The organism is Myroides phaeus, from assembly GCF_900099675.1.
Classification (GTDB): domain Bacteria; phylum Bacteroidota; class Bacteroidia; order Flavobacteriales; family Flavobacteriaceae; genus Flavobacterium; species Flavobacterium phaeum.
Map to the genome: position 1 here is coordinate 57,672 of NZ_FNDQ01000007.1, position 57,596 is coordinate 115,267.

The window sequence follows — 57,596 nt, forward strand, 5'->3', positions numbered from 1 at the left end:
CCACTCTTGCTACATCTTTTAATAGTAAAACAGAACCATCTTTGTTTGTTTTAATAACAATGTTTTCATATTGTTCAGGTTGACTAAATCTACCTTTGTGTTTTAACGATGTTTCAAATGCCTCATCAGATGTTTCTCCAAAAGCACCAGGTGCAATTTCAAAGTTTTGATCTTTAATCGCACTAATGATGTCTTGAGGAGTCAGACTATACAAAGCCAGTTTTTCTGGGTTTAACCACGTTCTCATAGAGTAATCACGTGCACCAATACGCCCAACCGATGCAACTCCGGGAACCCTTAGCAGTTCACGGTTGATGTTAATCTGTGTGTACGCTTGTAAGAAAGTTTCATCATATACTTCTTCAGGGTGGTCACTATAGAAGTTAATTGTCATAATGTTACCACTCTGACGAGGAGTAACAGAAATACCGTTTTCATTAACTTCAGAGGGCAAATCGCCAGACGCTTTACTTACTCTGTTTTGTACGTTTACAGACGCTTGGTCAGGGTCAGTACCTGCTTTAAAATATACGTTTATAGTTCCCGATCCACTGTTACTTGCTTTTGAACTAATGTAACTCATATTATCAACCCCATTGATAGATTCTTCAATCGGTAATAAGACACTTTGAGCAACAGTTTCAGCATTTGCACCAGGGTATGAAGTAGAGACAGTAACACTCGGTGGAGCAATCTCTGGGAAACGTGTTATCGGTAATAATGTAAGTCCAACTAACCCAAGTAATAAAAACATAATTGATATTACTGTAGCCAGGATAGGACGATTTATAATAGCTTTTAACATATAAAATTATTTAGTAAGGTGAGTAAAATAACGCATAGTTCAATTGTTGTTTGACGAGTAAATTAGTTGACAGGTTTTACATACATTCCTTCAGTTAATTTGTCAAAACCAGTTTTAATTACGCGGTCTCCGATTTTTAATCCTTCAGAAACAATATAGTTTGTTCCAGATACCCCGTTTAATTCGATTGATTGTAGTTTTACTTTATCCTCGTTGTCTAAGATGTAAACAAAAGTTTTATCTTGAATAGAAGTAGTTACTTCTTGTGGAATTAAGATTACGTGAGGATTTGTTTCTTTTAATTTGATTGTTCCAGTGTTACCAGATCTCATAACATCTTGAGAGTTTGGAAATGAAGCTCTAAGAGAAATAGAACCTGTTGTACGGTTAACTTGTCCATTAATCATATCTACTTTTCCTTTTTCAGCATATTCGTGTCCGTCAGCTAAAATCAATGCTACGTCTGGTAAGTATTGTCCAGCTGCTGTTGTATCCGTTTTTTTATTTCCTTTGCTGAAGTATAAAAAGTCAGACTCACTCATTCCGAAGTAAACATAAACTTCACTTACATCAGAAAGTACAGTAAGCGGTTCTTTATCACTTTTAGAAACTAAGTTACCAATACGTTTAGGCATACGACCAATGTATCCACTTACAGGAGCTTTGATTACTGTGTAGTCTAAGTTAATCTTAGCACTTGCCACAGCGGCACTTGCTTTCGCTAATGAAGCTCTTGCGATTTCGTAGTTAGCTTTTGCTGTTTGCAATTGTACCTCAGCAATTACCTCATTGTCGATCAATGGTTTTAAACGATCTATTTCAAGCTTTGCATTTTTCAGTTTTGCCTTTTCTACATTTTCCGTAGCTACCATATTGTTTAAAACCTCTTGGTAAGGCTGTGGGTCTACTTTAAAAAGAGGTTGTCCTTCTTTTACAAAAGCCCCCTCATCTACAAATATTTGTTCTAAAAGACCTTCAACCTGAGGGCGAATCTCTACGTTTACTTTACCCTCTATGTTTCCGATATAGTCTTTAATTGTAATTGCAGTTGTTGTATCTACTTGAATGATAGGTAAAGCCAGTGCATTTTCTTTCGGATCTATCGTTTTAGAAGAACCAATATTACAGCTATTGATACCTATCAATGTACCTATCATTATCAAAGCTGAGATTGCTACTAAAACTGTTTTTTTACTTGTTATCATTTTAAATACTGTTAATTGTTGAAGGTGAGAAATAATCTACACTGAAGTACTATTCAATACTAATGCCAAAAAAGAGAAAACTAAATCAAAATATTCGGTATGTTTTTTGTAACGTGTTGATATGTAGTAAAATACTTGTTGTTTTTGTAATAAATCAAAGTATTTTGAAAAGAAATATAAAACAAATCAAAGATTGTGAAAGTGTTGCATTGTGGGGATGTGCTCTACAAAATGAAAATGATATACTATTCTTTAATTTATTAAGTAAACTTTCTTTTTCCACAATTAGCCATTTAAAAAGTAGTGTAAATATGTTAGAAAAAGTTTTCGGTAGTGCTGTTTACGGCATTGATGCAACAACAATAACTGTTGAGGTACACATTGACAAAGGAGTGGGGTATCACCTGGTAGGATTACCAGACAGTGCAATTAAAGAAAGTAGCTATCGGATAGCGGCAGCGTTAAAGAATAACGGTTATCGTATGCCAGGTAGAAAGATAACAATCAATTTAGCACCTGCCAATTTGCGAAAGGAAGGGTCTTCTTACGACTTGGTTATTGCTATTGGTATATTGGTTTCGTCAAGCCAGATTACTCTTCAAAAGACTTTAGGGGATTATGTAATTATGGGAGAGTTGTCATTAGATGGTTCTTTGCAGTGTATCAATGGTACTTTACCTATTGCTATAAAAGCAAAGGAAGAAGGCTTTAAGGGCATTATTATTCCCAAGGGAAATGAAAAGGAAGCTGCTATTGTTGAGGGGTTAGATGTTTACGGTGTTAGTAAAATAGATGAGGTAATTGATTTTTTATCAGGTAAAGTAAACTTAGAGCCTGTGAAGTTAGATTTGAAAGCAATGTTTAACGACGATTCAGAAAACCATTTAGCTATTGACTTTAAGGATGTGAAGGGACAAGAGAGTATTAAACGGGCAATGGAAATTGCAGCCGCAGGGGGGCATAATATTATATTAATAGGACCACCGGGATCAGGGAAAACGATGTTGGCAAAGCGCTTACCAAGTATATTACCTTCAATGACATTGGATGAAGCATTAGAAACTACCAAGATTCACAGTGTAGTAGGCAAGGCAAAAGACAGCGGATTAATCTGCAACCGACCTTTTAGAAGTCCACACCACACGGCCTCGTCTGTATCTCTTGTTGGCGGAGGCGGATACCCACAGCCAGGTGAAATATCTCTTGCTCATAATGGAGTATTGTTTTTAGATGAGTTGCCTGAGTTTAGACGCGATGTATTAGAAGTGATGCGACAACCTTTAGAGGATAGGGAAGTGACCATTTCGAGATCGAGGTTTACCATTACATATCCGTCTTCTTTTATGCTTGTGGCAAGTATGAATCCAAGTCCAAGTGGGTATTTCAACGATCCTGATGCGCCTATCAAGTCGTCTCACGCTGAAATGCAACGTTACCTCAACAAGGTGTCAGGTCCTTTGTTAGATAGAATAGACATTCATATAGAAGTAAATCCTGTGCCTTTTGAAAAGTTGTCTGACAAACAGTTGTCTGAACCAAGCAAAGACATCAAAGAAAGAGTAATAGCAGCACGTAATATACAGTCTACGCGTTTTGAACCTCATAAAGGGGTACACTACAACGCACAGATGAATACGGCTTTAATAAGAAAGTATTGTAGTTTAGAAGAAGATTCGCTGAGCTTGTTGAAAAGTGCGATGGACAGACTGAATTTATCTGCTCGTGCCTATGATCGTATATTAAAAGTATCGCGAACAATAGCAGATTTGGATTATAGTGAAAAAATAATGCCCCAGCACATAGCTGAGGCAATACAATATCGTAGTTTAGATAGAGAGGGGTGGTTAGGATAATTTATCTTCTTTAGGGTAATAACCAATTGCCTGTCTGTACAGTGCAAAACACACACTGAATAAGAACGGAATTGTAAAGAAAACTCCAACTAAGAAAAAGAATAAACCTGCTCCAACCACAAAGTAGCTAAACAATAAGATTAATATAATGGTGAATGGTTGTTTATTAACGACCATTACACTGTTTTTTACAGCTTGAATAGGTGATAAATTACCAAAGATAATTAATGGAGTAACAAACACGATAAGTGCGTTTACAAGCCAGTTAATTGCCATTGCTACCATACCTAATCCTTCCATTTGTAAGAAGAAAACAATCGTAGATAATACAATAGACACTACAAAGTGTATAATTAAAAGATATAATCCTTTTACGTTTATAAAGTATTTAAACGCTAAGAATAAGCTTGATCTTTTTCCTTTGTAAGCATTTGCGGCCATTTCTAAAAAGCCAGCCATAAGGATTGAGCTAAAAGCAGTAAGTCCCGTCATAACCAATAGGTAGATATAAATCTGGTCTAAAGGTAAGTTCATAGGCGAGAATGTTTGTAATTGCTCTAATACAGCCTCTGTGTCCTCTCCATACATTTTTAAAAGAATAGATGAAAAACCAATAGAAGCTAAAAACGTCAGAAGCATTAAAGCTGCCGATGCTGGGATTACTATTTTCTTATAATAAGCAAAGGCTTCAGACATTACGTTGTTCATTTGTAGGTTTAAACCATTTTCAGCAATGTCTTTAAGTCGTTGTTTTGTATTGTCCATAAGCTAAGCCATTTGTTTTGGCCTTGTAATTAATTGTTATTATCTCAAGTGGTCGAAAGTATTTCCTTGTTTTATATCTCCAGTATTAAATCCTTTCATAAACCATTCTTTTCTTTGTTGAGAAGTACCGTGTGTAAACGAGTCAGGGTTTACTTGTCCTGTAACTCTTTTCTGAATAGCATCATCTCCTACAGCTTGTGCTGCACTTAAAGCGATATCAATATCTTTAGGCTCTAAGTATTTTTGGTTGTATTTAGCCCAAACCCCAGCGTAGAAGTCAGCTTGTAACTCTAAACCAACTGAAAGTTTGTTAGCTTCTTTTTTGTTTTTACCTTGTTGTAATTGGTGTACTTTGCTATTTGTACCCAATAGTGTTTGTACGTGGTGTCCTACTTCGTGTGCAATTACATAAGCAATAGCAAAGTTACCACGTTCAGCACCAAAACGGTTGTGTAGTTCTTCAAAAAAGCGCAAGTCCATATATACAGTCTCGTCAGCCGGACAGTAAAAAGGACCAACATCAGCAGTAGCACCACCACATTTAGTGTTTACTTGATCATCAAATAACTCCATTTTAGGTTCGCGATATTGCATTCCGTTTTCTTGGAAAATTTTGTGCCACGCATCTTCAGTATCAGCAAAAATTACTGCTACCATTTTACCCATTTGTTGTTCTTCTTGAGATAGTTGTCTTGTTTCAACTTGCTCAGTTTGCTGACCTGTATTCATTTGTTCTAAAACAGGTGCAATTTGTTTGCCTGTTTCTCCTCCAAACATATATAGCAATACAGCTATAATCCCCACAAGTCCACCACCTAAAGCAGTTTTACCAGCAGAAGATTTACCTCTACTATCTGTGACGTTTTTACTTTCTCTACGACCTTCCCATTTCATACTTTAATGTTTTTTGTGCAAAAATAGCAAAATTTGAGTACTTAATGTTATATATCTATTTTTTAAAGAGAACAGCTAATTGTGGGGTAGATATTTGATGCTTAGGTGTAATGGGAATGAAAGATAGATTGTGTTGTGGGATTGTTGTTAGTAGAAGTAGCTTTTAGATTGAATAGGGGAACTGCATTGAAAAGTAAATAACAATAGTTCATTGTAAGTTTACAAAGAATAGGGGGTAATTTAAAACCTTTTAAAGAATGAGTTGGTTAATACTCATTCATTCTATCTATACAGCAAACAAGTATCGTTGAGGTATCGATATAAAAAAAGAGCCTCCAGTGGAAGCTCTTTTAAATATTATAATCGGTGATTACGCCATCGTAGTAAATACGTTTTGTACGTCGTCATCTTCTTCAATTTTGTCTAACAATTTATCTACATCAGCTTGTTCTTCTTCTGTAAGTTCTTTTGTTACTTGTGGAATTCTATCAAATCCAGACGATAAGATTTCAATTCCTCTACCTTCTAATTCTTTTTGGATAGCTCCAAAGCTTTCGAAAGGTGCGTAAATCATTACACCATCTTCATCTTCAAAGATTTCATCAATACCGAAATCGATAAGTTCTAATTCAAATTCTTCTAAATCTCTACCTTCTTCAGCAGGAATTCTAAAGTTACAAGTGTGGTCAAACATAAACTCAACCGATCCTTGTGTACCTAATGTACCGTTACATTTGTTGAAGTAACTTCTGATATTAGCAACTGTTCTATTGTTGTTGTCAGTAGCACATTCGATTAAGAAAGCAATACCGTGAGGACCATATCCTTCGAAAATTACCTCTTTATAGTTTTCAGTATCTTTATCTGTAGCACGTTTAATAGCACGTTCAACATTATCTTTAGGCATATTAGCTGCCTTAGCATTTTGTATTACAGCACGAAGACGAGCATTAGCTTCTGGGTTAGGTCCACCTTCTTTTACAGCCATTACAATGTCCTTACCGATTCTTGTAAACGTTTTTGCCATAGCAGACCAACGTTTTAGCTTACGTCCTTTTCTAAATTCAAACGCTCTTCCCATAATAATTGTTACTTAATTTTAATAGTGCAAAAATATAGTATTATTCAAATATATCATAAAAAAAACGGGAGCTTATTTTCAAGCTCCCGTTTTAATTAGTTTATTTTTTATAAAAAGGGGTTTTTACCACTTTTGCTTCAACGTCATTCTTACGAATACGGATAAAGATTTGGCTTCCTTCTGCTGCAAGAGCTACTGGTACATATCCCATTCCGATACCTTTTCCTAATGAAGGAGATTGTGTACCAGATGTTACTTTACCAATTACGTTTCCTTCAGCGTCAACGATTTCGTAATCGTGTCTTGGAATACCTTTACCGATTAATTCAAAACCAACTAATCTGTTTTTGATACCTGCTTCTTTTTCTGCTTTTAAGTTTTCAGAGTTAACGAAGTCTTTTGTAAACTTAGTTACCCATCCTAAACCAGCTTCTAAAGGAGAAATCTCATCGTTTAGTTCGTTGCCATATAAACAGTATCCCATTTCAAGACGTAATGTATCACGAGCAGCTAATCCAATAGGTTTAATTCCCCAGTTAGCACCAGCTTCAAATACTTTAGTCCAAACAGTTTCAATATCTTCGTTTTTCACATAAACTTCAAAACCTCCTGAACCAGTGTATCCTGTAGCAGAAATAACTACGTTAGGAACGCCAGCAAATGTGTCAATTACGAAGTTATAAAATTTAATGTCAGCAAGGTTCACAGCAGTTAAGCTTTGCATTGCTTCAATAGCTTTAGGCCCTTGAATAGCTAAGATAGAGTATCCATCAGATAAGTTTTCAACTGTAGCGTTTACGTCATTGTGACTTGTAACCCAGTTCCAGTCTTTCTCAATATTAGAAGCATTAACTACCATTAGGTATTCTTCTTCGTTTACTCTATACGTAATGATATCATCAATTACACCACCTTTTTCATTTGGAAAGTAGCAGTATTGTGCTTTTCCGTCAACTAAAGTAGAAGCGTCATTAGAAGTAACTTTTTGAATTAAACTCAACGCGTTAGGACCTGAAATTTTGAAGATTCCCATGTGAGAAACGTCAAATACTCCCACGCCATTTCTTACTGTTTCGTGTTCTGCATTTACTCCTTCATACTGAACAGGCATTGAAAACCCTGCAAAAGGAACCATCTTCGCTCCTAAACTTTCGTGTATGTGATTTAATGTTACTTGTTTCATTGTGTTGTTATATAAATTGATAATAATTAAGTGCTAAAGTAAGTTTTTTTTGTTTCAAATAAAAGCAAATTTGAATAAGGACAATAGAAGTATAATACTATTTGTAATAGGAGAGAACCTATTTTAAATATAATGCATATGATGAGGTGTTTTTTAGATTATCTTATTGATAACTATGAATATTGAATTAAAATGTATATATTTAAAGGAAGTATTCTTAAAGATAGTTATTATGGAAAGAGCAATCAAAATTATAGTAGTTATTTTATTAGTATTGAATATGCTTGTAACTTCACAAGATTACCATCAACTGATGAGTTTTATTGTGATTGTAGCTTTTGGTATTTTAGCATATAACTCCCATATCAACAAGAAGGTCATAGAGATGATTACCTATGTTTTCTTGATTTTAATATTCCAACCTTTTTATGTAATCGCACTTGATAGAACTTGGTGGTTAGTCATTCAAGGCGTACTTGCAGTAGGATTGATTGTTTCTCTCTTTATTGAGAAAAAAGAAGAAGTGAAGAGTAAAAAGTGATAGGGGTGAAAAAACTGTTATATTATCGTAAATAGGAATATCTTAATTCAACTGAAATACCATTACAACGCAACCAATATGTATGTGATGTGATTATTTTGATGAAATGACATATATCCCCTGAAATATCACAATTGAACCGATGCATAAAAAACGAAATACCGTTACAAACAAAATCGTCACAACCCAACTTTTGTAGGGGCGAATTATTATTCGCCCGCACGGCATACGACATAATGTATATCACATATCGCGCTCGTAGGGGCAAACCCACGTGTTTGCCCCCTGTTGTTTATTTATAAACAAACAATACTGTAATGCTATTAATTAATAAGAGGTGTACCCTTACGGATACCACAATGTAATTCACTAAATGAATATATAGAATGGAAGATGCAATATATCTTATCGCGTTTCCCGATACATCAAAGAATTATTATTAAACGTCTTTTCTTGAAGAAATTGTCGTTCCAATACTTGCAGAGATGACACACAAAATAGACAGCCATTGGTAAAATGTCAGAATTTCACCTAAGAATAATAATCCTGAAATAGCCCCAAAAGCAGGTTGTAAACTCATTAAAATACTAAAGGTTTTTGAAGGTAATTTCTTTAACGCAATGATGTCTAATGAAAAAGGAATAGCGCTTGACAATAGTGCAACAGCCGTTCCAATCAACAATAACTTTCCTGTTAATGCCATTAAATCACCTGAAACCAAGGCAAAAGGAATAATGAAAAGAGATGCAAATCCCATACCAACAGTAACCGATGTGTTACTATCCATCTTCTGTGCTACTTTACCACCGACAACAATATACCCTGCCCAAAATAATCCCGCCGCAAAAGCAAGTAAAAGTCCTATAAAATCAAGAGAGTTGTTTTGCCAAGGAACAATTAGCAATATTCCAATAGCGGCAATTATAGCCCATAGGTAATCTATTTTTTTTCGAGAAGAGAAAATAGCTAAAGCAAGTGGACCTATAAATTCGATAGTAACCCCTAAACCAATTGGAATACGTTGAATAGAAAAGTAAAACAACAGGTTCATAAAAGCTAAGCACATACCGTACATAAAACTAATTTTCCATTCGAAAGTCGTTAGTTTTTTTAAGTTTGGTCTGTTGTAAAAGAATAAGATAATAGCCGAAATACCAATGCGCAGTGAACTTGTACCTGCTGCTCCTAAGACAGGAAATAGTGATTTTGCAATAGAAGCCCCACCTTGCACGCTCATCATAGATAAGATTACTGCAGGAATAGCAGGTATTGATTTTTTCATATTTAGTAATTGTGTTTGTAAAAGGGTCAAATTAGTTTAAAAAAACGGATAATCAAGTATTTACTACAAAATATATGTTGTAAAAGGTAAAAGGAAAGGGATTAAGGTAGGAAAGCTTACTTTTTGCAGTTGTTTATCAATACAAAAAAGAAGTTTAGAGTAGTAATTGTATCGTTCTGAATAATATAATTACCAACAGAGCGTATGTATCAAATAATATTTGTTAAAAAAACAAGTTGTATTATGAAAATACAATAGTTAAATGCTATTTGTTGTTTTGAATTTATTAATTTTAGGTAATTAAGTAAAATTAAGTATTTTTTATTGTTAAAGTTTGAAATTAATGTGTATCTTAGCCGTAGGTAATAAGGAAAAAAATTGCTCTGAACATCTTAAGAAAGTTAAAAAAAAACGGAGTGGGGACTTGTTTTATTTAATATAAGATGTATCAGTATAGAAGGCCATTCTATCGAGTGGCCTTTTTTTAAAGATTAAAATTGTAAAATGTGTTTGCAGTTTTTGATTTAAGGTGAGAGAAAGAGCTCGAGTATATCGAGCTCTTTTTTGATTTATTTATATTGTGTTTTTTAATGTAAAAAGGTTGCAACGACACACAGCGTTGCAACCTTTTGTCTTTTTATGCTATAATCACCCAAACTGGTGATGTTTTGACAAGCTTATTTTTCAACCTTAAAGTAAGTGCTTTACCCCCTTAAAGTTTCAGGTTTTTCAATCTTAATGAGTTTGAAATAACAGAAACCGAACTAAAACTCATAGCTACTGCCGCAATCATAGGCGATAGGAGTAAGCCAAACACGGGATATAATATCCCTGCTGCAATTGGTATTCCTACGCTATTATACACAAAAGCAAAGAATAAGTTTTGTTTGATGTTACGCATAACTCCGTGGCTCAAGTTAATCGCCTTTGGAATACCTGCTAAGTCGCCTTTTAGCAACGTAACTTCCGCACTTTCAATAGCCACATCAGTTCCCGTACCCATAGAAATACCCACATTTGCCTGTGCCAATGCTGGAGCGTCATTAATACCATCCCCCGCCATTGCTACGATACGCCCTTGTTCTTGTAGCTTCTTAATCTCGTTCAACTTGTCTTGTGGCATCGCCTCAGCAAGGAAGTGAACAATGCCCAATTCATCAGCTACAGCCTTAGCCGTATTAGGGTTATCTCCCGTAATCATAATTACCTCAATCCCCTTTTGTTGTAAGTCTTTCACTGCTTGTTTACTACTCTCTTTTATCTTGTCGTATAACACGGCATATCCTATAATGGTGTTGTTTTCGGCGATATACGAAATTGTCTTCCCAAGGTTTTGCTCAACTGCTACTTGTTGTATCAACACATCAGACAACTCAGCGCGAACGCTTTCCATTAACGCTTTGTTACCAAGGGAAATACGCTTTTTATCTACAATTCCCTGAATACCCTTACCTGTGTTGTTGGTAAACATTTTTACAGGAATAAGCTGTACGCCTTCATCTTTTGCTTTATTGACAAACGAAGTCGCCAAAGCGTGCTCACTATTCTGGTTTAACGAAGCGGTCAAGTATAGCAACTCTTCAGCTGTGTACGCCTCAGTCAGACTAACGATTTTCTCAACTGATGGTTTCCCTTCCGTCAACGTACCCGTTTTATCCGTAATCACCACATCAATAGTATTCGCTGTTTCCAGTGCCTCCGCGTTTTTAATCAAGATACCGTTTTGTGCCCCTTTTCCAATTCCAACCATAATAGACATTGGCGTTGCCAATCCTAAAGCACACGGACAAGCGATGATTAACACGGCTAAGGCATTCACAAAAGCAAAAGCCAACTTAGGTTCCGGACCGTATATTTTCCACAAGAAGAAAGTTACCACAGCGATTAAAACCACCGTTGGTACAAAGTATTTCGCCACTTTATCTGCTAACTTCTGAATTGGTGCACGTGAGCGACTCGCGTTGTTTACCATTTCAATGATTTGTGCCAACAAGGTTTCGCTACCTACTTTCTCAGCCGACATCACAAAAGAGCTGTTGCCGTTGATTGTTCCTGCTACTACAGGGGCACCTTTTATCTTGTGAACAGGAATTGGTTCTCCTGAAATCATCGATTCGTCAATGCTACTTTCTCCTTCTACAATTACACCGTCAACGGGAATTTTCTCTCCTGGTTTAACGCGTAGTTTGTTGCCTTTGACTATTTTGTCAATCGCTATTTTTTCATCCCCCTTATCTGTTACCAACGTAGCATCAGTAGGCGGTAGTTTCAACAATTCTTTAATTGCCGTATTGGTACGGCTATGCGCTTTCGCTTCCATTACTTGTCCAACTAAAACCAAGGTCAGAATAACTGCTACCGACTCAAAATACAAGTGAATACCGTGTTCTCCTTTGAAATCCTCAGGAAATAAGTTTGGAAAGAACAATGCCACTACGCTAAATACTAATCCCGCCGCAGCTCCTAATCCAATTAAACTAAACATATTTAGATTCCACGTTTTAAACGATGTCCACGCGCGTTGGAAAAACATCCAACATACATAGACAACCGGAATGGTAAATAGCAGTTGTAAATAGTTATTGATGTGATGGGGGATTATCTGTCCAATTGGGTCACCCGGAATCATACCACCCATTGCCAGTAAAAACACAGGAATAGTAAAAGCTAAGGAGATGCGCAGTTTTTTCAACATATCCTTATATGTGGTATCTTCTGGTTCAACCGAAATCGTCTTTTCAACTAAGTTCATACCACAAGTCGGACAATCCCCTGGCTCGTCATAGGTCTTGTCACCCTCACATAACATCGGACAGTAATATACTGTTTTTTCAACCTTTGCAGCTGGTATGTGTTCTAAGTTCATCCCACATACCGGACAGCCTACATTGGTGTCATATACCTTATCACCCTCACATAACATCGGACAGAAATACTTCCCTGCCTTGTCTGCCATTCCTTGTGGAATTTCTTGTACATACTGGTCTTCCTCACTAATTTCAACCGGAGGTAGTACCTCTTGTGTACCATCTGTATGGGTTACAATTTCTTGTAAGATATAGTTCCCTTTTTTCAGCAATGCCTTTTGCAAGCGTAAGGTATCAATCTCGCTTTTCGATTCAATAGCAGCCTCTTCCGTTTCTAACGTAACCTGTGCATTAATGTCTTTTAGTTCGTTTAGCGTATTCTCTACTTTGGTCCTACAACCGTTGCAACTCATTCCGCTAACTTTATATCGTTTTTTCATTATAGTATATAATATGTGTATTAAGGTAAGTACAAAATACGAACAATTCAACCAATTATTAGTTATACAATTCTTAGAAAGGGTTATATAGTTTTCGTATTTTAGGCATACAAAAAATGATGTTTATGAAAAAAAGTATGCTATTATTGTTGGGTGTTGGACTCCTAATTACCAGTTGTAAGAACGATAAAAAGGGAGACGAACCAACAGGGCAACCACAGACAGAAACCGTAAATAAAGAGAAACAAGAGGTAGTGAAGTTTGAAGAAGGTGCCTTGACGTACACAATGTCTATGAGTGACCCTATCTTTAACGACTTTGTGAAATATGTGAGTAAAGACCCGTTGCATATGCTTGATTTAGCAAAAGAATACGGGGCTAAACTATCAAAAGAAGACAATGCCCATCTGCAAGAAGTGATTAAGAATAGTCCGTCTTTTACTACCACTTACGGCACTTTGCCTTTTATCAGTAGTAGTGTTTATGTTGCAGGTTACGAGGCTGTTTACAAAGGAGAGGGACTTACGTATGTTTTAGAGAATAAGTGGAATGATATTTTAGATGAGGGCTTTGCGTATGTCGGGTCAACGATTGTACCCAACAGCAAGTTAAACTTCTCTTATAAGAAGAATTATATTGACGCTGAGCAGTTGCAAACGAATATAGATACGTTGAATTACGACCGAGTGGCAACAGGTGATTTTATTGATTTAGTAGGGTATAAGGCTGAGCGAATTGTATACACAGCGAAAGAGGCAATGGCAGTTGGTCAACGCTTTTTGCCCAAAGAGCTAACGGTATATGTGTCTGAATCGTTTAACCCAGCGATTAATAAGGTGTTGCCGTTTAATGTAAATGAAGAACACGGGGTGTTGAAAATTGTAACCAAGTTTTTAGATACAGACGATTTGTACGTAACCTATGAAGTGAGTACAGCTGTGAAGAGAAAGGTGTTGGATACAGAAACGAGTATTTCAATGACTAATAATACGTATGATGTGAAAGGTGATAGGGATATTTTAGCTTTGGGAATGAGATTAACAAAGATTATTGCTATTCCGCGATTGTAATCACGTATTTTTAGAACCACAATTAAAACTATTGAAAGATGAGCTTACAACCCATTATACAAGTGTCGGAGTTAGTAGTATTGCAACAAACAGCAGGGGATAACCTTGTTATTGTTGATGCTTCAAACCACAAAGACGCAAAGGCAAATTATGACGCACAGCATTTAGAGGGTGCTATTTTTGTCGATTCTAACAAGCAGTTGGCTAATATAGGAGCAGACGCAGCACAAGGCGGAAGACATCCTTTACCTACGTTAGCTCAGTTTGCCCAAGTTTTACAAGACTTAGGATTAACACCTGATAGTCACGTTGTCATTTACGACGACAAGAACGGCGCTAATTCGGCAGCTCGTTTTTGGTGGATGTTGCAAGCAGTAGGACATCCAAAGGTACAGGTCTTAAACGGAGGAATACAAGAGGCAGTGAAACAAGGTTTTCCTACGAATGATAAACTCGTAGAGATAAAGGCAGTAGGGGCTTACCCTATTAATGCGTGGTTATTGCCAACAGCGACAATTGATGAGGTAGAGGCAAACTCAGAAAAGCCTACTTATTTGGTTATTGACGTTCGTGAGCCAAGTCGTTATAAAGGACATACAGAACCTATTGACCAAGTGGCGGGACATATTCCAGGATCAGTGAATATTCCGTTTATGTCTAATTTAGACGCCAACGGATTGTTCTTATCACCTAATGAGTTGAAAGACAAATACACCAAAGCGTTTACAGGAAAAGAAGAAGTAATCGTTCACTGTGGTTCAGGCATCACTGCTTGCCATAGTTTATTAGCCATCGCCTCAGCAGGAATGGAGATTCCGAAGTTATACGTCGGTTCGTGGAGTGAGTGGTCGCGAAATGATAAACCGATTGTTACAGAGGAGTAAAGTAAAAGGGAAACCGAAAACTGGGAACTGAAAACCGAAATACGTGAAACGTAAAACGTGATGCGTTGAACTGGGAATCGGGAACTGAAATACGTGAAACGTGATGCGTCGAACCTAAAACCCGAAATGTCATTACAAACAAAATATCACAAATCAACGTTGTGAAAATGTGGGAATGTCATTACAAACAAAACATCACAATTCAACCGTTGAGAAAATGCGGGAATGTCATTACAAACAAAATATCACAATTCAACCGTTGCGAAAATGTGGGAATGTCATTACAAACAAAACATCCCAAATCAACCGTTGTGAAAATGTGGGAATGTCATTACAAACAAAACATCCCAATTCAACCATTGCGAAAATGTGGGAATGTCATTACAAACAAAACATCCCAATTCAACCGTTGCGAAAATGCGGGAATGTCATTACAAACAAACATCCCAATTCAACCGTTGCGAAAATGTGGGAATGTCATTACAAACAAAACATCCCAATTCAACCATTGCGAAAATGTGGGAATGTCATTACAAACAAAACATCCCAATTCAACCGTTGCGAAAATGCGGGAATGTCATTACAAACAAACATCCCAATTCAACCGTTGCGAAAATGTGGGAATGTCATTACAAACAAAACATCCCAATTCAACCTATGTAGGGGCGAATTATTATTCGCCCGCACGGCATACGACACAATGTATATCACATATCGTTTTTTTTTGTTTATAAATAAACAACAAGGGGCGAACACATAGGTTCGCCCGTACGAGCGCGATGCGTGATATGCAAATGTTAGACGCGAAGTATCGCGTCTCTACCGATATACTGGGTGTCAAAAACAAATCGATACACCAGAACCGGAAACCGAAAACCGAAAACGTAATGCGTTGAACTTAAAACCAGTAACCATATAAAATACGAAAGGTGCATATCTAATCGCAATTGATATGCACCTTTTATATTTTAGTTTGATACCTCATTCCAGATAACATCTTCTGGAGTAGGGGCAGTTATCGTCAAGGATTCTTTTGTAACAGGATGCACAAAAGTAAGCTTGCGTGCGTGTAAGTGAATACCCCCATCAGGATTACTGCGGTCAGCGCCATACTTTAAGTCCCCTTTAATCGGGCACCCCACAGCGGCAAGTTGACAGCGAATCTGGTGGTGTCGTCCCGTGTGTAAATCAATCTCCAAAGCAGAGTATGTTTTTAACTGATGGAACATACGGTAAGACAACTTTGCTTTCTTACTATTAGGAACTTCCTTTTTATGCGCCTTAGACGTATTGTTTTTAGGGTTTCTAACCAAGAAATGCTCTAAAGTATCTTCCACTTTAGGAGGGGCATTCTTAATTACCGCCCAATACGTTTTTTGTGTTTCTCTATTTTTAAACGACTCATTCAAGCGAGTAAGCGCTTTTGAAGTCTTAGCAAAAACGACCAATCCCGACGTAGGTCTGTCTAAGCGGTGAACCACCCCTAAAAACACCTCACCCGGTTTGTTGTATTTTTTCTTTAAATAAAGCTTGACGATATCACTTAGCGGCATATCGCCCGTTTGGTCACCTTGAACAATATCACCCACGCGTTTATTAACCACAATAATATGGTTATCCTCGTGAAGCACTTGTAAGTTATCAGGTGTAGAAACAATTTTCATAGAATAGATTTTAAAACAAAAATATCCTTTAATAGTGTTTAAAGGATATTTTTGAACTTATATAAAAGAGTATATAAGCTTAATATTGTTCATTTTCGTTGGGGAAATCAACAGCTTTAACGTCTTGTACGTATTGCTCAACAGCCCCTTTCATTTGGTCGAAAATGTTTAAATAACGACGTAAGAATTTAGGGTTGAACTCGTGTGTTAAGCCAATCATATCGTGGATAACCAATACTTGTCCGTCAACACCATTACCAGCACCAATTCCGATTACAGGAATAGAAATGCTTTCAGCTACTTTTTTCGCTAAAGCAGCAGGAATTTTCTCTAAAACAACAGCAAAACATCCAATTTCTTCCAACATTTTAGCGTCTTGAATTAATTGAGCTGCTTCTTCTTCTTCCTTAGCTCTTACCGTGTAAGTTCCGAATTTGTAAATAGATTGAGGTGTTAAACCTAAGTGTCCCATTACCGGAATACCAGCATCTAAGATACGTTTAATACCATCTTTAATTTCAATTCCACCTTCCATTTTAACTGCGTGTGCACCACTTTCTTTCATGATACGGATTGCAGAACGCAAAGCTTCTTTAGGATCCGATTGGTAAGAACCAAATGGCAAGTCAACAACTATTAAAGCTCTCTCCGCTCCACGTACAACAGATTGTGCGTGATAAATCATTTGGTCTAATGTAATAGGCAATGTTGTCTCATGTCCTGCCATTACATTACTTGCAGAGTCACCTACAAGCATTACATCTACTCCTCCAGCTTCCAATACTTTAGCCATTGAGTAATCATAACACGTAAGCATTGAAATTTTTTCACCATTAGCTTTCATATCGATAAGCGACTTAGTAGTCACTTTCTTATAATCTTTTTTTGCTACTGACATAATTGTTCTTTTTGTTAGAAATGTAAAATTAGATAAAAAGAGGGGAATTAAAAGGATTAACAGTAATAAATCAATTCCACTCTTGATAATAATCCATTTTGGAAGATGAAAAGACAAGCCTGTCCATCTAAATAAATGGTGTATGATTTGTCTAAAGGCGAGATATTACCTATCAATCCCTTAGCTATTTTTAAAAAATCTTTCTCCGTTGTTTCGCCATTTAACAAATGCTTGCCAATTTTAAAACCGTTGAAATTAAGCATATCCATTTTTCGAGCTTTCACAGTACTTGACAAATCGTTTGTGATAAACTCAGCCGAGTTATATAAAGCATTGCCCTCATAATCACCTAAAGCACAATCGTCTAAGTCTGAGTACGTCTCTAAAGGATACCCAATGTATTGTTTAACCAGCTCTCCATCAAAACCAGCCAATGGTTCAACGATGCCGTTGATTGTAAAACCAAATTGTTGTTTTTTCTGTAGCTTTTCTACTTTACTTGAATCCCCGTCAAGCGGAGTTGCCTCTAAAACTTGTTTTTTAAGTTGATTAATCTCAGCTAACTCCATCAAATTGTTGTTTTTAGCATACTCAACAAAAACGTCTAACGCCTGAATTGTGTAATAATGTGCACTATTCCAACCCAATTCCAACACGCGCTCAGCGTATTTCTTTTGGTCCTGAGTTTCCCTAGCATACTTATACGCTTGGATTAACTCGTCCAAATCAGGGCGTTGTCCTAAGAATTTTGCTTGAATATACCCTTTTCTGTCCATATAATCAATAGGAACCCACGCTTCTTTATCGTCAGGGAAAAAGGGTAGTGGCACAATAGTACCATTTAACACTGTTCCCAACACAGAAGACGTACTTGAAGGATACTCGCGCACCTTTAGTCCCGCCACAGTTGTAAACAAGTGAGGAGCCGCATAAAACTCATCCTCATCAATAATAGGAGCAGGAGAAGTAATTGTTTCCACCGCTTTATACTTCGTGCTGAGGTTTTTAATGTCGTTTATATACATAGGCGATTGGTAATCAACCAGCACTTTATACAATTTATTAGACACTTTTTCAAACGAAGTCAGCTGTGTTCCTTGTGTGTAGATACCCATTTTTTGCGTTGCTTGGCTATCCTTATAAGCAACCGTAGGCGCGTTGACATACAGTATGTCTTGCGCCCACGTTTGTATTGTAATACAACAAAGTATTGTCGTTATTAGTTTCTTCATATAGTTAACAATCAGACAAACTAACAGCAACTGCCAGTCCACCTTCAGAAGTTTCTTTATACTTGTTGTTCATATCTTTAGCCGTTTCCCACATCGTGTTAACCACTTTATCCAAAGGCACTTTCGCATTCTTAGGGTCAGTGTCTAACGCTAATTCAGCCGCATTAATAGCCTTAATAGCCCCCATTGTATTTCTTTCAATACAAGGTACCTGTACTAAACCACCGATCGGATCACACGTTAATCCCAAGTGGTGTTCCATAGCAATTTCAGCTGCCATCATCACTTGCTCAGGCGTACCCCCCATCATTTCACACAATGCACCAGCCGCCATAGCACTTGACACGCCAATTTCAGCCTGACAACCACCCATTGCAGCAGAGATAGTTGCTCCTTTTTTGAAGATACTACCAATTTCACCCGCCACTAAAAGGAACTGTTTGATTTCTTTCTCACTTGCCTTGTGGTTTTCAATCACTAAATAGTACATCAAAACAGCCGGAATTACTCCCGCACTACCATTTGTAGGAGCAGTAACAACGCGACCTAAAGCAGCGTTAACCTCGTTTACAGCTAAAGCAAAACAGCTTACCCATTTCAAGATTTGACGGAAGTACACCTTCGTCTTGCGGATTGTTTGTAGCCATTCTTGTGGATTAGTATAAGGTAATTCGCCTTTTAATTTAGAGTGAGTATCATACGCCCTTCTACGCACATTTAGTCCACCAGGCAATATACCTTCAGTGTGACAACCAATGTACATACATTCCAGCATTGTATTCCACACACGCATAAGTTCGTGGTGAATTTCCTCATCCGTACGAAGAGATTTCTCATTTTCGTACACGATTTCAGAAACAGACATTCCTTGCTCTTTACAATAAGCTAACAGTTCAGTTGCCTTATCAATAGGGAAAGGGAAAGACGCTTTAATCTCGTCATTTTCTTTATTCTGAGCCGTTTCCTCTTTCACAACAAATCCACCCCCAATAGAGTAGAAAGTAGACTCATAGATTTCGTGTTCACCATATTGAGCAGTAAACGTCATTCCATTTGCGTGAAAAGGCAAGAAGTTTCTATTGAAAACAATCTGAGTTTTAGGATCAAAGGTAATTGGTGTTTTCCCCCCTAAAACCAAGGTTTTCGTATCATTTATCTTAGCTATAATTGAGCTTATATCCTCCACAGGCACATACTCAGGGTCAGCCCCACTTAAACCCAGCATCACAGCTAAGTCCGTTGCGTGTCCCACTCCCGTTAGAGAAAGCGAGCCATATAAGTCTATTTTTACATTAGAAACTTTATTAAATATTTGGCGATCGTGCAGTTCATTTAAAAATTGTTCTGCTGCTCTCCACGGACCTAAAGTATGAGAACTTGAAGGTCCTACGCCAATTTTGAGCATATCAAATACAGAAATACATTCCATAAAGTTGTTTCAGTTTTAGTAATACGAAGATAGCTAAATTCTGTTCTGTTGCAAGTTTTAACAAGTGATTTAACGTGGACCTCTCATCGATTATAACTGCGTGACCTATTGTTTATTATTGTTGTATGAGTTGTAATTATGAGGTTTATAAAGATGTGTTGTATATTAAAAGCAATAATTTCTATTTAAGACTGATATCTAACATTTGCATATTTTGTTTGGAAGCACAGCTTTCGACCTTTATTTCTTGAAAAATTACGTTTTTCTGTTTCTTTCTTCTCTTTTTTGTCTTGATACCAAAAAGAAACAAATAAAGCCGCTTAGGCGCTTCGGTTAAATTGTGGTGTTTTGTTTACAATGATATTTCGGTTTCCTGTTTTCAGTTTTGACGCATCACGTTTCACATCTCACTTAATTCGGTTTCCAGTTCCCAGTTTGTTTACTCAATAAAAAGCACCACTTACACATTTAATTATCATCAAGATTTTACTTATTGTATATTTGGACATCTTGTGAAAAAAAATCACATCAGAAATAAAAACAGTACCCTATGCAATTATATACTCAACATAAAAGTAAGTTGTCAAGCTTAAAAGAAAAGCCATTTAAGCTTGAGAAAGAAATACAGCAATTATTTGAAGCCAACTTAGAGAATATAACAGGGTGGAAGTTTATTAAATCAGAGTTTTCTATCAAAGCAAATCGCATAGATACTTTGGCTTATGATGAAGAGAACAATTCATTTGTTATTATTGAGTATAAAAGAGAGCGCAGTTACTCTGTTGTAGATCAAGGAGTATCTTATCTAAATCTGATGTTAGAGAATCGCGCAGATTTTATAGTTGAATACAACGAAAGTCAAAGCGGTAATCTAAAGCGAAATGATGTAGATTGGTCTCAATCTAAAGTTGTTTTTGTATCACCATCATTTACTTCATTTCAAAAGCAAGCTTCTAATTTCAAGGACTTGCCTATTGAATTATGGGAGATAAAACAATATACCAATGATATTATTGTAGTTAATCCTATTAAGAAGTCAAAGTCAGCACCAGCTATTAAAGAGGTACAGAGCGATCAAGATTCGCAAATAGCTAAAGTAGCAAAAGAAATAATTGTTTATTCTGAAGAAAGTCATTTAGAAGGGAAGAGTGATGATATTATAGAATTATTTGAAGCTTTTAAAGCATCTATTCTTAATTTATCAGGAGATATAGAAATTGTTCCCAAGAAGATGTATATCGCATTTAAGTTGAAAAATAATATTGTTGATATACGTGTTCAACAGAAGAATTTGATCTTGTGGATTAATATGAAAAAAGGAACATTGGAAGACTCTAAAATGCTAACAATTGATGCTTCTACAAAAGGGCATTATGGCAATGGAGATTATGAATTAGCAGTTTCAAATACAGATAACTTAGAATATATCATGAGCTTGGTTAAGCAAGCTTTGTAGAGGTTTTTTTAAAAGTAAATAGTTTTAAAAATAAGCTTTTAGACGTTATAAGTAAAAACCATAATTATCATTGACAATTTCTAATTTCATTCCTTTTAATCTATCAAGTTCCTCTTTTCTCTCAATTGGATAGAAGGTTTGAACTCTAAGATATTCAATAATTATCATTCATTTTAATGTCGTTTAAACTGTCTAATAGGTTATTGAAAAGATATTTAAAAAAAGCAATATGCGTTAGTGTTTTTTAATAACTAAAGTAATAAAAAACAAGACAACTCTGATAACAAAACAATATATAGTATATTTGTTTTTGAGAAAGCATATTTTTTAAAAAGCATTATATTTATACTAATAACTTTATGGTAAATCAAGAAACAATCGATATTAAGAATTTTGCAGGAATTGACAATCTATATTTAGAAGTTAAACCAGTCAATATTCTAATAGGCCCTCAAGGGGTTGGAAAAAGTGTTGTTGTAAAATTGCTTTATTTCTTTAAAGGGATTGTAAATGATGCAGTTGAACGAATTGAAACTACAGATCAAGTAAGTTTTATTAAAGAGTCAGTACAAAACAAATTTAAAAAGATATTTGATAAAAGTAGTTTTAATACAAAACAACCTTTTCAAATTACTTATACTAGTATAGAAGGGGAAATCTTTATTGTTGAAGGCGATGGCTTTGATGAATTTAATGTTTTTTTTTCGGAAGGTTTTTTAAATTTATTAGAAGAGTTGTTTAAAGTTAAAAGAGAGTTTGGTAAGGAAAAACTTGTAGATAAAGATATTGCAGAGTACTATTTTCAAGCTGAACAATTAAAAAGTCTACGAAGAGAAATTGTTAAGAAAACATATCAAAAGAGCTATTTACCACAGTTGTTTATTCCTGCAGGGCGTAGTTTTTTCTCAACACTACATTCTAACATTTATTCAATTATCAGTAATGAGAGTTCAATAGATTATTTCTTAAGAGAATTTGGACAGCTATATCAGATAATTAGTGATTTTCAAACTACAATCAATGAGGATAGTTCTTGTGATCGTTTAATTGAAGATGTAATTGGAGGTAAGTTTATACGCGATGATAATCGTAAAGATTATATCTTGCATAAAGATAATCGTAAAGTAGAACTTAAAAATGTGTCTTCGGGACAACAAGAAGCTTTGCCTTTATTGATGATATTGAGAGCTATTTATGATAAAAAATTGAATACTTCAGGATGTATTTTGTACATAGAAGAGCCTGAAGCTCATTTGTTTCCTACAGCTCAAAAAGCAATCGTTGAGTTGTTAGCAAAGGTGTATAATAGCAACTCTACTAATATTCAAATATTCATTACCACACATAGTCCGTATATCTTGTCGTCATTTAATAATCTTATTTATGCTGGGAATATAGCAAATAAGAATACAGAAAAACGCAAAGAGGTAGGGAAAGTAATTACAGAAGAACAGTTTTTAAGCTGTGATGCTGTTGGAGCTTATGCACTTACAAAAACAGCACTTATTGATTTGATGGATGAAGAAAACAATATAATCAATGCTACTGTATTAGATGAGGTGTCTAATGATATAGGGAGAGAATTTGATCAATTGTTGGATATAGAATTTGATTAATATGAGTGCATGTATAATAGAAGATTCTCGTAAGATTCACGTTTTTGAAGAAAATGGAAGAAAATTAACGCTGAATAATCCCGATCAGGTTGTAAGCAAAAGAGTTGCCGTAGATGGATGTGAGATTAAAGAGGGGATAAGGTGTGACTTTATGCTAATTGTAGACAGTAAAGATTTAGAAATTTTTATCGAATTAAAAGGAACTGATGTTAAACATGGGATAGATCAAATAATTGAAACTAAAAGACAATTAGGATCTAAAGGAAACTCAAAAGCGTATATAGTATGTAGTAGTTCTCCTAAGAAAGATACAGATAAGCAAAATATACAAATGAAAGCTCGACGAGCAAATGTAAAGCTTGATATAGCCACGAATAAAAAAATAGATAATTATTAATTTATATAGAAACCCAAAACCGCCACAGCATACACTGTGGGGTTTTCTTTTTCCAACAACACTCTCTTCATTAAAACTTCCCTAAAAAAGCACTGGCACTACAACCTGTTTCCGGTTTATCATATTTCACAGGACGTGTTTGAGTATTGTGTCATACTCTCTAACCAAATAAGAATAAAAGTAGGTATAGGTTGTTCTTGTATCTATATAAAACTATTTATGATAGATTTGTTGTCTTTCAATTCCCAGTTATAAAAGAGATATTCTATTACAGATATATTTTACTTTATATTGTTATATAGGCGAATAATGATTTGCCTTTATGATGTTTTAATAATGATTTACTTTGTTGTTTTTATCGGGAACGAGTTTGGCATTGGTTAGGAATCCTTCGCAAAACCCCCTTGTTTTGCGAAGGATTCTTGTACTATTGCAAAGCCGTTCCAAAGAAAGAAGCGAATTAAATATGTATGTTATTGTAATTCAGTTATTAAGGTGTTTGTATGTAGGCAGGCTTTTGTTGGATTAAACCACGTAATAAATAGGGAGTAAACAAAATATTTTTCTTTAAGATGGTAAGAGAAATTTTGTTTCTGTGTTAGAGATAGTTGACTTGTATAATATGGTTATAAAAAGCTAAAATTATTTTATTAATCTCTTTTTATAACCATTATAATACTGTTTTTTTATCTGAATGCATTGAGTTTAATGTCCTGTAAAACCATTTATAAAAGTATCTACAAACCCTATTATTTTTCCTAATATGCGGTCTCCTGTTTCTTTGAATTTAAGTACACTCGGTTTGCCTTCTTTTCTTAAACTAAGTAAGTCGTCTCTTAGAGGTTCTCGTTCAGAAAATAGGAAGTTCTCTATTAGTTTTTCAGTTTGATCTTTATACAAGTTTTCCGTTTCAACTAAATTTTCAAGGGCAGATTGTTGTTCTTTAACCCAAAACTTATCAAATTCTTCTGTAATTGTATCTGTATCTTCAATCAAAGGTAAATTCTCTTGAATAAATTTTTCAATTAATTCTCGTTTACTCCTTAAAGAAACTTCTGTATTTAATAAATTAGATATTTCCTTTTCAATAGCTTCTTTGTCTTTGGTAGTTTGCTTTGATTTGAATGTAATTAATAGTTGAAGGATGTAAGTAACATTAATTGTATCTCGTCTTATTAATTCTAATTCAAAGTCAATATCATTTAGAATTGATGTTTTTTCAGGTGTAGCTGTATCCTTATTTAATTTTTCTTTTAAATCTAAGTATTTACTTGTGTAGTCAGCAAATAATTGTTCTTCTATCTCTAAGTCTTCCCAGTTAAATTCTGTGAAGTGAGTCATTTTTTTGTGCAGTCGAATCAATGCACGAAATGCTAAGATGAATTTTAATCGTTCTTCTTCAGAATATAGATTATCTACTGCATCTACTTTAGGGACAATATCAATAAGTTTTTGAGTTGCCTCATTAAACTTGTCAACATAAATTTCATAAGGTTCTACAATGATTTCATCAATCGCTTCTTTGTTGCTAAATAGTGCAATTGCCTGATCTGTTTTTTCTTTTAGATTTCTAAAACACACAATATTTCCTTGTGTTTTATTTTTGTCTAACGTTCTATTGGTACGACTAAAAGCTTGTATAAGTCCGTGATATTGTAAGTTCTTATCGACATATAATGTATTTAGGTATTTACTGTCAAACCCAGTTAAAAACATATTTGCTACTAAGAGAATATCAGTTTCATTTTGTTTAGACTTTTTAGCTACAGCATTGTAATAGTTATAAAAACCTTCTGTGTCTTTTATATTTTGTTTTTCGCCAAATTGTTCGTTAAAGTCTTCAACGTAATTTTCTAATAGTTCTCGGCGATGAGGTACGTAATTTATTTTATATTCAGAAGGAGCCTCTGCAGCAATATTTAGCTGGCTAACAACTTGCTCTTCCATTTCTTCTTCATTCTGAGCAAAACTAAAAATAGTAGCAATCTTTAGATTGTGTTCTCCTTCTTTTTTCTTCTTTTTAAAAATTTCATAATACTGAATTACAGAATCAATATCTTGTACACACATCATTGCACAAAACTTTTTGTTTTGTGTTTTTTGGTTGTGGTATTGGACAATATAATCAACGATAGCCTCTTTACGTTGAGGAGCTTCATAAACTTCTGTTTCATTAATTTGTTCAACTTTTAAATCAATGATATGCTCTTTCTTTTTAAACGTTTGTATATATTCGACAGAAAATTTCAATACATTTTCATCGCGAATAGCATCAGTAATTACATATTTATGTAAGCAATTTCCAAAAAGACTTGCAGTTGTTTTTTCTCCATTAGCATTCTCAGCTAATATTGGTGTTCCTGTAAAACCAAATAGTTGAATGTTTGTAAAATATTGAACAATGTTTCTGTGTGTATCTCCAAATTGAGAACGGTGACATTCATCAAAAATAAATACCATTCGCAACGCTTTGATGGATTTCATTTTTGATACATTTCTACCCGAAATGGCATTATTTAATTTCTGTATTGTGGTTACAATGATATGTACATTAGGGTCAATGAATTTTTTAATCAAATCATCTGTGTTAGTAGCAGAACTAACAGAACCTTTGCTAAACTTGTCGTATTCTTGATTTGTTTGATAATCTAAATCTTTACGGTCAACAACAAATACTACTTTCTTTATAGCAGGTATTTTGGATAAAATTTGACTGGCTTTAAAACTCGTTAGGGTTTTTCCACTTCCTGTGGTATGCCAGATGTATCCATTTTTCTCAATGTTATAACCATTTAGAATCTCATTTTCAGTTACTTTTTTTATAATACTCTCTACTGCATAGTATTGATAGGGACGAAGTACCATCAAACGTTTATCAGTTTCATTGAGTACGATATATTTACAAATCATTTTACTGACGTGGCAAGGTTCTAAAAAACGATCAGTAAAGCCATTTAAAACATTGTTTAACGGATTATTTAACTCGTCTGTCCAATGAAATGTTTGTAGGAATTCAGGAGTGTGAGTTCCAAAATTACTGTAATATTTGGTGTTTATTCCGTTGCTTATAATAAATAGTTGTACATATTGAAATAATGCTTTACCAGAACCATAGCTGTGCTTTTGGTATCTGTTTATTTGATTAAAAGCTTCTTTTAATTCAAGCCCCCTTCTTTTTAACTCAATTTGAACAAGAGGTAGACCGTTTATCAATATTGTAACATCGTATCGATTGACATATTTTCCTTCTTGTGTAACTTGATTTGTAACCTGATATTCATTTTGACACCAGTGTTCCGTATTTAAAAATTCAAAATATAGATTGTCACCATTATCTTTTATGATGTGGTGTTTCATTTCTCGCAATGTCTTTGCTTTTTCAAATACAGAGCCTTTCGTAAGTATGTTTAAAACCTTTTCGAACTCGCTATCGCTAAACTGAATGCGATTGTGTTTTTCTAATTGAGATTTTAAGTTACCTATTAAAGATTTTTCGTCATTAATAGAAATATATTTATAGCCCAATTTCTGTAATTGGACTAATAACTGCTCTTCTAAAAACTGTTCAGACTGCTTGCTCAAAATAATTATGAATTAGGAGTTTAAAACGTGAATATTTGATTTGTAAACAAATTTAACAAAATAAAGAGATTTGTCTTCATTTCTCCTAATCCATAATCATATTTATTTTATCTTAAATTTTTGAACATTTGTTCTATTGCTTTTTTCTTTTGTTCCATATTGGGATGAACATATAAATTAAGCGTTGTGCTTATATTGGAATGCCCTAAAAGGACACTAACTGTTTTATAATCACAGTTGCTTTCAATGCATCTTGTAGCAAAACTATGTCTTAAGCCATGGAATTTTAATTCAGGCATATTAAGTTCACTCATTAATTTTTTATAATAACTGCGGTATGTACGTGGTTCGGTAGGTTTAGCGTCGTTTGTTAATACGAAAAAAGTTGAATTAACGATTTTCTTAAAAGGTTTAAGTATTCTTAGTAAGTCTTTACTGATTGGAATTTCACGGATAGAGTTTTTTGTTTTTGGGGTGTCTAATATGAGTTCTGTTTTTCTCACTCCGTTTTCTATTACATAAATGCGTTGAATAGTTCTATTAATGCTAATAACGCCATTATCTGTATCAATGTCTTCCCAGGTTAGGGCACATACTTCTCCAATGCGTATTCCAGCGCTTAAACAGATATAAACGCCGAGGTTTTTAAAGGTAAAGTGTTCTTGGATGTAGTTCATTATTTTTTTCTGATCGGCTCTACTCAATACTTCTAAATTTTGTTTGTCACGTTCGGTGGGGAATTGTATGTCAAAGGGGGTATAGCTTAACCATTTATTTTTTGCTCCAAACTTCAAGACCATTTTTAAAACAATCAATATGTCTTTAATTGTTTTATGGCTTAAGCCTGCTTCTAACTTTTGGAGGACAAACTTCTGAACATCGGCTTCTTCTATTTCGTATTGTTCTCCAAAGGTTGGTAATAAATGATTTTCAATCAGAAGTGTATAAGCTGAGAAACTGGATTTTTTAACGTATTGTTTTTTGTCTAATTTCCATAATTCAGCTACTTCTGAAAGTCTTTTTTGTTTATTCATATTGTTTTAAATTTTTAGAATGTCAAAGAAAGACAATTAAGGAGATTTAATCACCCAGATAGCTTCGGTTTTAAGGTTCCTAATTTGAGATTTCCTGGATTTGAAGGGGAATGGGAAACGAAGATGCTGGGGGAGGTTGCAAAAAAGATTGGAGATGGATTACATGGAACTCCTGCATATGTAAGTGATTCAGAATTTTATTTTATAAATGGAAACAATTTAGTAAATGGAAAAATTGAATTAAATGAAAATACTAAAAATATAGATATAGAAACATATGAAAGAAACAGAAAAGGCTTAAAAGAAAATACATTATTAATTTCTTTAAATGGAACAATTGGTAATATAGCAAGGTATAATAATGAGAACGTAATGCTTGGAAAAAGCGTAGGTTATTTCAATTTTGATAAAGCATCTGATTTTATATACTTCAGTTTGCAAACCAAAGCAATTCAAAGTTATTTTAAATCAGAACTAACAGGATCTACTATTAAAAATCTATCTTTAAAAACATTAAGAGAGACTTTTATAACTTTTCCATATCAAAATGAACAAAATAAAATTGTTTCGTTTCTTTCACTTATTGACGAAAGGATATCAACCCAAAACAAAATAATTGAGGAGTTGAAATTATTAAAGATTACGATTAGTAAGAAATTATTTTCACGTCAATTGAGATTTAAAAATGGAAACAATGAAAACCATATAGATTGGAATACTAAAAAGTTGGGAGAGGTTACAACTCTTGTAAATAAGAGAAATAAAAATAACGAAAAGCTTCCTGTTTATTCTATAAATAACAAATTAGGATTCGTTCCGCAAAGTGAGCAATTCGAGGGAGTTGATAGCGAAGATAGAGGCTACGATATTAAACTATACAAAATAATTGACAAAAACACCTTTGCCTATAATCCAGCAAGAATTAATGTGGGATCTATTGGCTATAGTAAAAACTTAGAGAATATTATTATCAGTTCATTGTATGTTTGTTTTAAAACAGATAACACCATAAATGACAACTTTCTATATCAATATCTAAAGACAGATTTTTTTAATAGGGAAGTTTTAAGAAATGTTGAAGGAGGAGTAAGAGATTATCTTTTCTACGACAATTTTGCGAGAATTAAATTTGGTTTACCTTGTATTGAGGAGCAAAAAAAGATTGCTGATTACCTTTCATCTATAGATTCAAAGATTGATATTGAAAGCCAACTATTGCATAAATTTGAAAAACAAAAGAGATACTTGTTAGCTAATTTATTTATATAAATAAATTAGCTAACAAGTATTGTTTCTGCTTAAGTAATAGCGTATGAATTTCAAATTCAGTTTTTATTTTATCGTCAATACTTGCTAGAAGACCTGCAACATATGTTTGTTGAATATAATTTGGTAATTGCATTTTAAGAGGCTCAATTTCAGAGATATAATGCCGTTTGTGCTCATTTGATGATAGATTTAAAAATGACAAATACTCAAATATAAATTTTAGGTTCACATTTGGTTTCGCTGTCAGTATTTTAATTGCTGAAGATTTTACTTTGAATGGAAAATTAACAAACTTTATATCCATTGTAAAATCATCGAAAATGATACATTGACCTTTGTCATAAATACCAAATTCTTCATCGGTATATCCTAATACAAAAGCTTTATTTGCAGTTAGAACTGGAATTAACGAAATATCAGATGAATAATCCGTATTTGTAACCAAATATTTAGTTGGCTGTTCATAGTTTAAAGTATCCTTAATTTGAACATATTCATTTTCTTGATTAAGAATTTGTTCATAGAGTTGATAGCGAAGCGTAATCACATAGGAAATAAAATCCTTAATTAAAGGGCTTTGTCAGAAACTAATTCTAAATCAAGTACCAAATAAGAAAATAAATAATTGTGTTTCTTGCTCTTCATCATCATTAACAGAATCCGATGTAATTGATAAGAATGGAATTTACCCAGTTTATGGAGCTACAGGTGTTATTGCATTTACGGAAAATTCTCAAATTAATGAAGATTCGATTTTAATAATAAAAGATGGTTCTGGAGTTGGAAAGGTTCAATACGCTTCGGATAAGTTTTCGGTTATTGGTACTTTGAACTATCTAACTGTAAAACAAGATGTTAATTTGAAGTATATTTTTTTCTGTTTAAAATTCTTCAACTTTGAGAAATACAAAGTTGGCTCTGGGATTCCACATATCTATTTCAAAGACTACGGAGAAGCTTTTATATATTGTCCTTCTGCAGAAGAACAAATTAAAATAGAAAGGTTATTATCTTCTATTGATGAAAAAATAAAAACTGAAAAAACTTTACTGCAAAAGTATGAGATAAAGAAAAGGCACCTACTACAAAACCTGTTTATATAAACAGGTTTTGTAGTAGGAATTGCTTTTTAGATTGATATTTATCCAAAATATTTTTCTCTGTTTGGAGCTTTTGATCAATGCTTGATAAAAATCGAGCGATAGTAATTTGTTCTTTTGAACTAGGCAATGAGATTGTTAATTTCATTAATCCAATTTTAGACATATTATATCGAGTACTCCCTTGGGCTAATTTAACTATTTCGTTTCTAAATACGGAACTTCTAAACAGGTAACTTGCAAAAAGCGGATTTAGAACTTGAAGTGAGAAAGGTCTATATCCAAAACAAAAACTATTCAGGTACATTTCGTTCACTTCATCTAATAAGACCGAGGACATTCCTATTTCATCACGAGTTTCAGATGATATGGTAAAAAAAATATCACCATACTTCACACTGTTTTGATTTTCATTTTGTGCAATTTCTACAAGTCCACATTTTTTTATTTGAACTTTGGCAGAGTCAAAGATTTGTTTGTATTGAATATAAGGTATGCCTTTCCCAAAATCCTCTTTAGCTTTTCCAGATAGACCATTAAAAGTATTGCCCATTTCTCCCAAACTCTTCACTTTCCATTCGTCAGTAAATTCCTTAAATCTAATTTTCTGAGAAAATATCTTTTCACTTAGCCCTTTAATTAAGGTTTCTAATTGTTCAATTATTTTGTTTTGGGTTTGAATACGTTCGTCAACAAGTGATAGAAAAGATGATATTTTTTGTTGCTCAAATATTAAAGGAAAATACATTTTCATTCCAGAAATCATATCCATTCTTACTGAATCTACTGAATTTTTAGCAGATAGCTTTTTTACTCTATTATAAAATTTACTAGAGAACAAATGATAAATATATTTACCATTGTACCCTTCTTTAAAATCTCTTAAAGCATATACTCTCTGATGAAAATCAAATTTCCCATTGATATAATGGAAGTTTTTTCCTACTCCAACACCATCACCAGATGTGAGGATTGCTTCTCCATTATATGAATAGCTATCGATTTTTTCTACAGTGTTTGAACGGACAAAAAAGGATACTTACCATCGTCAATTTTATTTTGAGTGTCTTTGTTTCCAGTTTTTATTTCACAAACTTCCCCCAGCTTCTTAATCTCCCATTCCCCTTCAAACTCTGGAAATCTCAAATTAGGAACCTTAAGATTATTTTTTTTCTTTTTTATTATCTTGGTCATATTCTTGTCTTCTTTTTTTAGCATTAAGGATTTACTATTTTCTCTTTTTGATTTCATCTTCCAAGATTTTTAAATCTTGTAAATCCTCAGCGTCGGCTTGTTTGACTTCTTGCAGTTTGCGTTTTGTATCAAATTCCAAATAGACTTTCTCTACCATTTTTTCCATTTGTTCTTTACTAATGCTTCCACGATTGGTCAGTAATTTTTTGTCATTGAACTCAATAATTCGATCTATATTTTCACGCCAAAAATCCATAGTAATATCTTGTCTGTTTTTAGCTCGTAATTCAGCTGTTTCTAGGAAGACGACAACAAAACGATTAAGGCTATCAATTTCATCTTGCGTTAAGTAGTTCTTGGCAATAAAAATATCTTGTTTTCGTACTATTGAACCTTTCCAACTTGTTAGAGCCATATTTGGGTCATTAGCATTGGCACGAGAGACGATAATTTCTGAAGCTGTTTTGTTTGTAATAGCGTAAAGTAATTTGTTTTGTGTTTCTGCAAAAAACATTTGAGTTGTTTTATCTGTGCTGTCGTAATCGTTACTTAAAGAAAACAGATCACGTACTTTTTGATAAAACCGCTTTTCCGATGCTCGTATGTCACGTATGCGTTCCAGTAGTTCATCAAAATAATCAGGTCTTCCATCTGGGTTTTTAAGGCGTTCATCATCCATTACAAACCCTTTTATCATATATTCTTTCAGATTGCGGTTTGCCCATTGACGAAACTGTGTGCCTCGTTTACTTCTTACTCTAAAACCAATGGCAAGAATCATATCCAAACTGTAAAAAGTAACATCGTAATTTTTACCGTCAGAGGCAGTTGTAAAGTAATTCTTTACAACTGAATTTTGGTCTAATTCTTTGTCTTCTAGAATGTTGTTTATATGTTGACTTATGTTTTGTTTAGAGGTGTCAAAAAGTTCTGCAAGTTGGATTTGGTTCATCCAAACTGAGCCATCTTTTGCATATAAACCAATAGAAACTTGACCATCTTGCGTTTTATAGATGATAATATTTTGCTCGTTATTCATAACTTATACTTATCATTTTTAATTAAAAAACTAGTCCTAATTCTTTAAAATAAACATCAATTTCTTTGTCAAGTTCAGCTCTTTTTGCTTCTAAAGACTTGATTTCTTTCATAACACTATGAATATCTATTTCTTCTTCTTCTTCAAAAGTATCGACGTAACGCGGTATGTTTAAGTTGTAATCATTTTCTGCAACTTCCTCAAGCGTAGCTAAGTGGCTATATTTTTCAATGGCAGTTCGATTGCGGTATGTATCCACAATTTTTTCAATATGATCGTTGCGTAGCATATTTTGGTTTTTTACCTTTTCAAACTCTTTGCTAGCATCGATAAATAGGATGTGATTAGGGTCTTCTTTACACTTTTTAAAGACTAAAATACAAGTAGGAATACTTGTACCGTAAAAGATGTTTGCAGGTAGTCCAATTACAGCGTCTAAATAATTCTTCTGTTCGATAAGATATTTACGAATATGTAGTTCTGCAGCTCCTCTAAATAAGACACCATGAGGTAAAACAATTGCCATAGTACCATTCTCCGCAAGATGGTGAATCATGTGTTGCACGAAAGCAAAGTCAGCTTTACTTGCAGGTGCTAATTTACCATATTGGCTAAATCGGTCATCGCTTAGAAACAGAGGGTTTGCACTCCATTTTGCCGAAAACGGAGGGTTTGCTACAATTGCTTCGAAAGGCATATCGTTTAGATGCTGTGGATGCTCTAAGGTGTCTTCTTGTTTAATATCGAATTTTAAGTAATGTACTCCGTGCAGAATCATATTCATTCTGGCAAGGTTATATGTAGTACGGTTCATTTCTTGACCGTAAAAATTATTCACATCTTTTACTTCTCTGGCAACACGTAATAATAGAGAACCAGAACCACAAGTAGGGTCATATACTGATTTTAATCTGTTTTTTCCTGTGGTAACAATTTTTGCTAAAATCTTAGAAACTTCTTGAGGTGTATAAAACTCACCTGCTTTTTTTCCTGCTCCGCTGGCAAACTGACCAATTAAGTATTCATACGCATCTCCTAAAACATCCAGTTCTGTATTTTCAAGTTTAAAGTCGATTTCATCTAAATGAACTAATACTTTAACAATGATTTCATTACGTGCTTCTGCTGTTTTACCAAGTTTAGTACTATTAAGATCCATGTCTTCGAACAAGTTGTCAAAGTCTTCTTCACTTTGAGTCCCCATTGTACTTAACTGAATATTATTTAAAATCTTTTGTAAGTCTTCTAAAATAAAGGTATTGGTGCTTCCACTTCCACGTTTAGCGATTTCACTAAAAAGCTCTGAAGGTTTTAAAAAGTAACCTAAGGTTTCAAGAGCTTCATCTCTAATAGCATCAATATATTCGATTCCTATTGATGAGTTTTCATCTATATCTTTAAATTCAATGTTGTCTTCTTCTAAAATGGAATTGGCATAAATTTCCATTTTCTCTGCCAAGTATTTGTAAAAAATAAATCCAAGAATATAATCTCGGAATTCATCTGCATTCATCTTACCTCTAAGCGTATTGGCAATATTCCAAAGCTGTTGTTCTAATATTTTTTTTTGTTCTTCTGACATCTGAAAATAAGTTTTGTTTAATTAAGGATATGAAATTTTTAAAGTGGCACTAAAATAGTAAACTTTTAAATGTAAAACATTAAGAAACCTCTTTATGTAGATAATGATTGTTTTAATAAGCCTAATTTAAGATTTGGAAATAGAGCTATATATTATTTAAAAATTGCTAAACCCAATCATACTGCTTACTGCTTATCTATTATAGCGGTTATTTCCCCGCGATTTCCTTTAAAAAGCTAAGAAAACTATCCGCGTATAATTCAAACTCCCATTGCCCAGTTCCGTGCATACTTGTGTAAATAGGAGCGTCTTGGTCTGTGATTTGATTGATATCAATGCAATACGGATCAGCACCAGCGTCTGCAATGATATTTCGATATTGTTTGTTTATAAATAACTTGTATAATTTATTTCCCCTAAGCATACTGTAATGCAATGTTCTACCAAATAAAAAATATCCAAAGTAGCCCTTTTTAATTCACTGACAAAAGGGCGAATAAATACAGTACTCACAAAACTGTGATCCTGTATCCATTGATACTAAAAATACAAAGTCATAACTTGACTTGTAATGAGGTATAAATACAAAAGAATTCCTCCAAAACCAACGTGATTACTACTACTCATCAGTTTATTTGTTAGACTATTTTACACGTGTATTCAATCCTAAGATAGTGTTGTTGTGTAGCAAAAGAAAAGAGATTTTAGTGAATGGCTTGCATTTTTGAGTAACACCCCTTAAAGCACTCCTGCTAAAACCAACGTTTTTTAATTTGCTTTATACAACGTAGCTTTGCTATAGTAATTTATCCCGTCATTTATGAAGATTGAAACCGTACTAAAGAAAACCTTAAAAAGAGATATTGCCAAGGCAACAGTGATGCCTGTTAGGGAGTTAGAAGAAGAAGAAAAGGGACACTTTATAGCCTTTGTAGATGATGCAGAACATAGCTATGATGTTAGTATTGTGCTACAAGAAGAGGAGGTAAAGGAAATGCAGTGTGACTGTGCTGAAACTACCGCTGTTTGTTTACACAAAATAGCTGTGCTATTGGCGATGAATACGACCACTACTGGCGATACAAAAGCTACAAAAGCAAAAGGGGGAAGAAGAAAGAAGAAACTGACCGAAAGTGAGGAGCTAATGCTAAGTATGGACAAAGAGGTTTTAATGAGCTGGCTGAGTGGGGTGTTTAAAAAGAATAAACCCTTAGAACAACAATTTACCTTGACGTTTAGTACGAAAGAAGTGGTCTATACGAAAGAGCAGGTGAAAGAAATTGCAGAACAAGCTATTTTTTCTGTGGCTGGAAAGCGCAAGACCTTAGAGGCGGCGAAGATTAAGAAAGTACTTGATTTGCTGACGATAGCTTTAGAGCCGATAGATCAGTTTGTAGTAATGAATATTAGTAAACCGGTGGCTTTTGAAATATTCACAGGTTTTTTAGATACCATATACGCTTTTGATAAACGCATTACGCATTACAGTAAACGCATTGGTACGTATGTAGATCAGTATATTGAAAAGTTTGCCTTGTCGATCAACAATATTCAAGATGAAAAAGTATGGGAGCAGTTGGTTAAAGCGTATTTTGATACCCTGTTTAAGGGGGTAAAGAAGGGAAATAAGCGCTATAATTATATTTTAGCACAACAGCTCTACCTGACGGGAACAAAGCCTCAGAAACTCTTTTATGGAGATTTGTTAAATGGAATGCTTTCTGTTACAAAGTTTAATCGCTACGACTTTGAACCTGAGTTTACAGAGTTTTTGTTGAAAGTAGCCTTAGAGGAGGACTTCTTTGAAGAGGTACGTCCATTCTTTAAGCGTTTTACTTTTGAGGGATATTAAAAAATTAAAGAGAAAATATAAAAAGGCTAACACGATACTTCGTTGTTAGCCTTTTTTGGCAACCGTAAGGTGTTACCAATCTTTTAAAGCAAATACTTGTGGTCTGGAATTGACATTCAGTTTCAAGTAAATATTGCTGATGTGATATTTTGTTGTACTCAAGGATATGGAGAGCTCGCTGGCAATTTCTTTGTTGCTCATACCGTCCCAAATGTGATAGAGTACGTGTAGTTCTCTTTCTGTAAGCTTATAATTCGTTTTTAAATACTCACATAAATTTTCTTGATGGTCTTTTAAAGAAACTGTTTCTGCTTCTTTTACAGCTTTCGCTTTCTTTTCTTCAATCAGTAGTTCGTGGTAGTTTTTTAATAAAGCTACATACTGTGATATAACAACTTGATTTTCGATATTTCTATTCTGAAACTTCTTGATAAGCACATAATTATTAATAATGCTAAACAAGATGATTAAAATAGCTACTACTTTTAAAGCACTGATAGAGTTTGTAAACTCTTCTATGCTTTCAAAAAGTGTTGTTTGTGTAAAACAAATAGTGTAGAGTTTAATTAATAAAACGATTAAGATAGGATATAGAATATATTTTCCGGTTTTACTTAGTTTGTAGATACAATACTGTGTTAATGCAAATACGATAACAATCGACACATTTAATAAAGGCGATGTAACAGGATTTGACAAAAAGTTTGAAAAATAAAAGGCTATACCAATTAGTGAAATAGCGGTAAATATTTTAAGCTCATACTTAAATAGTAGCTTTTTAGTCTTAAAAGGAAAATAAGTTGACAATAATAAGGAGGTTAACATTAAGATAGCAATGATAATTCCCGTTTGTATATAATTGTCAAATAATTCTGGCTTTAGTGTTGTAAATGATTGAATATCTCCAATGATAAAATAGCAAGTAATTAAAACTTGTATTAAGAAATAAAGGCGCCATTTACGCTCTTTAAAGATCTTGTATATTACTAATGTAGACATTAGACACAAAACAGCCATTCCGTAGAATAAACCTGATATAAAATAATTCATTGCCACCATTGGTACGGCAACAAAAGGATTTAACTCTATCGAAAAAAGAGTAGGCAACATAGCGTGAGAGAAATAAATCTCCTTAATTGAAAGTATTGAGTTTAACCCAACGAATACAAATGCATTTATACTACAGTCACTACCACATAGTTCGTGAGTAAGAGTAGTTATGAAATTAGTAGAAAACCAATAGGCTTTACTACAGATTTGAAAGAGAGGAACAGCAGCAATTACTGCTATTATTGAGCATACCACAATAAGAACGTGGTATAGTTTATTTTTCGACCTCATTAAACTTAAATTTTTAACTAAAACAATTCTTTTTCAAGAGCAAAAAATTGCAGTTATACCCCTTAGCCTTTGGTATTACTGGTTTTCTGCTACATTGAAGTTACGACAATTCCCGAGATAATGAAAGTAATCAATGGAAGTAATTAAAACTATATATAGAGATTGTAATAATTGTGAAATTACTCGCTATTTATATCTCCTTTTCTAATTGTCTTTTTTACAGGTTTATGTCTGAAGTACTTAAGTATCATAGTTTTCTCTTACTGAAGTATCGAGTTTATCTATGAAAAAGCACAACAATTGATAAAGATTATTACATCCGTTTTGTTAAAAATTGAATAGGTTGTTGTTTATAGTGTTGATTGTAAAGTGTTTGTGTGTTAGATGTCATGGTTTTTATTCATTTGTTTTGGTGCTGCAATATATACCTTTTTCTACTAAGAATGGTTATTTTTAATATAAAGCTTTCCCTAATGTTTTATTGATTAATGATATACTTGTTTATTCTTGGTGATAGAGAGATTGTAATTCTGTAATTATTGTAGATATTCATTGTAATTTAACATAAATGTTGTTTTGTGGTTGTTTATATGAAATAATGTGTTTTTTATAAATAGAGTTTTTTTATAATAATTTTTGAATGATGAGTTTTCTATTGCTGATATAAATTTTAATTCTTGACTTAAGAGAGTGTAATGTGATTTTAAACTTGGTGATTATTTGTGATTTATTAGGAGGAGGAGTCTCTAAGAAACTTGTTCTGTTTTCTTTACCCCTAACAGTATATTTTAGGTTTTAATGTAGCCCTATGAGAAGGGATAATTCTGAGATTTTGCACCCAGAATATGGTCTTATTTGTTTTTATGCTAAGATACAATTAATTGGGACGAATTTAAGATTTTTTATCTTTTTTGGATAATGTCACTTACTGGCTTAGTATGGGGGTACTGGTACTTTATTTTTTTTGTAATAGCTTGTTTTATAGTAATATATATATATTGATTACCAATTGATGTCCGTTTATTACAAGAAATATTTTGTTTCATAAAAAAGTATTGGTACTCGTTTTATGAGTAAAACTATCCGTTGGTATAGGCTTTTACCCTTGTGTTCGTTCTACTTTTGACTAAATGATTTACAGGGGTAAAAAGATAGTTTTTTTATCTATTTGTGATTCGCTAAAAGCAGGTATGTTTTCTTGATTTGTGGGGACATTTTGAGAATATATCATTTCCTTAATAAGGTTTTTAATTTCTACTTTATTAAGGAATATGCTTTTAGAGTTACTGGTAGGAGTACTTCTTTTTATAACTGCAAATTTCTTACTAACGAACAATAATTTTAAAAGCCATAAGTGATTTATGGTAAGAGTAAATTATAATAATTCCTTTTTTGGTTGCTAAGTACAGTGAATAGATTAGTTGTAATTTTTATCACAAAGCTTTGTTTCTGTTTCCTTTTTGTAAAGGTTTTTTACAGGGATGAGAATTGTGAAAAATGTTTCTGACCAAAGGACGGCCTTTTTATGATTTATTGAATTGCTGTGTTCCTCGCTTTATGAAGAGCAACAGTTTTAAAACTATTTATTATTCACCTAAAAGTTGGTATGGAGAAACTGAACAGAATTAAAACAGAAACTTAGACAGGGTAGTGTAGGCTTTGCTAAGAAAATGACAAATCTACACAGGACTCTTTTGATCAGACGAGTAGTAAGCCTGTTAATGGATAGCATAACAGGGATACTTTGGCCTAATAGACCACCACAATTCACAATTTCTATAGGCAAAACACCAGGTAGTATTAAAATACTAATAGTGCGCTGTGTTTTTTTAAGAGCGAAAGAGAGAGAATCTGTTTTTGCATTGTTATCACAAGCAATTGCAATTACAACACAACAAAAAACAAAACTCAAACACATTAACAAACAACAAATGAAAAACAAAACTACTTTTCTTCTTTGGAAGAGGTTAATAATATTTTTAGTACTGCTCGTACCACTGACGTATGGGTATGGACAGGAGAGGGTTTATGCTACAAAAATGATGTCTTCAAGCAATGTCAGTAATAGTAATAATGCTGTAGACGGAGATTTAAGCACAAAAGCTGTTTTAAGTAAAGGAGGTATTGCTGGAACTGGAAGTAGTAGCTTGGAAATAGGATTTACACAATCTGTTCCTGCTAATAAGATCGTTTTTATAAAAATAGGAGTCTCTGAAAAACAGTTTTTGACAGGATTACTAGGAAGTACTTTAGGTGGTATACTTGATGGTGTAGTCTCAGGATTAATTGGAAATCAGGTGTTTGATATCGTAGCAAAAAACGGTTCAAATGTAGTTTATAGAGGTGCTTCAGATAAAATTTTTGAGAAAGAAAGTAAGTTAAGTGTGATTCAAGATGACAAAGGAGACTTTTTATTGTCAGTTAATATTGATAGTTCGATTACTTCTATTCATATCACTAATTCGAATAAAGCACTACTTCCTTTTAAAGGAGGGGAATTTGATGTTTATGGAGCTTTTTATGAAAATAGTACAGCAGCAGATTGTGGTAAACCCGTTGGTACATCTTATGATGCTATAGGTATTGACATCTCATTATTAAAGGGGTTTACAGATAATAAATATCACTTAGCTATTGATAGTAATGCGGCTACTTATTCTGTTTTAAAGTCGGGAGGAGTATTAAGTGTTGGTGTAGGTGGTCATTTATCACAATATTTTAATTTCCCAACTACTTCAGCAGCAGATGCTACATTCAATATAAAGATTGGAGCAAATAAAGGTCTCTTAGATTTGAATGTGATTAATGCCTTAGAAGTAAGAGCTTATAACAAGAATCAGTTGGTGTATAATCGCTCTTTGAGTGGTGGTTTATTAAATGGTACTGAGTTACTTACATTGCTTAACGGAAAAGAGCCTTCTATATTGACGTTTGCGCCAGGGAAAGCATTTGACAAAGTTGAGTTGCGCATTAATACAGCTATTGGCGTGGAATTAGCTAATGATGGTTTGCATATTTATGACGTTGAAAGATATGATGGTAAAACATGTGTTAATCCGCAAGTAGTTGTACCTACACCAACAGCTGTGCCTTTTGAAACGGCAAGTTGTGCTACGTCAATTATAGATTTTGAAAACGTTGATTTTGCAACAAATGCCATAGATGGTAATAATGAAACGTATGCTTCACTAATTGCAAGTGCGGGCTCTTTACTTTCGTCTTTACCTGCACATGGTATGATTCAAATGGGGTATGATACTACTGTGCCTGCTTATACAACTTCTTATATCCGCATTGATTCGCAAGATGAGGTGTTAGAGAAATTGTTAGGTGGTACTTTAGGTAAGGCATTAGATGCTGTAGTAGGTGCTTTAATTGGTGATTCTTATTTTGAAGTGGAGGCATATAACGGTAGTACATCAGTTGCTAAAACGACAAGTCAGAATGGTTTTGCTGGAACTACGGGAGGTAAAATGACGGTAGTACAAGATAAAATGGGTAGATACTACTTAGCTGTTACTCCTAATTCATCTTATAATAGTATAAAGGTTACAAATAAAGTGTCGAGTATTCCAAATGGAGAAACGCGTACTTTAAAAGTATATAATATGTGTCGTGAGATAGGTACTGATGCGTGTTTTGCACCACAGTTTACTTCTTATGACCAAAAGGGTGTTACTTTAAGTTTAGGTAAATTAGGTGAGGCTGGAGCAAAAGATCCATATAAAGCAATTAGCGATAACTCATCTGAGTATTCTGAGATTAGTACAGGGCTTATAACGCTTGGTGGTTCTGTAGGACAGATGGTTTATTTTAATACGCCTTCTCAAATTGGTGATGAACTTCAAGTGCGCTTACAATTAGATCCTACGTCTTTGGCGAGTATTAACTTAATTGGAAGTTATAAGGTTAAAACGTATTTAGGAGATAAAGAGCAAGAAACATTTGGACTGCAACAAGGATTAGTAAACAACCTTGATTTATTGAGTTTGTTTAAGTCAGGGGGAATTCAAACACTAAAATTTGACACAAGAAAAACATTTGATAGGGTAGAGATAAATGCCTTTGCTGGGGTTAATGTGTCTGTAACTCCTGCTATTAGATTATATGGGGTGAAAAGAGTGAATGATGCTTGTTCGGTTACTACGGGGGTATCGCCTTTTATTTCGCCAGTTTGTGCTACTACTTTAATAGGAGCTGAAAATGCAAATGACATCAATAACTTGTTTGATGGGAATTTTGATTCGTACACGACACTTCAATCTGGGGCTGGTATTTTATTAGGATTAGGAAAAAAGGAAGGGTATGTAGAATTGGGATATGAAAATTCGGTAAAGGCTAATGTTACTTCGTATGTAAGAATTGATTTTGAAAGTGATAAGTTAAAAGCTTTACTGGGCGGTAGTTTAGGTAATGTTGTAGGAGGTTTATTGAATAATGTTTTATTAGGAGATCACTATTTTAAAGTAGAGGTAAAGGATTCTAAAGGAAGAACGGTTTTAGAAGAAGGAAGTCAGGCTGTAACATCTTCATTTAAAAATGGAAAAATTAGAGTTATAGTTGATGCTTTAGGGCGTACGTATTTAGCAATTACACCTTCTAAAGAATATAAGTCAATTAAAATTACGGATGTTTCTAAAGCATTGGTTGGTGCTACTGCTGCTCCAAATTCAATGAATGTGTACGGAATGTGTTATGAAACAGGAAGTGATACTTGTGCGCCTGCTTTTGCAACTTCTTATGAATATGATGGTCTTAGTTTATCAGTGAATGATTTAGGAAAGGCTGGTGTTACAAATCCGGAATGGGCTATTAATGAAAATACAACTAATTTCTCTCAAATCAGTTTAGGGACATTGGGAGTTGGTGCTTCAGTAAAACAGTTTATTTATTTCAATACACTTTCTGTGCCTAATGACGTAACTAAAATACGCTTAAAAGTAGGTCAGGGTGGGGTAACTGTTCCTTTGTTAGAAAGCTTAGAAATTATTGCTTACAACGGGGATGCGAAAGTAGCAACCTTGGATTGGAAAAATGGATTAGTAGAAGGAGTTGATGTGTTAAACTTGATTAAGGCTGGAAACGTTCTTGATATTCCATTTAAAGTAGCTGGTCGTTATGATCGTATTTCAGTTGGAATTAAAAACGTGTTAAACGTTGGTGTTTTCCCTCCTGTTGAATTGTACGGTGTAACGCGTAGCTGTTCTGTGTATGCATCTTCTGATGTAGTAAGCTGGAAGTCTTATAAAGTTGATGGTAATTCAAAGACGACTACTGTAAAGGGTGGAGAAATGGTTGAATATACAATCCACGTAAAAAATAATGGATCAGCTTCATTGCTTGGGTTTACGGTTAATGATGAACTTCCAAAAGGACTGACTTACGTAAGTGGAGGAGATTTTTACAATGGAAAGGTTCACTTTACAAGTGATGTGGAACTGAAAACAGGAAAAATGACTTCTTTTTCTTTTATCGCTAAAGTAAATGACAATTTAGAAGGAATTGATGTTATTAAAAATATTGCTGTGGTTAGAGTTAACCAGACAGGAGAAGAGATTCCTTCATTTCCGCCAACAGATAATAATAAACCAACTACACCTGATACAACAAAGAAACCAGGTACTGAGATTGGGGTAACACCAAATTACGATGTTGCAATTACTAAGACAGGAAGTAGTAATGGAGCAAATAGCAATCAGGCTTTGGTTGGCGATGAATTGACATATTTAATTACGGTAAAAAATACAGGTAATAAAGACTTAAAGTCGTTTGTGATTCAAGATGTAATTAGCGAGGCTGTACCTGCTGTAATAGAGATTATTGACAATGGTGGTGGTATAGTAGATGACAATAAAATTACATACAAAATAGGGGTACTTAAAGTAGGTGAGTCGATTGACTTTACGTTAAAGACGAAAGTTAAGAATGCTCCTTCAGCGAATGAAGTAGTGAATAAGGCAGTAGTTACTTATAAGAATACTCAAGGAGTAGAAGAATCAAAAGAAGTTGAGTATAAGTTGTCTACGAATTGTAAACCAATTGATAAGAGTTCTATAACTACTTCAACTATTCTAAAAGTTTGTTATGGTGAAGTTGTAGAGTTAAAAGCTAAGTTATATGGACGTGGGAAACCAAAATTAGATAACCCAATTTTCAAATGGTATAAGACGAAAGACAGAACAGATGTACCACAAATAGGATCATCTATTACTGTTACTGCTTTAGCTGATACAACTTACTATGTAACCGTAGAGGACTTTGGATATTGTTTCCAAGGGGATGCTGCTGAAGTGAAAGTAGAATTAGATTCTATGCCAGCAAAACCAACTGTAAACGGAAAAAGTGAGGTGATTTGTTCAGGCGACGAGAGAATTTTAACAGTAAATGAGGAAGCTAATTTTTATCAATGGTATTTGAATGGCGTTGCAATTGAGGGTAATGTAGATAAAAATGCAACTAAAGAAGAGCAAGAGCAAGAAGCGAAAAGAGGAAAAGAAAAAACTTTTATAGCTGATCAGCCTGGGGTTTATACAGTGCGTATTAAGACTGATCAAAAATGTTTTTCTGAACCATCTGATCCGATTGTTATAGAATATAATCCAGTGCCAGAATTAGAAATAGAAGGAGGAAATAGGAGAGGATTAAAGTTTGTTCCTGAAAGCAAAACACCAGTTTCTATCAAATTACCAGTAGTATATACAAATGGTTCAAATGTAGTGTGGAATGACCATACTGGTAAAAAGTTAAAAACAGGTGATATAGTTGAATTTACAGCTCCTGGTATTTACACCTTAACAGTATCAAGTGAGTCAAGTAATGGTTGTGCAACTTTTGAAAGTTTGGTTGTAAACGTATGGGATAGTTCAGTTTGTCCTCCATTAACAGAGCGTGTATATGCTACGGGAGTTGGTAAATGGCAAACGACTTCATATACGACTTTAGGTGGTTTTGTGGCAGGTAAAGAAAATGCAACAGACACAGATCCAACCACACACTCTACTATTTCTACGACTGTAGCTTTACTTGGATTAGGGACTACTTGGCAGAATATTTATTTTGATGGAGATCAACCTGTTCCAGCAGGTACGCCAGTTACTATTAAGTTAGGTAAGGAGTATAGCGGATTGGTATTGGCAGGAGGAATGTCGGTTGTAGGGCTTGATGCAAATGGTAAGAGAATTGGAGCTATTAAACCAGTTGCAGGAGGAGTACTTGATTTATTAGCTTCTGACAACGTATTTGAATACACATTTGTTCCTTCTGATAAGAATGGAGCTCAAGCGTATCACGGGGTTCAAATTTCCTTAGGTGCTTTAGTTGGGGTAGCTCAATTGGCAAAAGTATATGGAGTGTACTACGAGAAGCGAGTAGATGCTTTTAGCCCTGGATATTGTGCTCCTGTTACAACAGGTGTTCACGAATCTGTGTTAGACGTGCTTCACGGAGTACAAGATATCGGTTTAGGAGTAGCAAGTGCTACGGCTTCTGTTTCTCATGCGTGGAATGCTGTTGATGATGATTTAGAAACGTATGCAATGATTTCAAGAGGGGTAGCTGTAGCCAATATGGCAAGTTTAACCGTAGTGTTTAAACAACAAGCTGTACCTGGTGATAAGCTACATATCATTACAGAAGTACCAGGTAACCCTGTATTGAGTTTAGAGTTGATTAAAGGATATAAAATCCAACGTTACCTCGGAGATCAAAAGGTAGGTGAAGAAATTGATGGTACGGGAGGAGTAAAAGTAATTGACTTAAAACTATTAGGGATTGGTTACAAGAACAAATTTAAAATGATCATTGATGAGGTTGATGAGCCGTTTGATAGGGTTAAGATCTCATATGGTAGTATCGTTGGGGTTTTAGGAAACTTCACAAAAGTGTATGAGGTGAGTATCGCTCCAAAGATTGACTTGGGAAGTAATTTCGACATTGAAAAAGATACAAAGGACATCTGTAATAGTGGTGTGTTAGAAATTTTGCCAAGTGACGCTTGTAGTACTTACAAGATTTTTACCCAAGAAAAAGGCGGGGATGAACTTACGGATTTAGGTGAAAATAAATTTAAAATGCCAGGTAAGATTACGCCTATTGAAGAGGTAGATGATGATGGAAAACCTACTGGAGTATTGTATGAGGTAATATTTGTACAGACGTATAGAAATGGTTGCTTAGTAGGTAGAAGAATACCTATTAAGGTAAAAACAAAAAACTGTTCAGTTAAATCAAACTTGAACGTAACGCATAAAATTAAAATATAAACAACAATAGTAATAACACAAACACTTTATTAGACATGAAAAAAATTACGTTAATCGCAGCATTGTTAGGATCAGTTTATTTCGCTAACGCACAGGTAGGTATCGGAACACCTGATCCTGCTGTTTCAGCTGAACTTGAGATTTTCTCTACCACTAAAGGTTTATTGATTCCGAGAGTTAAATTGACAGACATAAAAATTTATAAACCAATTATAGGAGAGCAAGTAGAAAGTCTTTTGGTTTACAATATAAATGAAGTAAAAGATGCAACAGATGATAAAATAATAGCATTACCTAAAGGTTTCTACTACTGGGATGGTGCTAAATGGAATAGAATAGTTAGTAAATCAGAGTTAGATAAAGCAATTGAAAATTTAGGTGATAACATTACTAAGATTGGAGCTGACGTAACTAACCTTAAAAACTTGATTAACTATATCGTTCCTACTAACCCAGGGAATGTAGATAGCGATGGTAAACCAGTAGTAGTAGAAAGTCATAGTACAATTGTATATGATCCTAAGACTGGAGAAATGTCTTATGTAACTTATGAGGGTGGTAAATATGTAACAAAAGCGATCAACTTAACGAATATGATTCGCGGAATTGAGACAAATACTTTCTTTATTGATTTTATAGATAATAATAGTAAAGTAACAGGCTATGTATATTTTAATGAAGCTACAATTACAAAGGCAATTGAAGATGCATTAAAAATAGATCCTAAGGCTACTGAAGCTGATATTATCAATGGATTAAATGCAAAAACACCAGGTGCTATTACAATTGAAGTAAAAGGAGTTGTTGTAAATAACATCAAAGAGATTTTAGAGTCTAACCCTAATATTACTATACAAGTTGATGGTAAGGATAAAACGTTTACTACAGTAGAAGAGTATTTACAATACATCACACAGTTCTCTGAAGGAAATGTTATCTATACACAAATTGAAGATCCTAATGATGCAAATAAGAAAATTTGGGCATTCCAATATTATGATGCAACTACAAAGGAGTATAAAACAATTAACTTAAATGATTTAGTAAAAGGAGCTGAGACTAAAACATTTATTAGAAAAATTGAAGAAAAAGGAAAAGCAAACAAATTTGTTTATTTCTCTGAGCAAACAATCATTGATTGGTTAGCAGCTGATAAAGCAAATACAGTAGATAATATTCCAAATGATGCTCCGGGCGCAGTAACTGTTGATATTATGAAAGAATTGACTACGAATATTGAGCAATTTTTTACTGAGAAAACGACTGTTTTAAAGGAAGGTTCTACAACAGAATATCACACAGTACAAGAGTTGATAGAGAATATTTCTAAGAATGTATCGGGGAATGTTATCTATAAAGAGATTGAGGTTGATAAAGATCCAAGTGACCCAAGTCAAGGAAAAGAAAAAGTTTGGGTATTCCAATATTATGATGCAGCTACAAATGAGTATAAAACGATTAACTTAAATGATTTAGTAAAGGGAGCTGAGACTAAAACAACAATTACAAGAACTGAATCTAAAGCGGACAAATCGTTAGAAGCTTATGCTAAAGTAAATGCGCCAGTAGATAAAGACGTTAAAAAAGGAGAGATCTTCTATAAATACGACAATGAAGCAGGGCAGCCTGATTATATCAATATGACAGGAGATATTCTATTGTCTATTGAGAATAATGAGAAAATTAAAAACGCAATCACAAATGTATTAAACGCTGGTGGTAACGTGTATTATGGTGACCACGATGGTGATGAGAAAGATACAGCTGTAACTGATAAAACGCCACATGTTTTTTACCATGTTGTTTATAATGATAAAACTAATAAATATGAAAATAAGGAGATTGACTTACCTCTTTCTATGTTAACTAAGGTGATTAACAAGCATAAAGATGTTGTTAAAAAAGCTTTAGGAGATAATATTACAAATGCAGGAGATATTGTTTTTACAGGAAATGTGTATAACGGTCGTTATGTGTATTTAGCTAAAGGAACAACTAAAGCAGGTAGAGAAGTTGCTGGTACTTGGGTTAATTCTGCAAGAACAACAGGGGTTGAATTAAAAAATGCTACAGCTATTCATGGCGTACTTTCAATTAAATTAATGAAAGGAGATATTGTTGTTGCTAATAGCGCTACTGATATTGTAGTATCAGGTACTACAATAGCATTCAACATTGGTACGGCAGGACATTACATTGTAGTTCCTACAGGTGATTATGACGTAGTAGTTGAATACGCTGGTAATGAGGTGAAATAACCTTAATGACAACTTCAAACTCAAAACAACAAGATAATTAAAAAAAGGAAGTACAACTCACCACTTGTACTTCCTTACACTTAAACTCAAAATGACATTATGAAAAAAATATATTTAGGATTTGCATTTACTTTACTAACGACTTTAGGATTTGCACAAACTAAAATTGGAGTGGCGGGAGCTAATAATACTCCAGATGTTAATGCAAATGCAATTTTAGAGTTAGATGCTGCTGATAAAGGTCTTTTATTACCTCGTTTAGCATTAGAAAAAACAACAGACGCTACACCTTTAAACGAACACGTAGCAGGTATGACTGTTTATAATACCAGTAAAGTTAATGATGTAGTGCCTGGGTTTTATTATAATGATGGTACGAAGTGGCAACAAATGGTAACAACAGATAACAAGGCTGTGAAATTTTTCTATATGCCTTCTATTGTTTTTGACACGTCAACAGTAACGGCTAATAATACAAAAGAAGAGAAAAACTTATATGCTGAGTACACAAAGCAGTTTGGTTTAGAAGGGAATGCTGTAGGAAGTACAGGTGCTCCTATGGCAGATAAAGGAGGTATTCCTCATTTCCCAAACGCAACGGATTTGTACTATTATGTAACTGATTACGATAATACAATATTTGATGACATCGTAATTGATGAGAATGGTAAAATGACGTATAAAGTTATTGGTACGGGGAGTGCTTATTCAATTATGAACATCGTGTTTGTAGTAAAATAGTGAACTATAAAAGAGCGACATGATGAAAATTAATTACAACACACTCTTAGTAGTTCTATCTCTTACTCCGTTAGGTACGATGGCGCAAACAGTGAATAAAGGGCAGCTATATGTAAAGGCTGGTTCACTGCTTTCTACGCATTATACTTTTGAAAATAAGGCTAAAGCGGATTTTAAAAATAACGGAACTTTTATGGTGCATAAACACCTGACTAATGAAGGGAGTTTTGATTATATGGGGATTACACCAGAAGGGAAAACTATTCTGATGGGTAAGACCACACAGGTAATAGTGGGTGATAGCCAGACTAAGTTTAACGATTTAGTGCTTGACAATGCTACAGAGAAGATGGCTTTTGATATTCAAAACAATATGATTGTGGCGGGTAAGGCTGATTTTTTAAATGGTATTGGAAAGGTTGATAAAAACAAAGGAGCCGTTACTTTTTTAGATAAAGCAGAAGCTGCTAATCCATCGGATAAGAGTCACCTGGAAGGGGCTGTTGAAAAGGAGGGTAAAAGCGATTTTACTTTTCCTATTGGCGACCAAGGAATGTATCGCCCAGCGGGAACGTCAATGGTTAAGTCAAATACAGATATATTCTCTGCAGAGTATATTTACAAGGATAAGCCATTTTTTGATGCACGTACAAAAAAGGCAGGAGTTATTCAATTAGTGGATAATATGGAGTACTGGATTATAAAAAAGAGGGACAATAAGCATGAGAATGCGATTGTTACTTTGAGTTATGACAAGCGTACTACACCGGCTGAATTGTTGTTAGAAGCAGATAAGAACCTACGCATTGTTCGCTGGAACGAAAAGGATAAGATGTGGGTAGATGAAGGAGGAATTGTGGATGAGGCTAATCAAACAGTTACAACACCTATTGCAGTAGAAGATGTGGGGTACTTTACCTTAGCTACTGTTAAGACGGATTGGATGTTGGATGGCGAGGTTGTGATATACAACTTTGTATCTGTAAATGGTACAGGACACAATGAGTTTTTCCGCATTGATAACTTGAACAAATATCCAGATAACCGCGTGGAAATATATAACCGTTGGGGAGTTAAAGTTTACGAAACAACGAATTATAACAGTAATGGAAATGTCTTTAAAGGCTATTCTGAGGGTAGGGTAACTATGAATAAAAATGAGAAGTTGCCATCGGGTACTTATTACTTTGTGGTAACGTATGAGTATCCGGATAAATCTACAGGGGCTTCTCGTAGAATTAAAAAAACAGGATACCTACACTTAGAATCTAATTAATGAAAAGACAGATGAATTACAATTCAATACTAAAAAAAGTGGGCTTGTGCTTGGTATGTTTAGCTACAGCCCAACAAACTTTTGGTCAACAAGATCCTCAATATACTCAGTATATGTACAATCCCTCTAACGTAAACCCTGCTTATGCGGGGTCTACAGGGGCGCTTTCTCTTTTTGGACATTATCGCGCACAATGGGTAGGACTGGATGGGGCTCCTAAAACAGCTCATCTATCTGCTCATAGTCCGATAGGCGATTCTAAATTGGGAATTGGAGGTACGTTTACCAATGATAAATTAGGGGTGATGACAGAGAATAATATCTCGTTAGATATGTCGTACACTATAGACGTAAACCGCGATTTTAAATTGGCATTTGGTGTGAAAGCTACTGCTAATTTACTTGATGTGGAGTACGATAAACTACACGCTTATGATCCTTCTGCTGCGGAGTTGGCAAACAATATCAAGAATAAATTTAACCCGAATGTTGGGGCTGGTTTGTACTTGTATTCTGACAAAGCGTATGTGGGATTGTCTGTGCCTAATTTCTTGACAACTGATCGCTATGACGATAATGAGATTACTGTGATGAGTCAGAAAGCACACTTCTATTTAATGGGAGGGTATGTGTTTGAGTTAAATCCAAGCTTGAAGTTTAAGCCTGCTTTTTTAGCAAAGGCTGTATCAGGAGCGCCATTGCAAGTGGATTTAACAGCTAACTTCTTGTTTATAGACAAGTTTACTGTAGGAGCTGCTTACCGATGGGATGCTTCAGTGAGTGGTTTGGTTGGGTTTCAAGTTAATCCAAACTTAATGATTGGATATTCTTACGATGCAGATACTACTAAGTTGGCTAATTACAATTCTGGTTCACACGAGTTTTTCTTGAAGTTTGATATTTTTAATCACAAGACAAAATTGAATACACCGAGATTCTTCTAATACTAAACGATGTGATATGAAAAAGAATGTGATTAGGTTTTTTTCAATTGCCTCTGTGTTTTTGGTTACCATGGGTGGTTTTGCCCAAGGTGTCAAAGAGAAGAAAGCAGATAAGAGTTTTGACCACTATGAATATGTCAATGCGATTGAAATCTACGAGAAAATTGTGGATAAGGGATATAAGAGTATCAATACCTTATCTAAGTTGGCAGAGGCCTATTACTTTAAGGGAGATTTAAAAGCAGCTCATAAGTGGTATGAAGAGTTGTTTACCCTGGCGAAGCAAGAGGATGCTAAACTGTCTTCCGAATCGTATTATCGCTACGCTCAGACGTTGAGGGGAGTTGAGAATTACGAAAAGGCAGATGAGTATTTAGGCTTGTTTGCAAAGCTTGAAAAAAGCGATAGTAGAGGTATTTTGTTTGAAGAAAAGAAAGATACCTATCTGGATGAAATCAACGCTATGATTCAGCGTTACGACTTGGAGTCTTTGCCTATTAATAGTGAGTATTCAGATTATGGAGCTGCTATTTTAGGGGATAAATTGGTATTTACGTCTGCCCGTGAAACAGAACATGGTGGAAGGATTCACAAATGGACTAACGAGGCAGTTACAAGCTTGTATATGTCCACTATTGCTTCAGATGGTAGTTTTAGTGAACCCGAGTTGTTTGATAAGTCGGCAAAAACAAAGGTAAATGAGGCTTCTGCTATTTTTACAAAAGATGGCAAAACGATGTACTTCACGCGTAACAATTTTAAAAAAAATAAAAAGGTTTACAACAGTGATTACGCCATTTTATTGAAGTTGTACAAGGCAACTTTGAATGAAAGCGGACAGTGGAATGAAGCGGTTGAATTACCTTTTAATTCAGATGATTTTAATACAGCTCACCCAGCTTTGTCTCCTGATGAAAAGTGGTTATACTTTGCCTCTGATCGAACAGGAACAATAGGGGAGTCTGATATTTATAGAGTAGCAATCTACGAAGATGCTTCTTTTGGAACACCAGAAAATGTTGGTAATCGCATTAACACGGAAGGCCGAGAGACGTTTCCTTTTATTTCTAAAGACAACTATTTGTATTTCTCATCAGATGGTCGCCCTGGTTTAGGTGGTTTAGATGTCTATATGGCAAAAATCAATGTGGATGGTACATTTGGAAAAGTTGTGAGCGTAGGCGCACCTATCAATAGTTCTTCAGATGATTTTGCCTTTTTTATCAATGATAAGAATCGCAAGGGATTTGTTAGTTCTAACCGAGAAGGGGGGGCAGGTAATGATGATATCTACTTTTTTCAAGTAGTTGATTGTATACAAAAGATAGAAGGAATTGTTTTTGACAATAGTACTAAGTTGCCAATTGTTAACGCAACGGTTGTATTATACGATGCAAACTACAAAGAGTTGGAAGTAATTACTACGGATCAAGGAGGACATTTTGTAACAGAAGCAGTGGAGTGTAATCGCAAATTTAGATTAAAAGCAAGTGCTGAGAACTTCCTTACTGCTGAGATTTCAACATTGTTAGGGAAGGAGTTTAACGTGTCTAAACAAGTTAATATAGGATTAGACCCTGTAGAAGAGAAAATAGGAGCAGATGATGATTTGTTTGCTAAGTTAAAATTAGATCCTATTTACTTTGATTTTGACAAGCATACTATTAGACCAGATGCAGCTGTTGAGTTAGCAAAAGTGGTTGAGGTATTGAAGTTATATCCACAGATTACCATAGATGTTAGAGCGCATACAGACAGCAGAGGAAACGATGCTTACAATATGAAGTTGTCTGAACGCAGAGCCCAATCTACAAGAACTTGGATGGTAAATCAAGGTATTGAAGAAACAAGAATAAGTGCAAAGGGATATGGAGAAACGCAGTTGATAAATCAATGTGCAAACAACGTTCCTTGTACAAAAGAAGAACACCAAGCGAATAGGCGAAGTGAGTTTATAATTGTTAAAATGGATTAGTCTTCTTTTTAGCAGATTGAGTGAAGCCGGTTTACATTAGTAAACCGGCTTTTTTTTATGTAGAAAAAATAGAATTGCGGTAGCTGTATAAAAATATTATGTTTTTTTAAATTAAAATTAAATATGCTAAGTAGTTGTTGTTTAGTAGTTTGTGGTTGTTTTTTGCTTTTTCTATCACAAAATTAGAGAACTTTAATTTTGAAAATCATGTTTTGTCACGGTTTTTGTAAATAAGTAATTAGGATGTGAAAATATTTGATAATTATAAATTTTAAAATAGATTATTAAAGGTTTAATTTATTTAAATTAATAAATTATCTTTATTAAAAAAGTTAAATGATAGTAGTGTTTGTTTTTTATAAGTAAAATTAAGCATCACCATTAGGATATAAAATAAAGGTTATGAAAATAGTTAGAAAATTTTTATTACTGTGTCTTGCTTTAATAGCTACCGATGGATATAGTCAAATAGGGATTAATCAAAGGGGAGTTAGTAAAAATGCGACCGCAGAGTTTAATGTAAATAACAAGGGGGTTTTAATACCACGTGTAAATATAACGAACAAGTTTAAAAGTGATCCAATTGTTGGTGAGCAAAAGGATATGCCAGATGGACTTGTAGTTATTGATGTGCACGATAAAGAAGAAAGTGTATTATCTTTTTGGAATAATAAACTAAATGGAGAAAAAGGAGCTTGGGAGCAGTTGGCCAATTTTGATAGACTACCAAGAACTGCGATTATTGGTTTTCAACCTAAGAATTCGTTGACAGATGTGAATGTTCAAGAAGACGGTGTGCCAATTCATTTAAGAAGTTCTGAAATAAAGTTTAATATTTTGAATGACGGTCATTTAGCAAATCTACAAGTGCTTGAAGATCATAATGATTATGGAATTACATTTGGAATATCGTCAGGAGTTTATTTAATTGAATTTATAGCTATTTATATTGCAGATCCGATTACGATTGATCCTTTAATTAACTATAATATGGCTTATTTTACAGATTTTTTTGTAACAGCAGATCATATTTTTAAAGGTCCTGCAGTTGAAGGAGGACCACAAGTAGGGGAGGTTTATTGGACTTATTATAGAGTTGAGCGATCTACATATTCGCCAGTAAAAGAGGAGCATAGAGTTGTTTTTTCTAATGTTTTTGATTTAGAAACTAATGAGGAAAAAGAAGTCTTGTATCGAATAAGTTTAGGTTTAGGCAGGGCATCTAATACAAGTTATAGGGATGTTTTTAAATTAAGTGGAAATAATTCTTATCTGAAAATTACAAAATTAAAATAAGGTGAGTATGAATAGTTTTTTTAAATATAGTTTGGTGTTGTTTTTTGGTATTACTTCAATGTATTCACAAACAGCAACGAATCAACATAAGGAGCCAAGTGCTACTTCTCCTGTGATTTTAGATATGTCTACAATTAATGAAGGTGTTGTACAAGGAGATAAAGCAAAAGGATTTGTATTACCTGTTGTTGATATTGATAATTTATTGGATACTAAAAAGCCTATAGAAAATCCAGCAGAGGGGTTAATGGTTTATAACCAAGGAACATATAGAATAGCAGGTGTTTATATGTTTAAAAATGGGATGTGGAGTCCTATTGTAAATAGAGGTAGTTCTATTGAAAATGCAGTAGCAAATGTTGAAAACGATGAAATTCAATTTGTAAATAGAAGTTATTTTACTTTAAAAATTAAAAAATTAATTTTTGATAATACTTATGGGGATGTTAATGTTGAAAACAATAGTTTGAAGTTATTGCCTGGAAATTATTTGATTACTATTCATTTGGCAGGAAAATTGAAATATAACCTATCGAATGCTATAGGTCAGAGTTCGCAAAGTGTTAGAGCTCATTTAATTAATATGAGAAGCAAGATTGAGGTAAATGGAAAGGAAGGATTAAATACTTCTTTTGTAGATATTTTAGTGCCAATGTCAGGAAAAGATTCAAATAAAAATAATTTGCAGATAGAAACCTCAAGAGCATTTACAACAACTTTTTACTTTGCTGTTGTTATAGAAGAGAACACAGAAGGAATTGTTAAATTATTGATTAGCACGCAGAAAGGAACTACATATAGTGGTGATGCAATTCAAATTGAAGATTCTTTTGTTAACATTGAAAAATCAATACTATGATAAAAAATATAGTAAGAGTCGGACTTATGATAAGTTGCTTTTCAGCTTGGAGTCAGGTTGGTATTGGAACACATAGACCTCATGAATCAGCAGTATTGGAGGTTAGCTCTGATACGAAAGGTATTTTATTACCTAAGCATGTTTTTGAAGTGTTCGATGATAATAAAAATCCTATAGAAGATCCTCAAATAGGTACTTTAGTGTATAATGTTATTGACAGAAATCACTTGGATAAAATTGCAATGAAAGGTATATATGTTTGGGATGGTAAAAAATGGAATCAATTACTAAATACAGATGGTATTGATCAGTTGCTTACAGTTAGGATGGGAAGGTCTACAGGAGCTCAAGATATTGAGATTATAAAAGAGAATAGTAATAATAATTTGCAATACATTAATTTCCCAGCGGGTAAATATGTAGTAACATCGACTTTTGCTGAAGAATTACCCGTGAAGGAAGAATTAATAACTATTCCAAAAGGGTTTTATAGAGTAGAAGTCTCTTTCGATGGATGGAATAAAGAGACTACAAGTGGTGATGATAGTAGTTTTTTACCTGGATATTTAGGATTATTTGTAAAAGAATGTGTTATACACGATGAAAATAATGTGGCATTAGCTAATCCAAGAGTTTTATCTATTATTTCAAGTGAAAAGGAGCGACAAAGTATTCAAGGATATACATTTACTTTCTTTTTTAGAATAGATAAAACAACAGCAGTAAAGGTTGGATTAAGAAATGCTGAAGGAACATCAAATAATATGGGTTTTTGGGTAAATCAAAATGGAGTTTCAGTAAAGCTTAGACGTTACTTTGATTAAAAAAACAAGATTGAATATATAAAAGAATTGCCATGAAAAAAAGATTAATATATATCGGATTAGCTTTTACATTAACTACTATAGGATATTCACAAGTTGGTATTGGTACGGCTTTGCCTAAAACCGCAGCTATGTTAGATGTAGATGCAACAAATAAAGGAATGTTAGTTCCTCGTGTTAGTTTAAAATCTCTTGTAGATGACGACACTATTGAAGGTGAGATGATCGAATCATTATTGGTGTTTAACACTAATGAGAAGGCTCAGGATTTACAGAAAGGATTCTATTATTGGTATGAAGATAAATGGTATCATTTAGCAAGTGATAAAAATTTTGAAGACTTAAATACTCGTAACAGCTATTTTATTGTAGAAAACGATTCACTTTATTTATATGATACTGATAAGAAATCGGTGAGTATTTTTTTGAAAGAGTTGAAACAATTTGAAACTGTGACGAAGATTGATTATAAAGATGGAGATACAAGTTTCATTTATTATAATGAGGAGGCTATTGATGCTGCAGGAAACCCAATTTTAGAAAAAGGGGTTAAAGTTGATTTATTAGCTGGACCAAAAGGAGATAAAGGAGATTCAGGATATAATTCAGAATCAAAACCAGGTCAGTCAGGAGAACCTGGTAAGCCAGGTACTCCAGGAGGACCAGGAGAAGGTGTAACTATTGTTCATAACGATAGTGGTGTTTGGATCTATGATGAGACTACCAATACTTGGACTAATATCAATGGTCCAAAAGGAGATAAGGGAGATAAAGGAGATTCTGGATTTAACGGTCAGAATATGGAAGGGAAACCAGGTGATCCAGGAGCTGAAGGAATGCCAGGAAAACCAGGAAGTGACGGAGGACCGGGAAAAGACGTTACTATAGTTACCAATAATGATGGAGTTTGGGTTGTTCAACCAGATGGTACGTGGGTTAATATTAAAGGACCTCAAGGAGATCAAGGACCACAAGGATTACCAGGATTTAACGGTCAGAATATGGAGGGGAAACCAGGAGAGCCAGGAGCTGAAGGAATGCCAGGAAAACCAGGAAGTGATGGAGGTCCGGGAAAAGACGTTACTATTGTTACCAATAATGATGGAGTTTGGGTTGTTCAACCAGATGGTACGTGGGTTAATATTAAAGGACCTCAAGGAGAGAAGGGAGACAAAGGAGATACTGGATTCAACGGTCAGAATATGGAGGGGAAACCAGGAGAGCCAGGAGCTGAAGGAATGCCAGGAAAACCAGGAAGTGACGGAGGACCGGGAAAAGACGTTACTATAGTTACCAATAATGATGGAGTTTGGGTTGTTCAACCAGATGGTACGTGGGTAAATATTAAAGGTCCACAAGGAGATAAGGGAGACAAAGGAGATACTGGATTTAACGGTCAGAATATGGAGGGGAAACCAGGAGAGCCAGGAGCTGAAGGAATGCCAGGAAAACCAGGAAGTGATGGAGGTCCGGGAAAAGACGTTACTATAGTTACCAATAATGATGGAGTTTGGGTTGTTCAACCAGATGGTACGTGGGTTAATATTAAAGGACCACAAGGAGATAAGGGAGACAAAGGAGATACTGGATTTAACGGTCAGAATATGGAGGGGAAACCAGGAGAGCCAGGAGCTGAAGGAATGCCAGGAAAACCAGGAAGTGACGGA

40 protein-coding genes and 2 pseudogenes (1 of these 42 only partly in view) are annotated in these 57,596 nt (G+C 34.3%); 20 read left to right on the plus strand and 22 right to left on the minus strand.

All coding sequences use genetic code 11. The annotated features are described in order from the left end of the window. Both BLT46_RS05120 and BLT46_RS05125 read right to left on the minus strand, forming a co-directional pair. On the minus strand, positions 1–805 hold the 5' end (the start) of the coding sequence (locus BLT46_RS05120; RefSeq protein ID WP_090407221.1) for an efflux RND transporter permease subunit. 2,345 nt of this gene lie to the left of the window's left edge; only the first 805 of its 3,150 coding nucleotides appear in the window; it begins with the start codon at positions 803–805; its stop codon lies off the left edge, out of view. 62 nt (positions 806–867) lie between these two features. Beyond that, a complete protein-coding gene (locus BLT46_RS05125) occupies positions 868–2,010 on the minus strand; it encodes an efflux RND transporter periplasmic adaptor subunit (RefSeq protein WP_090407225.1) in 1,143 nt (380 codons plus the stop codon). A 311-nt stretch (positions 2,011–2,321) separates the two neighbouring features. Here BLT46_RS05125 and BLT46_RS05130 point away from each other — a divergent pair, with 311 nt between their 5' ends. After that, positions 2,322–3,863 carry a YifB family Mg chelatase-like AAA ATPase gene (locus BLT46_RS05130; protein WP_090407369.1) on the plus strand — a complete coding sequence of 514 codons (1,542 nt, stop codon included), beginning with the start codon at positions 2,322–2,324 and terminating at the stop codon, positions 3,861–3,863. On the opposite strand, the gene BLT46_RS05135 is transcribed toward BLT46_RS05130, so the two are convergent. The 4 genes from BLT46_RS05135 to gcvT all read right to left on the minus strand — a co-directional run bounded on the left by BLT46_RS05135 (position 3,855) and on the right by gcvT (position 7,786). Beyond that, complete coding sequence (locus BLT46_RS05135; protein WP_090407227.1) at positions 3,855–4,628, minus strand: hypothetical protein; 774 nt, start codon at positions 4,626–4,628, stop codon at positions 3,855–3,857. The genes BLT46_RS05130 and BLT46_RS05135 overlap by 9 nt on opposite strands. Positions 4,629–4,667: 39 nt before the next feature. Then, on the minus strand, positions 4,668–5,522 hold the full coding sequence (ypfJ, locus tag BLT46_RS05140) for a KPN_02809 family neutral zinc metallopeptidase (RefSeq protein WP_090407230.1): 855 nt from the start codon (positions 5,520–5,522) through the stop codon (positions 4,668–4,670). Positions 5,523–5,892: 370 nt separating this feature from the next. After that, positions 5,893–6,603 carry a YebC/PmpR family DNA-binding transcriptional regulator gene (locus BLT46_RS05145; RefSeq protein ID WP_090407234.1) on the minus strand — a complete coding sequence of 237 codons (711 nt, stop codon included), beginning with the start codon at positions 6,601–6,603 and terminating at the stop codon, positions 5,893–5,895. A 100-nt stretch (positions 6,604–6,703) separates the two neighbouring features. Then, complete coding sequence (gcvT, locus tag BLT46_RS05150) at positions 6,704–7,786, minus strand: glycine cleavage system aminomethyltransferase GcvT (RefSeq protein WP_090407236.1); 1,083 nt, start codon at positions 7,784–7,786, stop codon at positions 6,704–6,706. Between the two features lie 232 nt (positions 7,787–8,018). Between gcvT and BLT46_RS05155 the strand changes: the two genes are divergently transcribed. Next, positions 8,019–8,327: a DUF6804 family protein gene (locus BLT46_RS05155; RefSeq protein ID WP_090407372.1), complete on the plus strand. Its 309-nt coding sequence runs from the start codon at positions 8,019–8,021 to the stop codon at positions 8,325–8,327. Positions 8,328–8,766: 439 nt separating this feature from the next. Here the strand turns inward: BLT46_RS05155 and BLT46_RS05160 are convergent, their stop codons facing one another. After that, on the minus strand, positions 8,767–9,609 hold the full coding sequence (locus BLT46_RS05160; protein ID WP_090407239.1) for an EamA family transporter: 843 nt from the start codon (positions 9,607–9,609) through the stop codon (positions 8,767–8,769). Positions 9,610–10,321: 712 nt separating this feature from the next. Then, positions 10,322–12,856 carry a heavy metal translocating P-type ATPase gene (locus BLT46_RS05165; protein WP_090407242.1) on the minus strand — a complete coding sequence of 845 codons (2,535 nt, stop codon included), beginning with the start codon at positions 12,854–12,856 and terminating at the stop codon, positions 10,322–10,324. A 125-nt stretch (positions 12,857–12,981) separates the two neighbouring features. Here BLT46_RS05165 and BLT46_RS05170 point away from each other — a divergent pair, with 125 nt between their 5' ends. Together BLT46_RS05170 and BLT46_RS05175 are read left to right on the plus strand one after the other, a co-directional pair. After that, positions 12,982–13,926, plus strand: a complete 945-nt coding sequence (locus tag BLT46_RS05170) for a hypothetical protein (RefSeq protein ID WP_090407246.1) — start codon at positions 12,982–12,984, stop codon at positions 13,924–13,926. A gap of 38 nt (positions 13,927–13,964) precedes the next feature. Further along, the gene (locus BLT46_RS05175; RefSeq protein ID WP_090407249.1) at positions 13,965–14,810 is read left to right on the plus strand and encodes a sulfurtransferase; all 846 of its coding nucleotides are present in this window, start codon (positions 13,965–13,967) and stop codon (positions 14,808–14,810) included. Positions 14,811–15,778: 968 nt separating this feature from the next. On the opposite strand, the gene BLT46_RS05180 is transcribed toward BLT46_RS05175, so the two are convergent. The 4 genes from BLT46_RS05180 to BLT46_RS05195 form a co-directional block, all read right to left on the minus strand. Further along, complete coding sequence (locus BLT46_RS05180; protein WP_090407252.1) at positions 15,779–16,474, minus strand: RluA family pseudouridine synthase; 696 nt, start codon at positions 16,472–16,474, stop codon at positions 15,779–15,781. Positions 16,475–16,553: 79 nt separating this feature from the next. Next, positions 16,554–17,372 (minus strand): 3-methyl-2-oxobutanoate hydroxymethyltransferase, encoded by an 819-nt coding sequence (gene panB / locus BLT46_RS05185; RefSeq protein ID WP_090407256.1) that lies wholly within the window; start codon positions 17,370–17,372, stop codon positions 16,554–16,556. 56 nt (positions 17,373–17,428) lie between these two features. Beyond that, positions 17,429–18,604, minus strand: a complete 1,176-nt coding sequence (locus tag BLT46_RS05190) for an SH3 domain-containing protein (protein ID WP_090407259.1) — start codon at positions 18,602–18,604, stop codon at positions 17,429–17,431. 4 nt (positions 18,605–18,608) lie between these two features. Further along, positions 18,609–20,033 (minus strand): L-serine ammonia-lyase, encoded by a 1,425-nt coding sequence (locus BLT46_RS05195; protein ID WP_090407262.1) that lies wholly within the window; start codon positions 20,031–20,033, stop codon positions 18,609–18,611. Between the two features lie 550 nt (positions 20,034–20,583). Between BLT46_RS05195 and BLT46_RS05200 the strand changes: the two genes are divergently transcribed. Further along, positions 20,584–21,489 carry an endonuclease NucS domain-containing protein gene (locus BLT46_RS05200; protein WP_090407264.1) on the plus strand — a complete coding sequence of 302 codons (906 nt, stop codon included), beginning with the start codon at positions 20,584–20,586 and terminating at the stop codon, positions 21,487–21,489. A 45-nt stretch (positions 21,490–21,534) separates the two neighbouring features. On the opposite strand, the gene BLT46_RS13285 is transcribed toward BLT46_RS05200, so the two are convergent. Further along, a complete protein-coding gene (locus BLT46_RS13285; RefSeq protein ID WP_262492382.1) occupies positions 21,535–21,657 on the minus strand; it encodes a hypothetical protein in 123 nt (40 codons plus the stop codon). Between the two features lie 191 nt (positions 21,658–21,848). On the opposite strand from BLT46_RS13285, the gene BLT46_RS05205 reads away from it, so the two are divergent. Continuing rightward, positions 21,849–23,105 carry an AAA family ATPase gene (locus BLT46_RS05205; RefSeq protein WP_090407267.1) on the plus strand — a complete coding sequence of 419 codons (1,257 nt, stop codon included), beginning with the start codon at positions 21,849–21,851 and terminating at the stop codon, positions 23,103–23,105. Position 23,106: 1 nt separating this feature from the next. Beyond that, positions 23,107–23,502, plus strand: a complete 396-nt coding sequence (locus BLT46_RS05210) for a hypothetical protein (RefSeq protein WP_090407270.1) — start codon at positions 23,107–23,109, stop codon at positions 23,500–23,502. A gap of 705 nt (positions 23,503–24,207) precedes the next feature. On the opposite strand, the gene BLT46_RS05215 is transcribed toward BLT46_RS05210, so the two are convergent. Continuing rightward, positions 24,208–27,084 (minus strand): type I restriction endonuclease subunit R, encoded by a 2,877-nt coding sequence (locus BLT46_RS05215; protein WP_090407274.1) that lies wholly within the window; start codon positions 27,082–27,084, stop codon positions 24,208–24,210. Positions 27,085–27,191: 107 nt separating this feature from the next. Then, a complete protein-coding gene (locus BLT46_RS05220) occupies positions 27,192–28,118 on the minus strand; it encodes a tyrosine-type recombinase/integrase (protein ID WP_090407278.1) in 927 nt (308 codons plus the stop codon). 84 nt (positions 28,119–28,202) lie between these two features. Between BLT46_RS05220 and BLT46_RS05225 the strand changes: the two genes are divergently transcribed. Continuing rightward, positions 28,203–29,387, plus strand: coding sequence for a restriction endonuclease subunit S (locus BLT46_RS05225; protein ID WP_090407281.1), 1,185 nt, complete (start codon positions 28,203–28,205; stop codon positions 29,385–29,387). On the opposite strand, the gene BLT46_RS05230 is transcribed toward BLT46_RS05225, so the two are convergent. Continuing rightward, on the minus strand, positions 29,380–29,934 hold the full coding sequence (locus BLT46_RS05230; RefSeq protein WP_176770729.1) for a restriction endonuclease subunit S: 555 nt from the start codon (positions 29,932–29,934) through the stop codon (positions 29,380–29,382). The genes BLT46_RS05225 and BLT46_RS05230 overlap by 8 nt on opposite strands. A gap of 121 nt (positions 29,935–30,055) precedes the next feature. Between BLT46_RS05230 and BLT46_RS05235 the strand changes: the two genes are divergently transcribed. After that, positions 30,056–30,490 (plus strand): restriction endonuclease subunit S, encoded by a 435-nt coding sequence (locus BLT46_RS05235; protein ID WP_218127640.1) that lies wholly within the window; start codon positions 30,056–30,058, stop codon positions 30,488–30,490. On the opposite strand, the gene BLT46_RS13300 is transcribed toward BLT46_RS05235, so the two are convergent. The 5 genes and pseudogenes from BLT46_RS13300 to BLT46_RS05260 all read right to left on the minus strand — a co-directional run bounded on the left by BLT46_RS13300 (position 30,483) and on the right by BLT46_RS05260 (position 34,726). Beyond that, positions 30,483–31,058, minus strand: coding sequence for a restriction endonuclease subunit S (locus BLT46_RS13300; RefSeq protein WP_394332438.1), 576 nt, complete (start codon positions 31,056–31,058; stop codon positions 30,483–30,485). The two genes, BLT46_RS05235 and BLT46_RS13300, sit on opposite strands and share 8 nt — an antisense overlap. 135 nt (positions 31,059–31,193) lie before the next feature. Then, positions 31,194–31,738: pseudogene (locus BLT46_RS13245) on the minus strand (restriction endonuclease subunit S); the annotation flags it as partial. Then, the gene (locus BLT46_RS05250) at positions 31,716–32,720 is read right to left on the minus strand and encodes a virulence RhuM family protein (RefSeq protein ID WP_090407288.1); all 1,005 of its coding nucleotides are present in this window, start codon (positions 32,718–32,720) and stop codon (positions 31,716–31,718) included. The gene BLT46_RS05250 and the pseudogene BLT46_RS13245, both read right to left, overlap by 23 nt. 22 nt (positions 32,721–32,742) lie before the next feature. Next, the gene (locus BLT46_RS05255; RefSeq protein WP_090407291.1) at positions 32,743–34,302 is read right to left on the minus strand and encodes a type I restriction-modification system subunit M; all 1,560 of its coding nucleotides are present in this window, start codon (positions 34,300–34,302) and stop codon (positions 32,743–32,745) included. A gap of 208 nt (positions 34,303–34,510) precedes the next feature. Continuing rightward, the gene (locus tag BLT46_RS05260; protein WP_090407294.1) at positions 34,511–34,726 is read right to left on the minus strand and encodes a hypothetical protein; all 216 of its coding nucleotides are present in this window, start codon (positions 34,724–34,726) and stop codon (positions 34,511–34,513) included. Between the two features lie 396 nt (positions 34,727–35,122). On the opposite strand from BLT46_RS05260, the gene BLT46_RS05265 reads away from it, so the two are divergent. Further along, complete coding sequence (locus BLT46_RS05265; RefSeq protein WP_090407296.1) at positions 35,123–36,154, plus strand: hypothetical protein; 1,032 nt, start codon at positions 35,123–35,125, stop codon at positions 36,152–36,154. Positions 36,155–36,226: 72 nt separating this feature from the next. On the opposite strand, the gene BLT46_RS05270 is transcribed toward BLT46_RS05265, so the two are convergent. Further along, positions 36,227–37,495 (minus strand): helix-turn-helix domain-containing protein, encoded by a 1,269-nt coding sequence (locus tag BLT46_RS05270; RefSeq protein WP_090407299.1) that lies wholly within the window; start codon positions 37,493–37,495, stop codon positions 36,227–36,229. A gap of 1,721 nt (positions 37,496–39,216) precedes the next feature. On the opposite strand from BLT46_RS05270, the gene BLT46_RS05275 reads away from it, so the two are divergent. The 10 genes and pseudogenes from BLT46_RS05275 to BLT46_RS05320 all read left to right on the plus strand — a co-directional run. Continuing rightward, positions 39,217–45,756 carry a COG1361 family protein gene (locus tag BLT46_RS05275; RefSeq protein ID WP_245722947.1) on the plus strand — a complete coding sequence of 2,180 codons (6,540 nt, stop codon included), beginning with the start codon at positions 39,217–39,219 and terminating at the stop codon, positions 45,754–45,756. Between the two features lie 35 nt (positions 45,757–45,791). Beyond that, entirely contained in the window at positions 45,792–48,014 is a 2,223-nt protein-coding gene (locus tag BLT46_RS05280) for a hypothetical protein (RefSeq protein ID WP_090407302.1), read from the plus strand. A 99-nt stretch (positions 48,015–48,113) separates the two neighbouring features. Continuing rightward, positions 48,114–48,755, plus strand: a complete 642-nt coding sequence (locus BLT46_RS05285) for a lysozyme inhibitor LprI family protein (RefSeq protein ID WP_090407304.1) — start codon at positions 48,114–48,116, stop codon at positions 48,753–48,755. A gap of 19 nt (positions 48,756–48,774) precedes the next feature. Further along, the gene (locus tag BLT46_RS05290; protein WP_317040926.1) at positions 48,775–50,031 is read left to right on the plus strand and encodes a T9SS type B sorting domain-containing protein; all 1,257 of its coding nucleotides are present in this window, start codon (positions 48,775–48,777) and stop codon (positions 50,029–50,031) included. 11 nt (positions 50,032–50,042) lie between these two features. Beyond that, entirely contained in the window at positions 50,043–50,975 is a 933-nt protein-coding gene (locus tag BLT46_RS05295) for a PorP/SprF family type IX secretion system membrane protein (RefSeq protein WP_090407381.1), read from the plus strand. A gap of 16 nt (positions 50,976–50,991) precedes the next feature. Beyond that, positions 50,992–52,950: an OmpA family protein gene (locus BLT46_RS05300; RefSeq protein WP_090407310.1), complete on the plus strand. Its 1,959-nt coding sequence runs from the start codon at positions 50,992–50,994 to the stop codon at positions 52,948–52,950. A 402-nt stretch (positions 52,951–53,352) separates the two neighbouring features. After that, positions 53,353–54,246, plus strand: a complete 894-nt coding sequence (locus BLT46_RS05305; protein ID WP_090407314.1) for a hypothetical protein — start codon at positions 53,353–53,355, stop codon at positions 54,244–54,246. 7 nt (positions 54,247–54,253) lie between these two features. Next, positions 54,254–55,105 carry a hypothetical protein gene (locus BLT46_RS05310; protein WP_090407317.1) on the plus strand — a complete coding sequence of 284 codons (852 nt, stop codon included), beginning with the start codon at positions 54,254–54,256 and terminating at the stop codon, positions 55,103–55,105. Continuing rightward, positions 55,102–55,929 (plus strand): hypothetical protein, encoded by an 828-nt coding sequence (locus BLT46_RS05315; protein WP_090407320.1) that lies wholly within the window; start codon positions 55,102–55,104, stop codon positions 55,927–55,929. The genes BLT46_RS05310 and BLT46_RS05315 overlap by 4 nt, the downstream gene beginning before the upstream one ends. Before the next feature lie 32 nt (positions 55,930–55,961). Further along, a pseudogene (locus BLT46_RS05320) lies at positions 55,962–57,596 on the plus strand (collagen-like protein); the annotation flags it as partial.

Coding starts and splice junctions, on each gene's coding strand:
- BLT46_RS05125 (WP_090407225.1), bottom strand. CDS start 2,010: ATGATAACAAGTAAAAAAACAGTTTTAGTAGCAATCTCAGCTTTGATA.
- BLT46_RS05130 (WP_090407369.1), top strand. CDS start 2,322: ATGTTAGAAAAAGTTTTCGGTAGTGCTGTTTACGGCATTGATGCAACA.
- BLT46_RS05135 (WP_090407227.1), bottom strand. CDS start 4,628: ATGGACAATACAAAACAACGACTTAAAGACATTGCTGAAAATGGTTTA.
- ypfJ (WP_090407230.1), bottom strand. CDS start 5,522: ATGAAATGGGAAGGTCGTAGAGAAAGTAAAAACGTCACAGATAGTAGA.
- BLT46_RS05145 (WP_090407234.1), bottom strand. CDS start 6,603: ATGGGAAGAGCGTTTGAATTTAGAAAAGGACGTAAGCTAAAACGTTGG.
- gcvT (WP_090407236.1), bottom strand. CDS start 7,786: ATGAAACAAGTAACATTAAATCACATACACGAAAGTTTAGGAGCGAAG.
- BLT46_RS05155 (WP_090407372.1), top strand. CDS start 8,019: ATGGAAAGAGCAATCAAAATTATAGTAGTTATTTTATTAGTATTGAAT.
- BLT46_RS05160 (WP_090407239.1), bottom strand. CDS start 9,609: ATGAAAAAATCAATACCTGCTATTCCTGCAGTAATCTTATCTATGATG.
- BLT46_RS05165 (WP_090407242.1), bottom strand. CDS start 12,856: ATGAAAAAACGATATAAAGTTAGCGGAATGAGTTGCAACGGTTGTAGG.
- BLT46_RS05170 (WP_090407246.1), top strand. CDS start 12,982: ATGAAAAAAAGTATGCTATTATTGTTGGGTGTTGGACTCCTAATTACC.
- BLT46_RS05175 (WP_090407249.1), top strand. CDS start 13,965: ATGAGCTTACAACCCATTATACAAGTGTCGGAGTTAGTAGTATTGCAA.
- BLT46_RS05180 (WP_090407252.1), bottom strand. CDS start 16,474: ATGAAAATTGTTTCTACACCTGATAACTTACAAGTGCTTCACGAGGAT.
- panB (WP_090407256.1), bottom strand. CDS start 17,372: ATGTCAGTAGCAAAAAAAGATTATAAGAAAGTGACTACTAAGTCGCTT.
- BLT46_RS05190 (WP_090407259.1), bottom strand. CDS start 18,604: ATGAAGAAACTAATAACGACAATACTTTGTTGTATTACAATACAAACG.
- BLT46_RS05195 (WP_090407262.1), bottom strand. CDS start 20,033: ATGGAATGTATTTCTGTATTTGATATGCTCAAAATTGGCGTAGGACCT.
- BLT46_RS05200 (WP_090407264.1), top strand. CDS start 20,584: ATGCAATTATATACTCAACATAAAAGTAAGTTGTCAAGCTTAAAAGAA.
- BLT46_RS13285 (WP_262492382.1), bottom strand. CDS start 21,657: ATGATAATTATTGAATATCTTAGAGTTCAAACCTTCTATCCAATTGAG.
- BLT46_RS05205 (WP_090407267.1), top strand. CDS start 21,849: ATGGTAAATCAAGAAACAATCGATATTAAGAATTTTGCAGGAATTGAC.
- BLT46_RS05210 (WP_090407270.1), top strand. CDS start 23,107: ATGAGTGCATGTATAATAGAAGATTCTCGTAAGATTCACGTTTTTGAA.
- BLT46_RS05220 (WP_090407278.1), bottom strand. CDS start 28,118: ATGAATAAACAAAAAAGACTTTCAGAAGTAGCTGAATTATGGAAATTA.
- BLT46_RS05250 (WP_090407288.1), bottom strand. CDS start 32,720: ATGAATAACGAGCAAAATATTATCATCTATAAAACGCAAGATGGTCAA.
- BLT46_RS05255 (WP_090407291.1), bottom strand. CDS start 34,302: ATGTCAGAAGAACAAAAAAAAATATTAGAACAACAGCTTTGGAATATT.
- BLT46_RS05260 (WP_090407294.1), bottom strand. CDS start 34,726: ATGCTTAGGGGAAATAAATTATACAAGTTATTTATAAACAAACAATAT.
- BLT46_RS05265 (WP_090407296.1), top strand. CDS start 35,123: ATGAAGATTGAAACCGTACTAAAGAAAACCTTAAAAAGAGATATTGCC.
- BLT46_RS05270 (WP_090407299.1), bottom strand. CDS start 37,495: ATGAGGTCGAAAAATAAACTATACCACGTTCTTATTGTGGTATGCTCA.
- BLT46_RS05275 (WP_245722947.1), top strand. CDS start 39,217: ATGGATAGCATAACAGGGATACTTTGGCCTAATAGACCACCACAATTC.
- BLT46_RS05280 (WP_090407302.1), top strand. CDS start 45,792: ATGAAAAAAATTACGTTAATCGCAGCATTGTTAGGATCAGTTTATTTC.
- BLT46_RS05285 (WP_090407304.1), top strand. CDS start 48,114: ATGAAAAAAATATATTTAGGATTTGCATTTACTTTACTAACGACTTTA.
- BLT46_RS05290 (WP_317040926.1), top strand. CDS start 48,775: ATGATGAAAATTAATTACAACACACTCTTAGTAGTTCTATCTCTTACT.
- BLT46_RS05295 (WP_090407381.1), top strand. CDS start 50,043: ATGAATTACAATTCAATACTAAAAAAAGTGGGCTTGTGCTTGGTATGT.
- BLT46_RS05300 (WP_090407310.1), top strand. CDS start 50,992: ATGAAAAAGAATGTGATTAGGTTTTTTTCAATTGCCTCTGTGTTTTTG.
- BLT46_RS05305 (WP_090407314.1), top strand. CDS start 53,353: ATGAAAATAGTTAGAAAATTTTTATTACTGTGTCTTGCTTTAATAGCT.
- BLT46_RS05310 (WP_090407317.1), top strand. CDS start 54,254: ATGAATAGTTTTTTTAAATATAGTTTGGTGTTGTTTTTTGGTATTACT.
- BLT46_RS05315 (WP_090407320.1), top strand. CDS start 55,102: ATGATAAAAAATATAGTAAGAGTCGGACTTATGATAAGTTGCTTTTCA.